Source organism: Aeromonas sp. R10-2 (genome assembly GCF_040908445.1).
Taxonomy (GTDB): Bacteria; Pseudomonadota; Gammaproteobacteria; order Enterobacterales; family Aeromonadaceae; genus Aeromonas; species Aeromonas veronii.
Genome location: NZ_JBFODS010000041.1, coordinates 1 through 56958, shown reverse-complemented (window position 1 = coordinate 56958; position 56958 = coordinate 1). Strand labels below are relative to the sequence as shown.

Sequence of the window (56958 nt, the reverse complement as noted above, 5' to 3'; positions counted from 1 at the left end):
GTTTTCAAACGGCAATTTGGGGCCATTGCCGGTGCGGTTAAGCACATAGCCGCCCGCCGCTATCTTGTTGAAGCCGTTGCCGGCGGCCTTGATATAGGCTGCGCCCTGCGCCTTGAGGGTCTGCTGTTCAAACAGACGATCAAGCTGGGATTGATCCAGAGAGTTGGCAGAGCGGGGATCCACCACACTCATGCCGTAGCTCTGGTTGAACACCCGGTTGTCGCGGCTGGCATCGCTGTCGCCAAGGGCGTAGAGCCAATCCTTCTGCAACTGCTGGCTGTTGTCATCCAGCAGGTTGAAACCCTGCAACTGGGCTCGCGGGGCAATACCCTTGGTACCGATGGCGTTGTCCACCGCCGCAATAATGCCGGAGACCGAAGTGCCGTGGGCCGTATCCGGATCGGTCGGTGTCGGGTCATCGCTGCCGGTTACCACGTTTTTCGACCCCGGACGCACGTTGTCCGCCAGATCCGGGTGGGCGATGGCCAGACCATCATCCACCACGGCCACATTGACTCCCTGGCCCAGCACGCCGGTGCGATGAGCCCACCAGAGGTTGAGATCATTGCCCGCTATGCCGCCACGGGAGCTGAATCCATCCTGGCCGCTGTTGAGCAGATACCACTGCTGCTCCTGCAGGGGATTGGCACCTGGCAGGCAGCGCTCGGTGCTGCTGCGTCCGATATCCATGCCGCTCTCCTTGCCGGTGAGCGGCGCACAACCTTCATTTGCCTGAACGAGCGCACTGGGCAGGGTCGACAGCAGTGCTGTGATCGCCAGTGCTAACGATGTTTGCTTCATTATTTTTTTAACTCCATCTTGGATCGCACCATCCTGAGTGCGACGGAAATCTATACACGGGTGGTAGGGGTTCAAAAAGAGCCATTTTCAAAAAACGCAATGAGGTTCAAAGAAATCCGATCTGGTTTGTGGTAGGTATTCCAATGACGCTGGTTATGTGTTTTATTGAGAATGGTTCTCACCGCTCGCTACTGATCTTTTTATCTGTAATTCACTCCTCTCGCGACTCTCCTTCGCCGTAGCCATCCCGATTCGGGGCAATCCCGAGGGGAGCTCGTGCGCTCTTGAACGTGAGCGGCATGGTTGTGTGTGCCAACGTGAGTACAGCTATGCATTCGGGGGTGACAGCAAGGGTGATGAGGTGGAACCAGCGGTTTATTGCTTGGCGGCAGTGGATGACTCTGTTATGGTAACCAAAATAGCCGTTTGGATGGCTAGATTGCTGCGGTTTGAGGGGCCTAATCTCTGAGAGCCACCCCGCCGCAGTCCCATAGCTTGATGCGTACCTGACAGGGAGTCCCTATGCCGTTTCGTTTCTTCTTATCTTCTCCTTTGACTGCTTCCTTGCGCGCCACTGCTGGCGCCAGCACCTTTATTGCCGCGATAGCGGTCGGGAGCCTCTCTTTTTCCGCGGTTGCCGCCGATGCGTCCTTGCCGACCAAACAGGAGATCGTGATTGGTACCACGGTGGGGGATTTTGCCGACATGGTGACCGACTCCATCAAGCCGCAGCTGGAGGCCAAGGGGTACAAGGTCAAGCTGGTGGAGTTCACCGACTATGTGACCCCCAATATTGCTCTGGCTGACGGATCACTGGATGTGAACTGCTTCCAGCACAAACCTTATCTGGAGAGTTTTGCCAAAGATCGCGGCTTGTCGCTGGCGCCCATTACCCAAGTGCCAACTGGCCCGATGGGACTCTATTCCGGCAAGTTGGCAGCACTCGACAAGGTGAAAGAGGGGAGCACGGTGGCCATCCCCAACGATCCCACCAATCAGGCGCGGGCGTTGTTGATGCTGCAGGATCTTGGTTGGCTGACCCTCAAGGAGGGGATAAACCCGCTCAAGGCGAGCGAGTTTGATGTGGTGAACAATCCGCACAATCTCAAGCTGGTGTTGCTGGAGGCAGCACAACTGCCCCGCTCGCGCGAGGATGTGGACTTCTCGGTGATCAACGGTAATTTTGCTGCCTCCAGCGGTATCCCGTTCAGTGAAGGACTGTTTCTGGAGCGCAGCTACGATTTTATCAACTGGGTGGTGGTGAAAAGCGCAGATGCGGATCAGCCGTTTGCCAAAGATGTGGCGGCGGCCTACAACTCGGCGGCTTTCAAAGCCTATGCAGCCAAGCGTTTCGTCGGCTACAAGTACCCGCAAGGGTGGGGTGGCTAACTGTCGTGAACGTGGCCCGGCTATACAACGAAAAACGCCCCAAATTCGGGGCGTTTTTTATGGTAGCAAGCCATTAAGGGGCGCTTCACTGGTTGCGATAGAAGCGGTTCAGCTCGTTCATCACCTGGATCATGGCGCCCATATCCGGGGTGCCGTGCTTGATCGGGCGATAGCTGTTGCGCTCCAGCAGTTCGAAGTCACCCTGCTTGTTGAAGTGGGTGATGGTGTCCCCTTCATAGATGGCGAAGTCGTTCTGATCCCCGGCCAGCAGCCAGTTGCGCGGGCTGGTATCAAACAGCGAGCGGCCAACGCTGTAATCGCGCGCCGGATTGCGCACGCCCAGCATCCCCTGCATCAGGGTCGGCGCCAGATCGAAATGGCTGCTTGGTTGTTCCCGAACGTCACTGCCGCGCCCCGGCCAGGCCAGTACCAGCGGTACCTGCACCTGATAGAGTGAGTAGTTGCTGCCTGCGCCCCAGCTGTTGCTGCGGGTGTCGTTGAACTCCTGACCGTGGTTGGAGGTGATGACGACGATGGTGTTGCTGTCCATCCCCTGCGACTGCAATTTGGTCAGCATCTGCTCAAGCAACTGGTCGGTATAGAAGACCGAGTTCTTGTAGCGGTTCTCCAGTTTTTGCAGGTTCTCCGCCCGATAGGCGGTCGCCGGATTGAAGTTGGCAAGCTCCGGTTGGAACGGCCCCTTCATGGTGGCGGGCAACTGGTAGTCGCCGGGGCTCGAGAGATAGACCAGCGAGAACCAGGGACGCTCGGGTGAGCGCTTCTCCAGCCACTGTTGCCAGTCGGTCAGCAGCTTGCCATCGTCACTCTGCTCTGAGACAAACACCTGCTTGCGCAGACCGGCGAGGATGCTCTTGCGATACTTCTGGGCATCTTCCATCGCGCCGAACAGCCCGAACTGGTAATCCTGGCGCAGCATCTCGTCGAACAGCACCGGCGGACGCTTGTCGCTGCTGATGTCCTTGTAGTAGTGACCGGGCAACCCGTAGAAGAGGCTGAACATGCCCATCAGGTCGTCGTTGCCGCCACTCAGGTGATTGCGGAACGTCAGATGCTGATCCGCATAGCGCTGCAGATTGGGCATGTTGATGTTGTTGAGCATGTCAAAACGCAATGAGTCGACCACCACAATCAGCAGATTGTTGTGAGTCAGGGGGGCGTTGACGTTGAGCGGGCGCAGCGGATAGTGCATCCGGCTGTCGCTGTTATCCCCCTGGGAAGCAGCCTGCTTCTCGTACTGATCCAGATCCAGCCAACCATGTTTGGCCAAGAAGGAGCGGGCCGTCATGGGGTAGGAGAGGGGGAAGTTGGCTCTCTGCATGGTGATGGGCTGATAGAGGGTCGCATCCGCCCAGCTGTTGACCACATGGGTCAGAATAAAGCAGATCAGCAGGGCCAGCCCCACCTGATTGCCGTACTGGCGGCGCTTGCGCTTGTTGATCTTGCGCCAGACATAGGCCGACAGCAGCAGTTGCAGCAGGAAGATGGTGGGCACGGCAACGAAGATGATGCTCCAGATTGAGCCCTCTTCGGTCTGCGCCTGATCCAGCAGCAACTGCCATACCTGACTGTTGAGGTGGAACTTGAACAGCCGGAATACCTGGGTGTCGATCAGCAGCAGCACCAGCGCCAGGGTGGCGATGATGGCCGAGATGAACCGCAACGACTTCTCCTTGGGCAGCACGAAGCTGAGCGGGAAGATCGTCAACAGGTAGGTGACAAAACTCAGAAACGAGAAGTGGCCAATCCAGCTTACAACGAGATAGATCACGCCAAGCGTGGTCGATGGCCAGCTGATGGCACCCAGATAACGGGTGGCGATGAGCATGGCCAGAATAATGTTGAAGAAGGAGAACCAATGCCCCCAGGTGATCAGGCGAGAGACATTATCACGATAGGGGTTACCGGTTTCGACCATAGTGATCCATCTGCGTTGAGAAACGTCAAATCAACAGAGTCGGGGACTCAGTGTGCGTCGTGGCGATTATCGACCGATGCGGTCAGGGCCTGGACAAACTTTTCAGTGATGGCCTGGCGCTGGGCTGGTGCCATACCGTTGATGATATTGGTGGTCAGATTGCCAAGCACCATAAGGCTGAGATCTACCGGCGCTTTATGCTTTTCCAGCGCGGTGATCAGGTCGTTCATCAGGGCGTCAAATTGCTCGTTATTGTACTTTGATACGATAGGCATAATCTTCAGTTCATCTCGGTTCAAAGCGCCTTATAATACTTCACCCTTTCGGCTAACACTATGGCTTTGTGACATGAGTCTCGATATCGACAAGATCATTCTTCACTCCTTGCGCCAGGGCGGCGATGGTCAACCCCACGCCGATACCCGCAGCCAGACCCTGCCCCCTGATGAGGCGGTACAGGGACTGATGGCGGAACTGCATCGGATCTACAACGGCAAGGGCGGCAAGGGCTTTGGCTTCTTTGCTGATCCCGAGGCCGCCGTCGCCGAGCTGGCCGACGGTGAAGAGGCTCCCAAGCAGCCTTCACCCGCATTTCGTATCGCCCTCGAACAGCTGCTCGACGAGCAGACCGAATTCGTCCCCTTCTCGGTCACCGTGACCCAGATGCTGGTCAAGCAGCTGGTGGAGCACGCCCTCGATGAGCAGGGGGTGCTGCTGTTTGCCAAATATAACTACGTCGGGGTCGATTATCTGCTGATTGCTCTGCTGGAGGGCAAGGAGAGCGTCACCGTCAGCGAAGCGCTGGAATTACGCCATATCCAGTATCTGGATATCGGCAAACTCAATCTGGTGGCCCGTATTGATTTGACCGAATGGAAAACCCAACCGGATTCGCGCCGCTATATCACCTTCAGCAAGGGGCGCATTGGTCGCAAACTGGGCGACTTCTTTATGGATCTGCTGGGTGCCCGCGAGGGCATGGATGCCAAGGTACAAAATAAAGGCTTGCTGCAGGCGGTCGAAGATTATTGCGACAGTTGTCAGCTCGAACCGACCGAGCGCAATGACTATAAAAAGCAGGTCTTCAAATATTGCACCGAACAGGCGAGCGCCGGTGAAGAGATCGAAATCAAGGAGCTGTCTGCAGAATTGCCCGGCGACGGTGACCTCGATTTTTACAGCTTTATCGGTCAGGAGTATGAGCTGGAAGAGCGTTTCCCGGCGGATCGCTCTACCCTGCGTGGTTTGACCAAGTTTGTTGGCTCCGGCGGCGGTCTGACTCTGAGCTTTGAGCAGAAGCTGTTGAACAGCCGGATCTTTTACGATCCCCAGACCGACACCCTGACCATCAAGGGTGTGCCGCCCAATCTTAAGGATCAGCTGCTGCGCCAGTCGTAGTCATGCTCCCGAGTGTGATCAACTCGTCATTTCTCGCAAAAAGAGACTCCGCCCCGGCGGGGTCTCTTTTTTTATTGCGCCCGGGCAGACCTCGAAACTGGCGCGGTACTTTGTTAACAAATCAAACAAAATAAACCATCTGAAAGGGTTTTCATTGAGGTGAAAACCCTTTCACTCATGAAATTTTATTTCATTTTGGTAATTATTATTCTGTGGTTGTCTGGAATTAAGCCGATAAATGGCCGTAATTCCCTGAAATAAGAAAATGTTTTCAAAACTTTCTGGAAGGAAATACGTAATTGCATTTCAAAAATGCGAGTTGCGTCATGTGAGCCGTTTGCCGCTTGGGATAATATTCATCTCGCACACAATGCTCTTACAGCGCGGAACTAATACAAGGAAAGGCTCATGAAAAAGAAATTGCTGTCATCCCTGATCGGTCTGGCCACTCTTGGCGTCGCTTGCTCTGCTACTGCTGCCATCGATGAAGGCCAGCTGACCATCTGGATCAACGGTGACAAGGGATACAACGGTCTGGCTGAAGTGGGTAAGAAGTTTGAAGCAGAAACCGGCATCAAGGTTACTGTGGCTCACCCGGATCAGGTTGAAGTGAAATTCCAGCAAGCCGCCGCCACTGGCAACGGCCCGGACATCTTCTTCTGGGCTCACGACCGTTACGGTGAGTGGGTCAAAGCCGGTTTGCTGGTTCCGGTAACGCCGAACGCTGCCACCAAAGGCAAATTTGAACAGCTGGCATGGGATGCCATGACTGTTGATGGCAAAACCTATGGCTACCCGGTTGCCATGGAAGCGGTCAGCCTGATCTATAACAAAGACCTGCTGCCCGAGCCGCCGAAAACCTTCGAAGAGATCGCCAAGATTGACGAGACTCTGAAGAAAAACGGCAAGCGCGCCATCATGTGGGCTTATGACACCCCCTACTTCAGCTATCCGCTGGTGGCTGCCAACGGTGGTTACGCCTTCAAGAAAACCGCTACCGGTTATGACGTCAAAGATACCGGCGTGAACAACGCAGGTGCCAAGATGGGCGTGGGCTACATCTCCGAGATGATCAAGTCCGGTCACCTGGAAAAAGGCATCGACTACGGTGTGATGGACGCCAAGTTCAACAAGGGCGAAGTGGCCATGATGATCAACGGTCCCTGGGCCTGGAGCAACCTGGACAAGAGCGGCATCAAGTACGGCGTAGCGCCGCTGCCGACCCTGAACGGCAAGCCGGCCAAAGCCTTCGTTGGCGTACTGGGTGCCACCATCAACGCCGCCAGCCCGAACAAGGATCTGGCCATCGAGTTCCTGGAAAACTACCTGCTGACCGATGCCGGTCTGGCGCCGGTTAACGCCGACAAGCCGCTGGGTGCCGTTGCGCTGAAATCCTTCCAGAAGACCCTGGAATCCGATCCGCACATCAAGGCCACCATGCTGAACGCCCAGGCTGGTGAGCCGATGCCATCCGTTCCCGAGATGAGCCGTTTCTGGTCTTCCTTCGAAACTGCCCTCAAGAACGTGACCTCCGGTCGTCAGGGTGTTGACGAAGCACTGGATACCGCTGCCAAGCGTATCGTTCAGTAAGCACGCACTACCCGGGAGGCCGTCATGGCCTCCCACTCTCTCAAATCTCTCTTGGCGTTATAAAGGTTAATTGGCATGGAAGTAGTACCTTCTGTTGAGTCCTATGCCGGTCCGAAGGATAAGCACACCTGGCTTAAGTGGACCATAGCGGCCCTGGTTGCCATCCTCAACGGCTACGCAGCCGTGATGATGTACGCTAGTGGCGAGTGGGTATTCGCGCTGCTGGATCTGGTGGTGGTTTCCGTCGGTCTGTATGTCTTCATGAACAAGAAGACCTATGCCCATCGCTACATCTTTCCGGGTGTTGCGGGCATGGTTGTGTTTATCATCTTCCCTCTTGCCTACACCATTGGCATTGCCTTCACCAACTATTCGGGGTCCAACTTGCTCTCCGTGGAGCAGGCGCGGGACTACCACCTGAAGAAAACCTACAAGGTGGCGGGCGGTGAATTCGATTTTACCCTGCTGGGTGGCGACAATGGCCAGTTCCAGCTGCTGCTGACACAGGATGATCAATCCTTTATCAGCCAACCTGTTTCCCTGATGACCAACAAGGCCCGTGAGCTGGCGTCCCGCGAGGGCCGTGTGCAGAACACCCAGCAAGTGGTCGAGCTGCAGCCCTTCACTGGCGAAGCGGCCAGCAAGGCCGCACCGATCCGCGCCATTGTTGAGCATCGTACTCACCTGAGTGACCTTGATCTGGTGCTGCCGGATGGCGGTACCCACCTGACCCTGAGCAGCCTGCGCAAGTTTGCCGCCCAGAAGCAGCACTACACCCGTCTGATGGATGGTGCCGTGCTCAAGTCCGGCGTGGTGATCAAAGACAGCAACCTGCTGCGTGATACCCAGAATGGCGAGCTGATGCTGCCCAATGGTGAGACCGGCTTCTATCAGTACATCGACGAACAGGGTCAGTTTGTCGGCAAGGGTATTGCTCCGGGCTTTGTGGTGAGCGTCGGTTGGAAGAACTTCGCGCGCATCGTCACCGATCCGGGTATCCAGTCACCCTTCCTGCAGATCTTCATCTGGACCGTGATCTTCTCAACCTGCTCCGTCGCTTTCACCCTGGCTATCGGCATGGTGCTGGCCTGTCTGGTGCAGTGGGAAGAGCTCAAGGGGCGCGGTTTCTATCGGGTCATGTTGATCCTGCCCTATGCGATCCCGGCGTTTATCTCCATCCTGGTGTTCAAGGGGTTGTTCAACCAGAACTTCGGTGAGATCAACATGTTCCTGGAAGCGGCGTTTGGCATCAAGCCGGACTGGTATACCAACCCCTTCCTGGCCAAGGTGATGATCCTGATTGTCAACACCTGGCTCGGCTATCCCTACATGATGATCCTCTGCATGGGCCTGCTCAAAGCCATTCCGGAAGATCTCTATGAAGCGTCCGCCATGGACGGTGCCGGCCCGGTACAGAACTTCTTCAAGATCACCGTGCCGCTGCTGATGAAGCCGCTGACACCGCTGTTGATTGCCTCGTTCGCCTTCAACTTCAACAACTTCGTGCTTATCCAGTTGTTGACCAACGGTGCGCCCGACATCATCGGCGCCAGCACCCCGGCCGGTACCACCGACTTGCTGGTGAGTTATACCTACCGGATTGCGTTCCAGGGATCGGGTGGTCAGGACTACGGTCTGGCCAGTGCCATCGCCACAGCTATCTTCCTCATCGTAGGTGCGCTGGCGCTGCTCAACCTGAAATTGTCCAAAGCCGACAAGCAGCTGTAAGGAGGCTTCAACATGGCAATCGTACAACCCAAATCAGTCAAATACCGGGTGTGGGCAACCCACCTGGTCATGTGGGGCTTCCTGGCGTTGATCATCTTCCCGTTGATCATGGTTATCGCCATCTCGTTCCGTAACGGTAACTTCGCGGTAGGGGAGATAATCCCCTCCAATCCGACCCTGGATCACTGGAAGCTGGCGCTGGGCATGTCTATCACCAACGCCGACGGCAGCATCACGCCGCCGCCGTTCCCGGTGCTGACCTGGTTGTGGAACTCCATCAAGATCGCCGGCATCACTGCCCTGATGATCGTGACGCTCTCCACCACCTGTGCTTACGCCTTTGCCCGCCTGCGCTTTCGTGGCAAGTCCACCATCCTGCAGGGCATGCTGATTTTCCAGATGTTCCCGGCAGTGCTGGCACTGGTAGCCATCTACGCGCTCTTTAACAAGATTGGTGACTACATCCCCTGGCTCGGTCTCAACACCCACGGTGGCCTGATCCTGGCGTACATGGGGGGTATTGCCCTCCACGTCTGGACCATCAAGGGCTACTTCGAGACCATCGACTCCTCCCTGGAGGAGGCGGCGGCCATCGACGGTGCAACCCCGTGGCAGGCATTCCGTCTGATCCTGTTGCCCCTGTCGGTACCCATCCTGGCGGTAGTGTTTATTCTGGCCTTTATCGGTTCCATTACCGAGGTGCCCATGGCCTCCATCCTGCTGCAGGATGTGAACAATCTGACCCTGGCGGTCGGGGCCCAGCAGTACCTCTATCCGCAGAACTATCTGTGGGGTGATTTCGCGGCGGCCGCAGTGCTCTCCGGTTTCCCCATCACAGTGGTCTTCCTGTTGGCACAGCGCTGGTTGGTTGGCGGTCTGACAGCTGGTGGTGTGAAAGGTTAAGTTTATGGCCGGGGGAGCTGACTCCCCCCGCTATCACGATTTGCAAAGATTCAAGAGCGGAGCTCGTCATGGCTGAAGTAGTACTCAACAACGTTCGCAAAAATTACGATCCGGCTGTTCACAAGGACACCCTGCGCAACATCAACCTCTCCATCAAGGAAGGGGAGTTCATCGTCTTCGTCGGCCCGTCCGGCTGTGGCAAATCCACCCTGCTGCGGATGATCGCGGGTCTGGAAGACATCACCAGCGGTGAGCTGACCATCGGCGGTCGCTACATGAACGACGTGCCGCCGGTAGAGCGCAACGTCGGCATGGTGTTCCAGTCCTACGCCCTTTATCCGCACATGAACATCTACGAGAACATGGCCTTTGGTCTGAAGCTCAAGAAGATGGACAAAGAGAACATCCACAAGCGGGTGATGCGCGCCGCCGAGATCCTGGGTCTCGAGCCGCTGCTGGACAGAAAGCCCAAGGCGCTCTCCGGTGGTCAGCGTCAGCGTGTCGCCATCGGTCGCTCCATCGTGCAGCAGCCGCAGGTGTTCCTGTTTGACGAACCGCTCTCCAACCTGGATGCCGCGCTGCGGGTCAAGATGCGGATCGAGATCGCCAAGCTGCACAAGGAGCTCAACTCCACCATCATCTATGTGACCCACGATCAGGTGGAAGCGATGACCCTGGCCGACAAGATTGTGGTGCTGAGCCCGCTCAAGGCCGAAGCTGCCACCAACCTGGAACAGTTCGGTTCACCGCTGGATCTCTACCACAACCCGGACAACAAGTTCGTGGCGGGCTTTATCGGCTCTCCCAAGATGAACTTCCTGGCGGGTGAGTTGCTGGAGATTGGAGAGCAGGAGTGCCTGGTCAAGTTGACCTCTGGCGATACCGTGCGGGCCCGGGTCGATGCCCGCAGTGGCGCTGTGGGTGACAAGGTGGAGCTGGGTATTCGCCCCGAGCACCTGATGCCGCTGGATCACCCCCATGCGCACAGCAAGGTGAGCGGGATCGTGCAGGTGGCCGAGCACCTGGGGGCCGAGTCCTTCGTTTATATGGATGTGGATGGTCACGACTTTACCGTCAAGGCCACCTCGGATGTGGATGTGGCGACCGGTCAGACCTACAGCGTGGGTATCCCGGCCGAAGCCTGCTACCTGTTCGATGCCAAGGAGCAGGCGTTCCCGCGCACGGCCAAATATATCCGTACCTGATTTTTGTTGTGCCGGTTTTCCTTTCTTAATAATCAATGCCTTTTTGCCGGTCGTCAGACCGGCTTTTTATTATCTGCTCGCCGCAAATGGCGAGTGTCTGTCAGGTCTCGAGGTCGGCGGTGATATCCGGTACGAAGTGCTGGCTGGTCAGGGGCGGGCGCTCATACCCTTCGGTCTTGATGGGGGGGAGGCTGATGGGCTCATAGTGTATCGCCTCATAGGGCACCTTGCCCAGCAGGTGGGAGATGCAGTTGAGGCGGGCACGGCGCTTGTCGTCCGCTTCTACCACGAACCAGGGGCAATCCTCGGTGTCGGTGTAGGTGAACATGTCATCCTTGGCGCGTGAGTACTCCACCCAGCGCGAGCGGGACTGCAAATCCATCGGGCTGAACTTCCAGCGCTTGATGGGGGTGTTGATCCGCTCCTTGAAGCGCTTCTCCTGCTCCTCATCGGAGACCGAGAACCAGTATTTGATCAGTGTGATGCCGGAGCGGATCAGCATTCGCTCAAACTCGGGGCAGGCGCGCAGAAACTCGCGATACTCGGCGTCGCTACAAAAGCTCATCACCCGCTCGACCCCGGCCCGGTTGTACCAGGAGCGGTCAAACAGCACCATCTCGCCAGCGGCGGGCAGGTGCGCCACATAACGCTGAAAGTACCATTGGGAGCGCTCACGATCGGAGGGTGCGGGCAGTGCCGTGACCCGGCAGACCCGGGGGTTTAGCGGCTCGGTGATCGCCTTGATGACGCCCCCCTTGCCAGCTGCGTCCCGTCCCTCGAACAGTACCACTACCTTCAACCCCTCCTGTTTGACCCACTCCTGGAGCTTGACCAGCTCCTCCTGCAGATGGGCAAGGTGGTGCTCATAGCATTTCTTGTCCAGACGTGGCCGCTTCTTGCTCTTGTCCTTCGGCATCTTCTTCTCCTTTTTGAGTCCCTTCTTGCCGTCACTTCAGCTTGCACCAGGGAGAGTCGACTGCCAAGTAGGACGTGTTACACTGCCGCCCCGTTAGTTGGCAACAGAAGCCAACATGAAGCCATTTATGGCTATGGTGATTTGCACTGCCGTCTAATCATCAGAAGTTGGCAACAGGAGAGAACATGAAGCAATTTATGGACATCGCGGGTCGCCGGATGGCCTATCTGGATGAAGGGCAAGGGCCGGTGCTGCTGTTTGGCCATAGCTACCTGTGGGACAGCGCCATGTGGGCACCGCAAATCGAGGCGCTCAAGGGTAGTTATCGCTGCATCGTTCCCGAGCTGTGGGGCCACGGCGATTCCGACCTGCTCCCCGACGGTGGCTGCACCCTGGCGACGCTGGCGCGGGATCATCTGGCGCTGCTCGATGCCCTCGGGGTTGACGAGTTCGTGCTGGTGGGCCTCTCCATCGGTGGCATGTGGGGTGTGGAACTGGCGCGCATGGCCCCAGCTCGCCTCAAGGGACTGGTGCTGATGGACAGTTTCGTTGGCCTCGAACCGCAGATTACCTGCGAACGCTACCTCGGCATGCTGGCGATGATCGAGCAGCTCGGCACCATTCCGGCGCCCATCGTCGAACAGGTGGCGCCGCTCTTTTTTGCCAATCAGCCCGATGAAGCGCTGATGAGCGGTTTCAAGGCGCGCCTTGCCGCCTGGCCAAAGGATAAGATCGCCGCCATGGTGGCGGTGGGGCGTAGTTTTGTGACCCGCGAAGATCGCATCGAGTGGCTGGAGGAGATCACCACTCCCGCGCTGGTGATGACCGGCTGCGAAGACAAAGCCCGTCCAGTGCTGGAGGGCTATCTGATGGCCGAGGTGCTGGGTTGCCCGTTCAAGGAGATCCCGGCGGCTGGCCACATCTCGTCGCTGGAAAATCCGGCCTTCGTTAATCAGCAACTGAGCGAATTTCTGGCTGCGCTATAAGTCTGAATTGGCAGCCTGACGATGGTTGTGAAAAAGGGAGCCGAGGGCTCCCTTTTGTTTGGTCTTGTTTCACAACTCCTCAGCGTTACCAGATATAGCCGAGGGCAAATCCTGCGTATAGTTCGCCATCGTGCTGGACGATGGGGCTGTTTTTGATGTCCCGATCATACCATTCGTAGTTCATGGCAAACATGCCAATCCAGTTGGGGCTGAAGCGGTAACTGGTGATGAGGGCCGCCATCGGGGATAGGGTGGTACCGGTATCCCAAGCGGGCCGCTGGGCGGTTGCCTCGCTCTCGGAGATGCCGCCGAAGTAGTAGTTGGCCATCTTGTCGCTGCGCAGCATCACCCCCATCCCCGGCATGATCAGCAGGTTGTCGCGCAGTATGGGGAAGTCGGCCCACAGCAGCAGCTCCTGCCCCTTGCTGCGACTGGTGACATCGCTGTTGGCCCGCACGGTCAGCAGGGCGTAGGGGGTGATGATGTTGCCACCGATCCCGCCTTCCAACTGCCATTTGCGCTGTTCCATGCCAGTAAAGGCCGGAGAATCCTCGGGATCCAGATTGCCAAAACGGACCCGGCCATAGCCATACAGGGCCACGTTCTCATCTTTGTGGAAGTAGTAGCGCGCCCGATCGCCGAGAAACATGAATTGCTTGCCGAAGTAGATAAAGCCCGGGATGGCGTAGGCGGCATTATCCTGCGCCTCGTAGCGGGCCTGTCCCCCGATGAGCGCCGCACCGGCGACAAAGCCTTGTGGCACCGGGCTGGTGGGACTGTCGCTGGTGAGCAGATCCATGGCGCCAAGGTCGATATCGGCGCGGGCGGGCAGGGCGGCAGTGAAGAGCAGGGCCGTCAGCCCTGCCGCTCTGATTTGACGAAGAAAGGTCATGGACACTCCGTTGTCACTATTGCATGGGAAGTGGGTTATTTTGCGGCGCTCGGCAGATCTTCGCGTTTTGGCCAGGCATTGATCACTGCCTTGACCAGGGTGGCGAGGGGAATGGCGAAGAAGACTCCCCAGAATCCCCACAAGCCGCCGAAGACCAGCACGGCGATGATGATGGCCACCGGATGGAGGTTGACCGCTTCCGAGAAAAGCACCGGCACCAGCAGGTTGCCATCGAGAGCCTGAATGACCAGATAGGCCACCATCAGCCAGGCGAACTCGGGGGTGAGCCCCCACTGGAACAGGGCGACCATGGCGACCGGTACGGTCACCACGGCGGCGCCGATATAGGGGATCAGCACAGAGAAGCCGACCGCGACTGCCAGCAGCACCGAATAGCGCAGCCCCATCAGGGCGAAGGGAACATAGGTGGCGATGCCGACGATAAGGATTTCGATCACCTTGCCGCGGATGTAGTTGATGATCTGGTTGTTCATCTCGACCCACACCCGGTTGACCAGGGTGCGGTTGCGCGGCAGGAAGCGGCGTAGGCTACCCATCAAGACCCGCTTGTCCTTGAGCATAAAGAAGACCATCAGCGGCACCAGAATGAGGTAGATCATGATGGCGACCACGTTGACCAGCGAACTGAGGGAGGCGCTTACCAGATGCTCGCCGCCACTGAGGATGCGCTGGCGAATATTGTCGATGACGGTCTCCACCAGACTGACGTCGATGAGCTCGGGGTATTTGTCAGGCAGGGTGCGTACATAATCCTGAGCGTGGGTCAGCATGGCCGGCGCCTCTTTGGCCAGATTGATCCCCTGACTGACCAGCGTCGGGATAAGACCCAGCAAGGAGGCCACTGCTACCGCAATAAAGAGGATCAGAATGACGCTGGTGGCCAGGGTGCGCGACAGCCCCGCTTTTTGCAGCCGGGCGACCGGCCACTCCAGCAGATAGGCCATTACCAGTGCCACCAGCAGGGGGGCCAGCAGATCGCCAAACAGCCAGATGATGGTGAAGCAGAACACCAGCAACAGGAACAGGGTAACGGCATCGGGATCGGAAAAACGGGTCTGATACCAGCGCTTCAATACTTCTAACATGACGGCATCCTTACATCACTGGGGCTCAAGATGGTTGTTTCGCCCCGACAACCAACTGCAAAGAGAGGGTTTTGTCCGCTTCTTGCTGCACCTCGACATGGTGGCCCTGACGGTGCAGATAGGCCGGAATATCCTGCCGGGAGCCCGTATCGGCCAGTCGTATGGTGACGGTTTGACCGCTTTTGGCCTCCCTTAACCAGAGCTTGAGCCGGATCAGCGGCTCGGGGCAACGCCAGGGGGTCAGGTCGAGAACTTCCATGGGGGCTCCATCAGGCAGGTGGCCGCTATTATGGCCGTGATAAGAGCATGAAACAACGCTTGTAGCCCTTGATGGGCAAGGGTATTCTGCCGAGGCCCTTTCTGATGGAGATAGATATAACGTGGCACGTTTTTCCCCCCTGATGGCATCGCTTCCCCTGCTGGCTTCCCTGATGGGCGCCACGTTTCATGCCGAGGCCAACAATCAGCTTCCCGACATCGGCACGGCCGGGGTTGCTGCCCTGCCCATCGAGCAGGAAGTGCGTTACGGCAACGCCTTTATGCGCTTTGCCCGTGCGGGTTTGCCGATCATCGATGATCCGGTGCTGAGCCAGTACATTGACGATCTGGGTCAGCGACTGCTGACCAACGCCGATGGGGTGCGTTTCCCGTTTACCTTCTTCCTCATCAATGATCCCAGCATCAACGCGGCCGCCTTCCTCGGCGGGCGAGTCAAGGTGCACACCGGCCTCTTCCTCTACGCCGACAGCGAGAGCGAGCTGGCCTCGGTACTGGCCCACGAAATCACCCACGTGACCCAGCGCCATATCGCCCGTTATATGGAGGCGCAGGCGAGCAGCTCGGCGGTGACCCTGGCCGGTCTGGTGGGCTCCATCGCGCTGGCAGTGATCAACCCGACTGCCGGTATCGCCGCGCTGCAGACCACGCTGGGCCTCTCCATGCAGTCGGCCATCAACTACACCCGCGACAACGAATACGAAGCGGACCGGATCGGCATGAAGACCCTCTACGATGCCGGTTTCGATCCCATGGGGATGGCCAACTTCTTCCAGAAACTGGCTGCCGAATACCGTTACGCCAGCAAGCCGCCGGAGATGCTGCTCACTCACCCGCTGCCGGAGACCCGGATCAGCGAGGCCCGCGCTCGGGCGGGCAGCTATGGTCGCCGCGACTTGCCGCCCAGTCTCGACTTCTGGCTGGCCAAGGTGCGGATTCAGGTGCGTTTTGGTACCGATACCCCGCAGGGGCTGCTGAGCTACTTCGATAGCCGGATCCAGAAGGGGGATTATCCGCTCAAGGATGCCGCCATCTATGGCAAGGCGCTGGCGCTGATCCAGCTCAAGCGCACAGACGAGGCGGATACCTTGATGCAGGAGCTGGCGGCCCGTCATCCGGAAGATCTCTTTATCGTCGATGCTCAGACCGACATCGATCTGGCCAAGGGGCGCAGTGCCCAGGCCATCGCGCGCCTCGAGAAGTTCCGCAGCCGGATGCCGGATAACGAAGTTGTGGTGGTCAACCTCGGAAACGCCTACCTCGAGAGCGGCAACTACAAGAAGTCCATCGCCATCCTCGACCCTTATGCCCGCGCCCATGAGGAGAACAATCTGGCCTGGAACCTGTTGGCCGATGCCTATCGCAAGGCGGGCAGAATGACCGAGCTGCATATGGCGCGGGCCGAGATGCTCGCACTGCGCGGGGATTATCAGGCGGCCATCGACGAGCTGATCGTGGCACGCGGTACCACCAGCGACCGGATGACCCTGGCTCGTCTGGAGGCGCGCATCACCGAGCTGGAGCGGGCCAAGAAGGATCTCGACAGCCTCAAGGGCTAACGAAACCTGGCATTGACCTATCAAACAAGGGCGCACCACGGTGCGCCCTTGTTGTTTATGGCGGTGGCGTTGATGTGGGGGACGGTGATAGCAGCGATGGGCTAGTGACTTATGCTGCTGGCGGTCGCCTTGAGCATCTCGATCTGCTGCTGGTCGAGCTCGCCGACCAGCGTTTGCTTGAGCTTGCCCTCGCTATCGAGCAGATAGCTGGTAGGCAGGCCGCTTGGGCGAGGGAAGGGGAGCCTGGCATCTTCATTGGCAATAAGGAGGGGCACCTTGATGTGATACTGCGCAGCCAGCTTGTCCAGCTCTGCTGGCGTGGTCGGGTCGTAGTTGATGGCCACCACTGTGATCTGGCCCTCCGCTGCCAGCCGGTTGAGGTGCGGCATCTCCCGCAGGCAGGGGGCGCACCAGGGGGCGAAGTAGTTGATCAAGAGCGGCTTGCCTCCAAAATGATGCAAGCTGACCGACTGCCCTGTGGCATCGGTAAATTCGGGGGCGGGCGTGCAGGCGCCCAGCATGCCAGCCACAATCAGCCAACAAATTCGTTTCAATTCCTTTCCACTGCCGCTTACCCTGACCATCACTTTCCCCTACAATAGCGCCGTTTCTAGTCCCATCTTGCGATTAATCAGGGAGTTACCATGAGCGAGACCCAAATCTACCACAATCCGCGCTGCTCCAAGAGTCGCGAAACCCTGGCTCTGCTGGAACAGCACGGGATCGCCCCTGATGTGGTGCTCTATCTGGAGCAGGCCCCGAGCGAAGATGAGATCCGCAACCTGCTCTCTCTGCTCGGTTTTAGCGATCCCCGCCAGCTGATGCGCACCAAGGAGGATCTCTACAAGGAGCTGGGATTGGCCGATGTCAGCGGTGATGCCCTTATTCGCGCCATGCACCAGCATCCCAAGCTGATCGAGCGCCCTATCGTCATCAAGAATGGTCAGGCCCGCATTGGTCGCCCACCGGAGCAGGTGCTGGAGATCCTCAAGTGAGCACCCGCTTTGCCCGTCTGCTGACTCTGGTCGGCTTCTTCGGCCTGCTGGGCTGGGTCATCCTCTGGCATCTGTGGTTATCACCCCATCCGGACCTCAACCCCTGGCTGCTGCCGGTGATCTGGACGGTGCCGCTGCTCTTCCCTCTCAAGGGGATAGTGCAGGGCAACCCCTACACCCACGCCTGGGGCAACTTCGTGTTGATGCCCTATTTCCTCCACGCCCTCACCCTGATCACCACGGATGAGGGGGAGCGGTGGCTGGCGGTGGTGGAACTGCTGTTCACCACTCTCGCTTTTGTCGGCACCATCTATTACGCCCGACTGCGTGGTCGGGAGCTGGGCTTAAGCATTCGCAAAAAGAAAGACGAAGCCAACTGATGACAAATGCCCCGCAAGGGGCTTTTTTTATGGGGAAGCTACTTTATCCAGAGGGATCACGGTGCCCCTTGGGCTGCCCGATATTGGGCCAGCTGCTGCTGGCTAAAGTCCATCAGCTGGGGATAGAAGCGCAGAAATCCCGCCTCGCATGTTTGCCACTGCGACTCATCGAGGGTCAGCAGCGCCTCTCCCAGTTGTACCGGGCGGCGCAGTCGGCGACCTATGCCATTTAGCGCTTGCCCCAGCCCCTCCCTGTGGCGGTAGGAGGCGATCCAGTTCTGCTCGGCCATCCGTTTGAGGGGGAGTGGCAGTCCGTCCGGCAGGCGTGGGTGATCCGCCAATAGCTGCTCATAACTGCGTTGCAGGAAGCGGGGCAGGGGCTCGGTGCTGAACAGTCCCCAGTGCAGGCTCAGCCAGTGGTCGTAGATCATATCAACCACTATGCCGCCAAAGCGGCGCCAGGGGGCCTCGAAACAGGCGACGGCCGCCTTGTGCTCGGGGTGGCTGTCGGTGAAAGCGTCAATTTTGCGGTGTAGCCAGATCCCCTCATCGAAGTGGGCGGCAAGCCCCGTGGGCAGCGTGCCTTTGACGAAATCGCCGAGCAGATTGCCGGTGAGAGAGCTTCGGGTGTGGGCAGCCAGATGGAGATGGGCCAGAAAATTCATCGGTCGCTGTGGGTCTGTTATGGGATGGCAAGGTGCTTCGAGCCTAACGGATCCCGCTCGCCTTGACCATGATCGGGATTTTGCTACTGCCCTGTGGCTGCCTATTGCCGGGCAAAATTCGGGCGTGCTAAGGTGATGCTATCTTTGTCACAGGACGCGACAAACCACCATGATGCGCAAAGCCAGAGGCTTTTTTCTGGCCTTCTACTTCAAGCCTTTCTATCTCTCCGAGTGGTTCGACGAATAGATCGAACCCCTGGAGCAGTTCACTGACGCCCGCTCGGGCGTGATCTCGCTCATCCAGATTTTGCCGCTTTTGGTCATCGCATGCATTCGCCTGCGGTGCCTTGTCCGCGCTTGTGCGCTTTTTATGTAATGGAGTACTCAAGATGAAGATCAGACTGACCCTCTCAGCCCTGTTTGTTGCCAGCCTGCTGGCCACCCCCGCCATGGCCAAGGAGTGGAAAACCGTGCGTTTCGGGGTGGAGGGGGCCTACCCGCCCTTCTCCTGGACCGATGCGTCGGGCGAGATCAAGGGGTTTGATATCGATCTCGCCAACGCCCTGTGTCAGCAGATGGTGGTCAAGTGCGAGCTGGTGGCGCAGGATTGGGACGGCATGATCCCGGCCCTGCTGTCGCGCAAATACGACGCCATCATCGCCGCCATGTCGATCACCGACGAGCGGCGCCAGAAGGTCGACTTCACCGAGAAATATGCCCATATTCCCAATCGCTTTGTGGCGGCCAAGGGGACCGAGCTGACGCTGACCCCGGAAGGCATGGCGGGCAAGCGCATCGGGGTGCAGCGGGCCACCACCCACGACAAGTACCTGACCGACAATTTTGGCTCGAATGTCACCATCGTCCGTTACGGCAATGCCGATGAGGCCTATCTCGATCTGAAGGCGGGTCGGGTGCTGGCCCTGCTGGCCGATGCCTCTGCCATTGAGCAGGGGCTCCTTGGCAAAGAGGGGGGCGACAAGTTCGACTATGTGGGGCCCGCTCTGACCGATCGCCAGTGGTTTGGTGATGGGATGGGGATCGCCGTGCGCAAGAGCGATAAGGAGCTCAAGGGCAAGCTGGACGAGGCGATCAAGGCCCTGCGTGCCAACGGCACCTATCAGCAGATCAACCAGAAGTACTTCAAGTACGATATATATGGTGGTTGACGGGGGGAGGGAGCTTGCTCCCTCTCTTTTCATTGGGCAAGCGACAATCGTGCAAGGAGGATCGCCATGTTGACCCTGATCGAGGGGGCCGAGATCTTCAGCCCTACCCACCTTGGCCAGCAGGATCTGCTGGTGGCCGATGGCCGTATCGCCTGGATGGGCAAGGGGTTGACGGTGCCCGCAAACTGGCCGCTGCATCGGGTCGATGGTCGTGGCCGCTATCTGGTACCCGGGCTGGTGGATCCGCTGGCCCATATCACCGGCGGCGGCGGGGAGGGGGGCTTTGCCTTTCGCACCCCTGAGCTGGCGGCGAGCGAGGCGCTCAAGGCCGGCGTCACTACCCTGGTGGCGGCGCTTGGCACCGACAGCCTGACCCGCACTCCCGCGCAGGAGCTCGGCAAGGTGCGCGAGTTTCGCGCCGCCGGGGTGAGCGCCTTTATGTATACCGGCTCTTACCATCTGCCGGTCAAGACCCTGACCGGCACGGTGGAGTCGGACATCATCCTGATCCCCGAGGTATTGGGGGTGGGGGAGGTGGCCATCAGCGACCACAGATCCAGTGCGCCGACCCACGACGAGCTGGCCAGGCTTGCCAGCGAGGCGCGAGTGGCCGGGCTGCTTGCGGGCAAGAGCGGGGTCAGCTTCTTTCATGTCGGGGATGGCAAGGGGGCATTGGCCCCCCTGCGGGCCCTGCGCGATGAGACCGACATTCCGCTGCGCCAGCTCTATCCCACTCACTGCAACCGCAACCCCTGGCTCTTTGCCGAGGCCATCGAGTGGGGCAAGGCGGGAGGTTGGGTCGACCTCACCACCTCGAGCTTTCCCGATCTGCTGGAGGATGGCGAGCGGCTTGCCGCCGATGCGCTTCTCGAGCTGCTGGCCGCCAATGTGCCTGTCGAGCGCATCACCTTCAGCTCGGATGCCAACGCCAGCCTGCCCCGCTTTGATGGCGAAGGGCGGCTAATCGAGATGCGCTGCGGCCAGATTGCCAGCCTGTGGCAGCAGTGCGTGCGCGCGACCCAACTCGGTGTCTCGCTGGAGAGGGCGTTGGCCGTGGTGACGAGCAATCCGGCGCAGGCGCTGGGGCTTGGCAGCAAGGGGCGTATCGGGGTCGGGCAGGATGCGGATCTGCTGCTGGTGCACGACCGGACGTTTGCTATCGAAAGGGTGATGAGCGGCGGCCTGTGGCGCGAATAAGGCTGTGGGCAATATCGCAGCCAGTGCGAGTGCGTGGTTGCTCCAAACAGCAAAAGCCCGACAACAAGGTCGGGCTTTTTTATCTGCAATGTGGGAATAAGGCTTAGATCGCCAGAAACCCGAGGATCAGGATGGGGCCGAGCAGGCTCAGGATAAAGCCGGAGACAATGGCCACCGGCACCACCTGAATGCCCCCTGATTTCTGGATGACCGGCAGGGTGAAGTCCAGCGCCGTGGCGCCGCCGTAACCGATGGCCGCCGAGGGGTGGCGTCGCATCAGGACCGGGATGATCAGAATGGCGATAAGCTCACGCCCAAGATCGTTGATAAAGGCAGCAGAACCGAGCACCGGCCCCAGTTTGTCGGCCACCAGAATGCCGGAGAGCGAATACCAGCCGAAGCTCGAGCTCATCGCCAGACCATGGGCAAAGGGCATGCCCAGCAATTGGGCCGCCAGCAGGCTACCCAGCCAGCTGCTGAGGATGACGGTGGCGGCGATTTTCATCCCCCAGGGGTTGAGCAGGATCTGGCGCAGCCGCATGCCGGAGTTGCGCATCTGCACCCCGATGAGAAACAGCAGCAGCATCAGGGCCCACTCGCTCCACTTGTCGATGGGCAGGGCGCGCAGATCCACCAGTAGACCCAGCAGCACACCGCCGAGCACCACAAAGCAGAGCTGCAGGGATTCCCACAGCAGGTGTAGCTTGCTCGGCATCTTGGTATCGCTCGCCTCATGGGTCGGCGGCGTGCGCTTGTCGAGCCACCAGAGGGCCAGCAGGTTGCAGATCGTGATCGCGGTGAGCATCACCCCGGCGACCTTGAAGATCACCGCCAGATTGCTGCCCAGGTTCTCCACATAGGCAAGCCCGAGCCCCATCAGAAACAGAATGAGGTAGACCATCTTGCCCAGACTCTGGTTGACCAGCTTGATCAGCCGGGCAGAGGAGAGGGGAACCAGATAGCCGATTGCCAGTGGCAACAGGATCAGCAACACATTGAGCAGCATCGAGGCCTCGATCACAAAAACTGATAAAAACACCACCTTATCATTACTTATTGGCTCTGTGTCACATATCTCTCGCTTTCATGGCCAAAAACAGCCCTTTTGGGGGCAGATTGTTACTTTTTTGCCACAACCTCTCTGTTTGATAAGGTTCTGTGCGAGCCCGAGTGCACCAATGAAATCAAGTTGATCCAATCGGGGGGCCGATATTTCGCTCGGCAAGGGGGTGCATAAAGCCATTTTGGTGCCGGGTTGGCACACATCACGCTTTTCTCTTGCCACTGATATGATTGGGGTATAAAAAGGCGGTATCGGAATAGCCATTGAAACGGCTGTTTATGCAAACAAAGTGCTGAAAAATACGCAAAGAGCGAATAAAAATAGAGCGAATCCCCTGAAGACCCTCGTTCTGTATTGTTTTTTCACTATCCGGGTGATATTTTCGCTGAAGGTTGCCATCGGTTAACTTTTTGTTAAATGGACGATGGTTGAGTCACGCCCCCTGCGGCGTCTAGGGACAGACAAGGTTGTAATGGATGAGCGACGTTGCCGCACTGGAAGTACGTGATCTGCACAAATATTTTGGCACCCACGAAGTGCTCAAGGGCATCGACATGACCGCCCACAAGGGTGATGTGATCTCCCTTATCGGCTCCTCCGGTTCGGGGAAGTCGACCTTTCTTCGCTGTATCAATCTGCTCGAAACCCCCTCATCCGGCACCGTCTCGCTCCATGGCGAGCTGATCCGGATGAAAACCAGCCGCGCCGGCGAGCGGTTGCCCGAGGATATGCGTCAGGTTGAGCGGATCCGCAGCCGGCTGGCCATGGTGTTTCAAAGTTTCAATCTCTGGTCACACATGACCATCATGCAGAACATCATCGAAGTGCCGATCCAGGTGCTCAAGGTGCCTCGCGCCGAAGCTCTGGCCAAGGCAGAGCAACTGCTCAACCGGGTTGGACTCTGGGAGCGGCGTGACTACTATCCCGGCCACCTCTCCGGTGGTCAGCAGCAGCGGGCCGCTATTGCCCGTGCGCTGGCGGTAGAGCCCGAGGTGATGCTGTTTGACGAACCCACCTCGGCGCTGGATCCCGAGCTGGTGGGGGAGGTGCTCGGCCTGATGCGCGAGCTGGCTGAAGAGGGGCGCACCATGCTGGTGGTGACCCACGAGATGTCGTTTGCCCGGGATGTATCGAACAAGGTGATGTTTCTGCATCAGGGGCGGGTGGAAGAGGAGGGCAACCCCAAGGAGATTTTCGCCCATCCCAAATCCGAGCGGTTCAAGCAATTCATCTCCTCCATCTACTGATGGCGGGATGCCTGGTTACCCAATCAACTGTTTTATCAAGGAGAGATACATGAACAAGCTGATGCTGGCGACAGCCGTAGTTACTGCCCTCGCGTCCGGTAGCCTGATGGCCAAGGAGTGGAAAGAGGTCCGGATCGGGGTTGAGGGTGCCTATCCCCCCTTCTCCTGGACCGAGCCCAGTGGCGAGGTGAAAGGCTTTGATATCGACATCGCCAACGCCCTGTGCGAAGAGATGAAAGTGAAGTGCACCCTGGTCAAGCAGGACTGGGACGGCATCATTCCGGCGCTGCTGTCACGCAAGTTTGACGCCATCATCGCCACCATGGACATCACCGAAGAGCGCAAGAAGAAGGTGGACTTCACCCAGAAGTACCAGCACATTCCGGCCCGCTTCGCCGCCAAGAAGGGCACTGACGTGCAGCTCGACAAAGCCTTTATGGAAGGCAAGTCCGTCGCGGTGCAGCGTGCAACCTCCATGGATACCTTTATTACCGACAACTTCCCCAATGCCACCATCAAGCGTTACGGCACGGCCGATGAAGCCTATCTCGATCTGAAATCCGGTCGTGTGGACTATGTGCTGGCCGACTCTGCCGCCATCACCGACGGTCTGCTGAAGAAAGAGGGCGGTGATGCCTTCGAATTCGTCGGCCCGAAACTGACCGATCCCAAGTGGTTTGGCGAAGGTGCCGGTATTGCGGTGCGCAAGGCTGACAAGGATCTGAAAGAGAAATTCAACGCCGCCATTCTGGCGCTGCGTGCCAACGGCAAGTACAAGGAAATCAACGACAAGTACTTCGAGTTCGACGTTTACGGAGAGTAAAACAAAGAGACGTTTACGGCGAGTAAGTCCAAAAACGTCTACGGCAAGTAACGACAGGTTGATCCCGTCAGTAGTCATCGGGCCCGTCACCTCCCTGAGGGAGTTTACGGGCCCGCATTGATTGCAATGGAGCTGCACATATTTCATTCGGACTGCTATGGAGCCTTCTGGTTAGCAGGTGCGTGAAGATTCAGTGGCGATGGAGCTGCATATGTTTGATTTGAAAGGATACGAAGCCTCGCTGCTGGAGGGCGCCTGGGTCACCCTGGAAGTGGCGCTGGCCTCCCTGCTGCTGGCGTTGCTGCTGGGGATGCTGGGGGCGCTGGCCAAACTCTCTCCCTACAAGTGGGCCAGGGCCATCGCCACTGGCTACACCACCATCATTCGCGGCATCCCCGATCTGGTGCTGATGATGCTGCTCTTCTTTGGCGGCCAGGTGCTGATTAACGGCATCTGCACCTGGGTCAACGAGACTTACAACAGCTGGTTACTGGAGAGTAATCCCAATCAGGAGTGGGTCTCCCTGCTGCCGGACTATATCGACATCAGCCCCTTTGTGGCCGGTGTCGCGACCATCGGTTTTATCTTCGGCGCCTACATGACCGAGACCTTTCGCGGCGCCATTCTGGCGGTGGACAAAGGTGAGCTGGAGGCCGCACGGGCCTTTGGCATGCGGGCAACCCAGGTGTTTGTGCGGATCCTCTTCCCCCAGATGATGCGCCACGCTCTGCCCGGGTTTGGCAACAACTGGCTGGTGCTGCTGAAAACCACCGCGCTGGTCTCCATCATCGGCCTCGATGACATGGTGCGCAAAGCCTCGCTGGCGGCGGGCTCGACCCAGCAACCCTTCACCTTCTACATGGCGGTGGCGTTGATCTTCCTGATCTTCACCGCAGTCTCCACCTCGGCGCTCAAATGGGCCGAGCGTCACTATGCCATCAAGACGAGGTAAGCCATGGATTTCTCAATCATTCTCAAAGAGTGGCCCACCTATTGGGAGGGGCTCTATACCACCGTCTGGCTGGTGGCCCTCTCTCTGATCCTTGGGTTGATGCTGGCGGTGCCCATGGGCATTCTGCGCAACAGCCGCAACTGGCTGATCAAGGGGCCGATCTGGGCCTATATCTACTTCTTTCGCGGCACCCCGCTGCTAGTGCAGCTCTTTATCATCTACTACGGCGCCGCCCAGTGGGAGTGGCTGAAGAACAGTGCCGCCTGGTCGCTCTTCTCCGAAGCCTGGTTCTGTGCGCTGCTGGCTTTCACCCTCAATACCGCCGCCTATACCGCCGAGATCGTGCGCGGGGCGGTGCACAACATGCCGCGCGGCCAGATTGAGGCAGCCAACGCCTTTGGCATGACCCGCTGGCAGACCCTGACCCGGATCATTTTGCCCAACTCGTTTCGTCGGGCACTGCCGGCTTACAGCAACGAGGTGATCTTCATGCTGCAAGGCTCGGCGGTGGCGGGCATCATCACCATCGTTGATCTGACCGGTGCGGCGCGGATCATCAACTCTCGCTACTACAGTCCGTTCGAGGCGTTTTTGACCGCAGGGCTGCTCTATATGCTGCTCACCTTTGTCATCGTCTGGCTGTTCAAGAAGTGGGAAGCGCGCTGGCACGCTCACCTGCGTCCGCGCAATGTGTAAGGGTTGAGCTGCCAAGATGAGCGAAAATGGCTCCGCCTGTTGCAGGCGGAGCCATTTTTTATCTTTATCCTCTGCCCGCCCGGTTTGCTAAATAGTGCCCGAGCAGGGAGAATGCAGCACTCCCGAGCGCCGCCAGTCGTTGGCTGCATGCCTTATTCCCCAGTTCCCGAGGTTCTATGTACCGGATATTGTTTGAGCATCCCGCTTTCCTGGTTATCGACAAGCAGCCCGGTATCGGCATGCACGACGAGAAGGGCGACGGGGAGTCGGTCAATCCGGGGCTGGTCAATCGCGTGAAGGCCGATACCGGGTTCACCCTCTATCCGGTGCACCGGCTCGACAAGATGACCTCCGGGCTGGTGCTGCTGGCCCGCACCACCGAAGCGAATCGCGAGTTGAGCATGGCCTTTGCGGCCCGCGAGGTGAGCAAGCAGTATCTGGCGCTCTCCGATCGCAAACCCAAGAAGAAGCAGGGCTGGGTGAAGGGGGATATGCAAAAGGGGCGCGGCGGCAGCTGGATGCTGGCGCGCACGCTGGAAAACCCCGCCATCAGCTGGTTTGATTCGGTGTCAGTGCGCGAGGGGCTGCGGCTCTATCGCATCAAGCCCCAGACCGGCAAGACCCACCAGATCCGGGTTGCCCTCAAAAGCATCGGCGCCCCCATTCTCGGAGATGAACGCTATGGCAGTACGCCCTCCGATCGCGGTTATCTGCACGCCTGGCGACTGAGTTTTACCCTGGCGGGCGAGCCGTTCGACTTTGTCTGCCCGCCCGATGTGGGGAGTGAATTTGTCACCCCCGAACTCACGGCCGCCATCGCAGCCCTTGCGCCCTGATGCTTATGCGCCCTGCGTCTGACACCATTATCCATTCAGCGAAAGCGCGTGATCCTGACGGACGTGCACCGCGCTGGATCCTGGCCGACTTTGACGACACTCTGGCCCCCGGCGACAGCCACGCCGGTCTGCTGCGCTATATCCTGCGCCGCCGGATCTGGCCGCTGCTGCTGTTGCCAGTGATTGCGCTGGGTGGGTTGGTCTATTTGTTGCCAAGTCAGCTGCTACCCAGCCAGCGGCGGCGCGGTATCTCCCTTATCTGGTGGGCCATCTCGTTGGGACTTTCTCCTTTGGGCTGGCGCAAGCTGGTGCGCGCCTATTGCCGCACCAGGCCGGGGCTGTATCGTCAGGCTCGCGAGTTGCTGCAAAGCGAGGGGACGCGCTGCTGGGTGATCTCCGCCAGCCCCTGCGCGCTGGTGCGCGCCCAGCTCTATCAGCAACTGCCCGGCCAGTTGCCCCACCGGATCATTGGCTCGCAGATGCACTACCGTTTTGGCGGCCTGATGCCGCGCTTCTATTGCCACGGCCAGCACAAGCTGTTGCCGGAGATTTGCGCCCTCGATGCCGAGCTGGCCTTGAGCGACAGCCTGCACGATCTGCCGCTGCTGGAGTTGGGGAAAGAGGCGTGGTTGATCAATCCGACGCCTGTGCGACTGCAAAAGGCCCGGGCCTGCTTGCCCCATCTGATGGTCAAAAACTGGCAACTGTAATGCAAAGCTGACAGCCATGCGGGTCGTCACCGTTTGATCCGCAAGGCTGCAGCTTGAATGTCACAATCTATTTACATTCTTTGCTGCCAGCTGCGAAAAACTATCTGCAACCCGCCTCTTCTCTTCCTGCTACGCCCTGCTTCTAATGAAACAAGTTGTTAACACTTGCCGCACCGCTGGGTGCCGCAATCCGTTTTAACCGAATCAAGAGCAAGGAGCGCCCGATGAATGCCACCTCTTCCGCCACCCATACCATCAATCCGTTAGGCACAGACGGTTTCGAGTTTGTCGAGTACACAGCCCCCGATGCCAAGGGGATTGCCGCCCTCAAGAGCCTGTTTGTTTCGCTCGGGTTTGCCGAGGTCGCCAAGCACAAACACAAGCAGTGCTGGCTCTACCGGCAGGGGGATATCAATTTTGTGGTCAATGCCGAGCCTCACTCCCAGGCGGAGCAGTTTGCCAGCCTGCACGGGCCGAGCGTTTGCGGCATGGCATTTCGGGTGAGCGATGCGGGCAAAGCCCAGCAGTACGCCATCGCCAAGGGGGCCAAGCCCTTTGTCGGCAAGATTGGCCCGATGGAGCTCAATATTCCCGCCATCTACGGTATCGGCGAGAGTACGCTCTCCTTTGTCGACCGTTATGGCGACAAGGGCTCCATCTATGACGTGGATTTTGTCTTCTACCCCGACTGGCAGGCCCGGATGGCAGAGGTAGATGCCGGTCTTATGGAGATCGATCACCTGACCCATAACGTGCATCGCGGCAATATGGATGTCTGGTCCAACTTCTATGAGCGGATCGGCAACTTCCGCGAAATTCGCTACTTCGATATCGAGGGCAAGCTGACCGGGCTGCATTCACGCGCCATGACTGCCCCCTGCGGCAAGATCCGCATCCCCATCAACGAGTCGGCGGATGACAAGTCCCAGATCGAGGAGTATCTGCGCCAGTACAAGGGGGAGGGGATCCAGCACATCGCCATGGCCTCCAGCGACATCTACCAGACCATCCGCACCTTGCGCAGCCGCGGTACCGGTTTTATGCCGACCCCGGATACCTACTACGAGAAGGTGAACAACCGGGTCGAGGGGCATCAGGAGGATCTGGCGGCCCTCAAAGAGCTGCGCATCCTCATCGACGGCTCCCCCACCAAGGATGGCATCCTGCTGCAGATCTTTACCGATACCGTGATAGGCCCGGTCTTCTTCGAGATCATCCAGCGCAAGGGCAACGAAGGTTTTGGTGAGGGCAATTTCAAGGCTCTCTTTGAATCGATCGAGCTGGATCAGATCCGCCGCGGCGTGCTAGATGGCGGCGAGGATGAGAAGGGTGCCCGCCAAGAGGGAGCGAGCGATGCGTAACTGGATTAACTTCCCCCATCGGGAGGGAACCCACTCCCGACAGGCCCATGCCGACCTGCCGGAACAGGCTATCTATGAGCGCGAACTGGGGCGCAGCGGCTTTTTCGGCCCCGCCACCCACATGCACCACAAGCATGCCCCCACCGACTGGAGCAGTTGGGAGGGGCCGCTGCGGCCACGGCTGTTTGACCTCAATGCCCTGCAGGAGGAGGTGAGTTCCCTCTCCCCCTGGGTGGCTCCCGATATTCTCAGCAACCCCCACTGCCGCTATCGCATCTGGCGGCTCTCCGAGGCGATGCCGTTTCTGGTGCGCAACGCCGACGGCGACGAGCTGCTCTTTATCCACGAGGGGAGCGGCGAGTTCTTCTGCGACTACGGCCACCTGACTCTTCGCGATGGCGACTACGTGGTGATCCCCCGTGGCACCATGTGGCGCATCGAGCCGACAGCGCCCCTGTTCATCCTGATGATCGAGGCGACCAACGACAGCTATCAGCTGCCGGACAAGGGGCTGGTGGGCAATCATGCCATCTTCGACCCGGCGGCGCTCGACGTGCCTGCCATCAACGAGCGCTTTTTGGCCCAGCAGGATGAGAATCCCTGGTCGCTGCAGGTCAAACGCCACGATCAGGTGTCGGTCATCACCTGGCCGTTCAACCCGTTGGATGCGCAAGGGTGGCACGGCGACTTGTGTGTGGTGCGTCTCAACTGGCGGGATATCCGCCCGCTGATGAGCCACCGCTACCATCTACCGCCGTCGGCCCACTCCACCTTTGTGGCGAGCCGCTTTGTGATTTGCACCTTCGTGCCGCGCCCCATCGAGAGCGATCCCGGCGCCCTCAAGGTGCCCTTCTATCACAGCAATGACGATTATGACGAGGTGCTCTTTTACCACGCCGGGGACTTCTTCAGCCGGGACAATATCGAGCGGGGCATGGTCACCTTCCATCCCGCCGGTTTCACCCACGGCCCCCATCCCAAGGCGTTTGCGGCAGGGCAGGCCTATGCCAAGAAGTTCACCGACGAGGTGGCGGTCATGCTCGATACCCGCGATGCGCTGAACGTTGGCAGTCTGTGCGAAGGGATCGAGAACACCCGGTATGTCTCCAGCTGGCAGCGCCCGGACGCTGCTGCCGGCAAATAAGGAATCGCTTATGAAATTGGCAACATTGAACAATGGCAAGCGCGATGGCGCTTTGGTGGTGGTGAGCCGGGATCTGACCCGTGCGGTACGGGTGAGCGAGATTGCCCCGACTTTGCAGGCCGCTCTCGACGAGTGGGCCGAGGTTACCCCCAGGCTGGAGGTTGTCTATCAGCAGCTTAACGAGGGCCGTGTGGCCGAGGCGTTCCCCTTTGACGAAGCGTCTTGCCTCTCTCCGCTGCCGCGTGCCTATCAGTGGGCCGATGGCAGTGCCTACGTCAACCACGTGGAGCTGGTGCGCAAGGCGCGCGGCGCCGAGATGCCGGAAAGCTTCTGGCACGATCCGCTGATGTATCAGGGGGGCTCCGACAGCTTTCTCGCCCCCCGTGGCCCCATCGTGATGGGTTCTGAGGAGTGGGGGATCGATTTCGAGTCGGAAGTCGCCATCATCACCGACGACGTGCCGATGGGGGTGAGCCCGCAGGGGGCCGTTAGCCACGTCAAGCTGCTGATGCTGGTCAACGACGTGAGCCTGCGCAACCTCATTCCGGGGGAGCTGGCCAAGGGCTTTGGCTTCTTCCAGTCCAAACCATCCAGCGCCTTCTCGCCGGTGGCCATCACCCCGGATGAGCTGGGCGATGACTGGCGCGATGGCAAAGTGCATCTGCCGCTTCTGACTCACCTCAACGGTGCCCTGTTTGGTGCGCCAGAAGCCGGGGTGGATATGACCTTCAGCTTCTTCGAACTGATTGCCCACGCCGCCAAGACCAGACCACTCGGGGCGGGCTGCATCATTGGCTCGGGCACCGTCTCCAACTACGATCGCAGCGCCGGTTCATCCTGCATCGCCGAGCGCCGCATGCTGGAAATTCTTGATTGTGATCAAGCTATAACCCCCTATTTGCAGTTTGGTGATAGAGTGTCGATCGCGATGGAAGATCGCTCTGGCCAAAACCTGTTTGGCACCATCTCTCAACAGGTGGTGCCAGCGAGCGGTCAGGGAGGTTGATGACCAGCGCCGGTTGGCGGCAAGGGTATTCGGGATATGTCCGGATCACGACGAGCCCTCAACCGGTGCCGGATACACAAGGAGGCAGGTGGCGAGCACCTGCCGGGCTTCGGGCCCAGATAAGATGCAGGGACAGATTATGTTGCAGTTGTTTGGCTATTGGCGTTCGTCGGCAAGTTTTCGGGTACGGATCGTGTTGCAGCTCAAGGGGCTTGCCTACGAGCAGCATCCCATCAATTTGCGGCAAGGCGAGCAGAGCGAGAAGGCCTATCGCCGGATCAACCCCCAAGGGCTGGTGCCGTTTCTGGTGGATGGCGATGTGCAGATCGGTCAGTCGGTCGCCATCATGGAGTACCTTGACGAGACCTATCCCGCCTATTCTCTGATGCCCTCTTCCCCCGACGCGCGGGCCCGAGTGCGCCAGATCGTCAATATGATCGCCTGCGATATTCACCCGCTCAACAATCTGCGGGTGCTCAACTATCTGGAAGAGCACTTCAGGGCCAACAACGAGCAGGAGGCCCGCTGGTATCGCCACTGGATTGACGAGACCTTCACCGCCCTCGAACAGCTGTTGATGACCACCGCCGGTGTCTACTGTGTTGGCAACGAAGTGACCCTGGCTGACTGCATGCTGGTGCCCCAAGTCTACAACGCCCGCCGCTACGACATGACCCTGGACGATTACCCCACCATCCGCCGCATCGTCGCCAACTGCGAACAGTTGCAAGCCTTTATCAAAGCCGCCCCCGCCAACCAGCCGGACGCGCAGTGACCTACTGACTTGAATCGCGGGATGGCATCAACACGCCATCCCGCGCGTTATATATCCTCATCTCTTTATTTCCCTTCTGTATGCGCCTTGCGTGCCTCGTGTTGACGGCTGAATGTCGCCATAGATCCTGCACTTGTCACACTTATCAATATTTTGCATCGACTGAGTCTTTGTTGTTGGTGTTTTGGGCTGTCAGTCACACTCAAGTCAGTGGATTGGGCCTAGTATCGCCACGCCAGCGGAAAGCAGAAATGCGCACAGGTCGCCTATCAGGTGGCCTTGGGTACCTCCCAGGTTTCCACGGTTTATCCGCACTGCTCTTTTTCGTGTTTACGGTTTGATGGCCCGCACTGTCCGGCCCGTGTCACCGCGCAGATCCCTTGTGACAGCGGCAGGTTGACTGGCGCGCCACCGCTTATTTGCAACCACTCTGTGCAACAAGGAGATCTCATGCATTCCTTCAAAAAGTGCGTCGTCGCACTCTCCATCAACCTTGCTCTCTTCTCGTCGGCGTTCGCCTGTACCACCTTGCTGGTCGGCAGTGAAGCCAGCGCCGATGGCTCCATGATGGTGGCCCGCAGCGCCGATAGCGATGCCCTGAAAGCCCAGCATTTCGTAATCCATCTGGCCAAGCAGGGGCAGAGCGGTATGTACAGCTCCAAGGCTCACAACGGTGCCAATGATTTCAGCTATCCCTTGCCGAAAAACTCCCTGCGCTATACCACGGTACCGAACTGGAAGACCCAGCTGCACGGCGCCACCGGGTTCAACGAGAAGGGAGTCGGGGTGAGCGGCACCGAGTCCATTTTTGCCTCACCCGAAGCGCTCGCCTTTGACCCCTATGTGGAAGATAAGGGGATCACCGAGGATGACATTCCCGATGTGTTGCTCTCTCGGTCCACATCGGCCCGCGAGGCGATCTCGTTGCTGGGCAACATCATCGAAACCATAGGGGCAGGAGAGGGATTTGGCGTCGCCGTGGTGGATGATAACGAGCTCTGGTATCTGGAGACCGCCACCGGCCACCACTGGATGGCGCAGCGTCTGCCGAAAAATCACTATTTCGCTACCGGTAATCAGGGCCGCCTGCAGCAGTACGATCCCGCCAGTACCGACATGATGGGCTCGAAAAATCTGATCGAATTCGCTACCGAGAAGGGGCTCTACCATCCGCAAAAGGATGGGGCGTTCAACTTCTCGAAAGCCTATACCCGCGATGACGAGCGGGACCGCACCTATAACGATCCGCGAGTCTGGACCATCCAGCAGATGTTCAACCCCTCGCTCAAGCAGGCGGTGGATGCCGGTCGCCAGTTCCCGGTCACCCTCTCCCCCGAGAAGAAGATGACGCTGGAGGAGGTCAAGGCTGTGCTGCGCAATCACTATGACGGCACCGAGCACGATCCCTACAGCAAGGGGTTGAACGGTCAGGAGCCGTGGCGCCCTGTCAGTGTGTTCCGCACCTACGAGTCCCACGTGATGCAGGTACGCCCCTGGATGCCGCGTGAGGTGGGGGAGGTGACCTATGTGGGCCTCGGCATGGCGGACTTGACTGCCTTCGTTCCCTATTACAGCGGTCTGGAAGCCTATCCGGCCCACTATGCCATGGGCAGCGACAAGGCCGACAGCGACTCTATCTACTGGAAATATCGCAAGCTGCAGACCCTGGTGATGACCGATTACCCCAAATTGGCCCCCATGGTGAAGCAGGCGTACCAGAGCTGGGAGGCGAAGATCGCCAAAGAGCAGAAAGAGATGGAAGCCAGCTATCTGAAAACGGTCAAAACCGACAAGGCCGCCGCCAACAGCATGCTCAACGATTTCAATCTGCGGGTGATGCAGGAGGCCGAAACGCTGACCGAGGATCTGACCAACCAGATCTTCACGGTGCGCACCCAGGATATTCAGGCCGATATCTTCTTCGCCAACAAGGCGAAGAAGGATTAACCGCGACGCACTCATCATGCCAACGAGGGGGATCGTCGGTCAGCCTGAGCGGTCGCCGGGCAGATCGGTTTCTCTGATCACTTTCCCACTATCGATGCCGGAGCCTGTGCTCTGGCATTTTTCCTTTATGACATCCCGCCAATGTGTCTGGCCCGGGTAGTGGATTTCGCTACCCGATACGAAAGCAGAGACTTTCATTCAGGTTTTTATTTCGCCTTTCAGCATATCGGTTACGTGATCAGCTACCCACTTTTGGTTATCTGAGAGCTTTTATGCGGTCTTTCTGTGTTATTTATCACTACCCATTGATTCGACTGTGATGGGCACTCTCTTTATCCATCTCATTTTTTCTCGTTAATCCAAGGCGTTATCGCTTCATCAGACGGCTGTTTGCAGAAAAAAGCGGCTGCTTTCTGAATAAGGCGACCGCGCCGCCGGATCTCGTCACGGCATCATATCCGTCACTACTCACAGGACTACCGCAATGCATATTGTCGACAGATTTTTGGGATACACCGCCATCAATACCACCACCAATCGTGAAGCGGGCGCCGCCGGGGTAATGCCCTCCTCCCCGGGGCAGCGGGTGCTGGCTGACAAGGTGGCAGAGGAGCTGATCGCCCTGGGGTTGACCGTGGAGGTGGCGGATAACGCCATCCTGACCGCCACACTTCCTGCCAATGTGGAGGGGGATCTGCCCACCGTGGCCTTCTTTGCTCATCTCGATACCAGTGCTGAACACACCAACGATACCCATGCCCAAGTAGTGGCCTATGAAGGGGGCGATATCTGCCTCAATGCCGACCAGCAGATCACCCTGCGTCTGAGCGAGTTCCCCGAGCTGGCCAACTATGTCGGTGATCGGATCATCGTGACCGACGGCACCAGCCTGCTGGGGGCCGATGACAAGGCGGCCATCGCCGCCATCGTCAATGCGGTTGCCTATCTGCAGGCACATCCGGAGATCCCCCACGGCACCATCAAAATTGGTCTGGTACCTGACGAGGAGCAGGGATTGCGCGGGGCCAAGGCGTTCGATACCGAACGTTTTGGCGCTGACTTCGCCTATACCCTCGACTGCTGCGGCATTGGCGAGCTGGTCTATGAGAACTGGAATGCGGGGGATGCGGAGTTTGTCTTTCACGGTGCCTCGGCCCACCCCATGTCGGCCAAGGGCAAGCTGAAGAACTCGCTGCTGATGGCGCACAAGTTTATCGCCATGCTGCCGGGGGGCGAAGCGCCCGAATATACCGAGGGGCGCGAGGGTTACTACTGGGTCAAGCAGATGCAGGGCAACAGCGCCCAAACTGTGCTCAAGCTGGACGTGCGCGACTTCACTCAGGATGGGTATCAGCAACGAATGACCCTGCTCGACACCCTCGGCAAGAGCTGTCAGGCCCTGTGGGGTGAGCAGAGCGTGAGTTACCACTTGAGCGATCGCTACAGCAATGTCTTCAACAGCTTGCAGGGGGAGAACCGCTATCCCATAGAACTGGCGCTGGCCGCCTACGAGACCCTTGGGATCACCCCAAACCCCATCCCGATGCGCGGTGGTTATGATGGCGCCGTGCTCTCCCAGAAGGGATTGCCTTGCCCGAACCTCTTCACCGGTGCCCACAACTTTCACTCCATCTACGAGTACCTGCCGGTCAGCTCCCTCGAGGCGGCCAGTGCCGTGGTGATCGAGATAATCAAGCTCACCCACACCCGTTTCAGCCGCTAAGGAGTCGTCATGTATCAGGTAGTGATTGCAGTGCTGGTCATCGTGCTGGTGGCCAGACTGATCCTGAAAGGCTATCGGGCCGAGCCGGTGCTGTTTGCCGCCGGTCTGGTGCTGATGGTGGCAAGCCAGCTGGCAGGGTGGGGGAGTGTGCTACCCAAAGGGGTCGAGAGCACCGGGATTGCCCTGTTTGACCCCTTCGAGGTGATGCGGGATCTCTTCAGCTCCCGGGCGGCCGATCTTGGCTTGATGATCATGGCGCTGATGGGCTTTGCCCATTACATGGATCATATCGGTGCCAACGATGCGGTGGTGCGCATTGCGATTCGTCCGCTGCGCCGTTTGCGATCCCCCTATGTGTTGCTGTTCTTCTCCTACCTGCTGGCCAGCGTGCTACAACTGGCGATCCCCTCGGCGACCGGTCTGGCGGTGCTGTTGATGGCGACCCTTTTCCCCATCATGGTGGGGCTGGGCCTCTCTGCGGCCTCGTCAGCCGGGGTGATCGCCACCTCCCTCGGGGTGGCCTATACCCCGACCGCCATTGATGCCATCCGTGCAACCGATGCGGTGGGCATGGGCCACAACGTGATCGAGTATGTCTATACCTATCAGGGCCCTGCAGCGCTGGCGACAGTGCTGGTGGTGGGCTTGATGCACGTATTTTGGCAACGTCGTTGCGATCTGCAGGACGGACACCAGCATCAGGGCGCGGCTACGGCGGATGAGTCGGCGCAACAGGTCGGAGTTCCCGGCTTTTATGCCATCTTGCCGATGCTGCCCATCATCATGGCGGTGGGCTTCTCTTCCCTGTTTGTCGATCACATCAAGCTCAACGTCATCACCATCGTGATGATCTCGATGTTTATCAGCATGGTGGTCGAGGCAGCCAGAACCCGTGACATGAAGCAGGTGTGCGGCGGTTTCAGCTACTTCCTCAACGGCATGGGGTCAGCGTTCAGCAACGTGGTGGGGCTGCTGGTGGCGGCGGGGATCTTCGCTCACGGCATCAAGGTGCTGGGGGTGATCGATATCCTGATCGTCGGCGCCGAACATGTGGGGCTGCCCGCCTTTGCCATGGCGATCGTTTTTGCACTGGTGACGCTGGTTGCCGCCATCATCATGGGCTCCGGCAATGCGCCCTTCCTCGCCTTTGTCGAGCTGATCCCGCAGATCGCCGCCAGCATGGGGGTCAACACCGCCTCCATGATCCTGCCGATGCAGCAGGCTTCCCACATGGGACGCGCCATGTCGCCAGTCTCCGGGGTGATTATTGCGGTCTCCAGTGGCGCCAAGCTGACCCCGTTTGCGGTGATCAAGCGTACCTCGCTGCCCCTGATGGTCGGTTTTGTCTTCCATACCCTGATCGTGGGGATCTTCTATCTGTAACTGCACCTTCGGTTATCAGGAGATGAAATAACCAAAAGCCCTTCACCATGGTGAAGGGCTTTTTGCATCGTGTTATGCCACTTGCAGTGGGGCGCGTCCAGCTAAAAACGGTACTCGATATGGAGGGTATGGCTGTCCAGCCCCGGGTTCTTGTCATACATATAGGCGTTGGACATGTGCTCATACTGATAACCGATCAGCCAATTCTTGGTGATGGCGTAACCGAGGCCGATACCCAGGGAGAACTGGAAGGGACCGCCGTAATCCTTGTCGCCGTGGCCGCGAGTGCCAAATTGGTACTGATCGAGCCAGACCATTTCGCCGGGGAGCCAGGTCACCCAGTTACCCCATTGGCATTCGATACGGGCGCCGCCCCCCAGTCTGGCGGTCTCTTCATCTTCTACCTTGAGCGTACCGCCACGTACCCCCAGCCCAAATTGACAGCCTGAGTCTCCCCAGCGCCAGAACATGTGGTGGAACTTGGCGTCGGCGATGTTGATGTCGAGCTTTTCATTGCTGAAGGCCTTGCCAAGCAGCAGTAACACGATATTGTCATTCGCCATTGCAGACGGACTGGCGAGCAGTGCTGTCAGCAGGCCGATCCTTGATAGAGTGTTAGCGTCCATGCCCCCTCCCGATCCTTGTTGTCATCGTGGTGATCCTGTTGATCACCCTTCAGGCATAGTCAATCGACGCGCTTCCTGTCAATGCATGGTCACTCGATAAAAAAATTAAATATTTATGAAAAATCAACTATCTGCGATGGTCTGATGTGATTTGGCGTGCGTGACCGCGGGGAGATGAAAAAGCCCTTCACCATGGTGAAGGGCTTTTTGCTATCTGGCGTTAGCCGCTGGGGTCGCCCCGCTCTGGCTTAGTAGCCCTGTTGGTGCACGTCCATTACGGCGCGACCGGAGGGGTCGGCCATCTCCTTGAACTTGGCATCCCACTCCAGCGCAGTAGGAGTGGAGCAGGCGACCGACTTGCCGTAGGGCACGGTGCGGGCGGCCGCTTCCAGCGGGAAGTGCTCGTCGAAGATGGCGCGGTAGAAGTAGGCTTCCTTGGTGAGCGGGGTATTGATGGGGAAGCGGAAGGCGGCCGCTTCGAACATCTGATCCGTCACCTCTTGTTCCACCATGGCTTTCAGGCTGTCGATCCACGAATAACCTACGCCGTCGGAGAACTGCTCCTTCTGGCGCCATGCCACTTCATGGGGCAGCAGATCCTCGAACGCTTCGCGCAGGATGTGCTTCTCGATCTTGCCCTTGCCACACATCTTGTCGGCGGGGTTGAGGCGCATCGCCACATCCATGAACTCCTTGTCGAGGAAGGGCACGCGACCTTCCACCCCCCAGGCGGCCATCGATTTGTTGGCGCGCAGGCAGTCATAGAGATGCAGTGAGGCGAGCTTACGCACGTTCTCTTCGTGGAACTCTTTAGCGTTGGGCGCCTTGTGGAAGTAGAGGTAGCCGCCGAACAGCTCGTCGGAACCTTCGCCGGAGAGCACCATCTTGATCCCCATCGCCTTGATGTAGCGGGCCATCAGATACATGGGCGTGGAGGCGCGGATGGTGGTGACGTCATAGGTCTCGAGGTGATAGATGACGTCGCGCAGGGCATCCAGACCCTCTTGCACGGTGAAGTGGATCTGGTGGTGGATGGTGCCGAGGTGATCAGCCACCTTGCGGGCGGCGGCGAGATCCGGTGACCCTTCCAGACCGACGGCGAAGGAGTGCAGTTGCGGCCACCAGGCTTCGCTCTTGCCATCGTCCTCGATGCGGCGCGCCGCATAGAGCTTGGTGATGGCGGAGATGACGGAGGAGTCCAGCCCGCCGGAGAGCAGCACGCCATAAGGCACATCACACATCAGCTGGCGTTTGACCGCCGCTTCCAGCGCCGCTTTCAGCTCGGCCTTGTCGCTGACGTTGTGCTCGACCGCGCTGTATTCCATCCAGTCGCGCTTGTACCACTGTTTGAGCTCGCCATCCTTGCTCCACAGATAGTGTCCCGGCGGGAAGGTTTCGACGCTCTTGCAGACCGGCACCAGTGCCTTCATCTCGGAGGCGACATAGAAGTTGCCGTGCTCGTCGCGACCGGTATAGAGGGGGATGATCCCCATGTGGTCGCGACCAATCAGGTAGGCATCCTGTTCGGCGTCATAAAGGATGAAGGCAAAGATGCCGTTGAGATCGTCGAGGAATGCCGGGCCCTTCTCCTTGTAGAGGGCGAGCAGCACTTCACAGTCAGATTTGGTCTGGAACTGGAAATCGACCTTGAGGGTTTTCTCCAGCTCTTTGTGGTTGTAGATCTCGCCATTGACCGCCAGCACATGGGTGCGCTCGGGGTTGTAGAGCGGCTGGGCGCCATTGCCCGGATCGACGATGGCCAGACGCTCATGCACCAGAATGGCTTTGTCGGAGCTATAGACACCGGACCAGTCAGGCCCGCGGTGACGAAGTCGCTTGGACATCTCCAGCGCCGATTTGCGCAGGGCTACTGCATCGGACTTGATATCCAGAATGCCGAAAATTGAACACATTGGCGGTAATCCTCTTGATTTTTATATGAGCCCCCCACGTTTGGGCTCGAAATTCCATTTACATTCCTCGTCAGACACAATGCCTAGCGGAAAAACCTTTTGCAAGCGGGAAAACCGCAGAAAATCATGCCGTAAGCGTCAAGCGGATCAACAGAATAATGGCTGCGGCAACGGGGCAGGGTGACGTGAACGTCAAGCCGAGGCGGGTTCGAAGATCACATAGACCTTGCGACAGGGGGTGAGGGTCTCCCACTCGCCGACAAAGCCTGCCGGAATCACGAATTGATCGCCGGGTTTGAGGGCCAGCTGGCCGCCCTCACTGTCGTGGATCACCACATCCCCCTCTAGCAACTGGCAATACTCGTGCTCGGTGTAGTGGATGGCCCAGCGGCCCGGCTCGCAAGCCCAGAAGCCGATGTGAAACTGCTGGCTGGGATCGGAGTAGTGGTTCCACACCGTTTGCGCCGGGTTGCCCGCTTTAATGCGCTCGGGGGCTGGCATCAGCGGGGTAGGGGCCGCCTCGTGGCAATCGAGCAAAATCCAGTCGTTGAGGGTCTTCATGGTGCCTCCCTGGCAATGGGGATATGACAACGGGGCCATCCCGGCCCCACGTTTGTTCGTTTTATTAAACGAGGTTATGCATAACTTAAACGATGCGCATTCCCTTGCCAAGGGCTGCTGGCCGACGACTCAAAGCGGCTGCAAGCGGCGGATCACATGGCGGGCAAAGCCGCTGCCCGCTTCGTTGTAGACGTTGAACACCGCATCCACCCCTTGTTCTTGCAAGGAGGCGATATCATCCTCGAAGCGGACGATGGCGGCGATCTTGCCGTTGAACCCGTGGCTGCGCAGCTTCTCGATGGCGTAGAGGTTACCCGAGTGGTGGGGCATCGCCAGCAGCACCAGATTGACCTGATTGGAGAGCAGCACCTTGTCCCAGAAGTCGGTATCGGTGGCATCCCCCTCGATGACGTTCATCCCCTGGGCACGCAGGGTAGGCAGCTTCTCGCTGTCGTTCTCCACCCCGAGGATGACGTTGCCGTACTTGTTCTCCAGCTCGAAGTAGGCCCCCTGACCGATCCGCCCCATGCCGAGGATGATTACCTCCGCATCGCCCAATTCGATGGGTCTGTCTTCCGGATGGAGGTTGCTTGCCTGTAATCCCCGCAGCCAGTGGCCGATGCGGTGATAAATGCGCTCGCTCTGGGCATTGAGGGGCGCGGAGATCATAAAGCTCGCCGCCAGTGCCAGCGAGACCGCCACCAGCCACTCGTGGGAGAGCCAGCCCGCCTTGGCGGCAATGGCCGCGACGATCAGGCCAAACTCCGAGAAGTTGGTGAGCGCCAGGGTCGAGAGCAGGGCGGTACGCACCCTCAGGTGAGCGCCGCTGTAGACCAGATAGTAGAGGACACTTTTGAGCGGCAGGGCCAGCACCAGCGCCAGTGCCAGCAACATAGTGTCGTGGGTCGGCAGGCCGTTGAGGCCGATGGTGAGAAAGAAGCAGACCAGAAAGAGGTCTTTGAGGTTAAAGAGCGCCTTGGCAAGCCCTGCCGCAGCCGGATGAGAGGCCAGCAGCATGCCGATGATCAGCGCTCCCAGATCCGGCTTGAGGCCGACCACTTCAAAACCGGCAGCCCCGACCACCAGTGCCAGAAAGACTCCGAACAGTACCTGCAGCTCGCCATGACCGGCCCGCTCCAAGAGCTTGAACAGCAGCGGGCGCAGCAGCGGCAATCCCAGCACCCAGAGCGCCCAGATACTGGGCCACTTGCCGCTGGAGAAGGCCAGAAAGGCCACGGCGAACACATCCTGCATCACCAGCACCCCGATGGCGATGCGGGCGTAGAGGGCGTTCATGTCGCTGCGATCTTCCAATACCTTGACCGCAAAGACGGTGCTGGAGAAGGAGAGGGCGAAACCCAGCAGCAGCGCCAGTTTCCAGTCCAGCGAGAGGGCAAGTTCAAGCCCCAGTCCCTTGCAGACCAGCAGTACCACGGTAAAGAGCAGGGTGGAGAGCAGCAGGTGCAGGCTGGTGGTGCCCCACACATCGCGCCGCATCAGGGTTTTGATATTGAGCTTGAGACCGATGGTGAACAGCAGCAGGGTGACGCCGAGATCGGCCACCTCGCTCAGGGCAGGGGTATTTTCATATCCCATGCCGTTGAGGATAAAACCGGCGGCCAGAAAGCCGAGCAGGGGGGGCAGGCCAATCAGATTGACTACCATGCCGCAACCAAAAGCCACGGCGATCAGAATGGGTTCCATAACAGATCCTGCAAGGGCAGGAGAGACCTGCCCTGTTTAACGCTTGGGTGGTGATTAGACGATATCGATGTCGACCACGGAGTCGAAAATATGGTTCGGCCGAAACGGCATGCGGTCGATATCGGCGACCTTGCTCACCCCGGAGAGCACCAGCACCGTCTCGAGACCGGCCTGAAAGCCCGCCAGAATGTCGGTGCGCAGGTTGTCGCCGATGATGATGGTGTCGTCGGAGTGGGCCTCCATCCGGTTGAGCGCCGCACGGATGATCCAGGCGCTTGGCTTGCCGACATAGAACGGCTTCTTGCCGGTCATTCGCTCTATGGGGGCGCACAGGGCGCCGCAGGCCGGGTGCATCATGGGGCCGTGGGTATCGGGGTTGGTGGCGATAAAGCGGGCCCCCTGATCGACGAACTTGGCCCCCTGTTGCATCATGGTCCAGTTGTAGTTGCGGGTCTCCCCCACCACCACGAAGTCCGGGTCTATGTCGGTGATGGTGAAACCGGCCTTGTAGAGCTCGTGGGTCAGTGCCCCTTCACCGATCACATAGGCCTTCTTGCCATCCTGACGCTTGAGAAAGTCGGCGGTGCCCATGGCGGAGGTGTAGAAGCACTCCTCCGGCACTTCGATCCCGGCAGAGCGGAAGCGGTTTTGCAGATCTTTCTGGGTCTGGGCCGGATAGTTGGTGAGGAACAAGAGCTTGCTGCCCTGCTCCAGCAGGCGATGGACGAAACGGTCGGCACCGGGGATGAGATCGTTGTTGTGCAGGATGACACCGTCGATATCGCAGATGACGTTCTTCTTCATGAAAACTCCTTGTCAGGGCGCAGGCGAGCCGCCAATCGTTAAGATGTTCAATCATTTATGATTTTTGTGACGCCATTATAAGTCTGTTTGATGACAAGTCTCCCCTGTCTTGCCACTTAGGTGCACAATAAAGCTGCCGTCGGGTCAGTCTGGTGGAGGGGCTGACGCTGGATCACTTTGCTGATGGAGCCGTCGCTATGGACACCCCGATTCCCAAGCCAGTCACACCCGAACACCTCACCGCCGCGCAATTTATCGCCGGACTGCCGAAACTGGAGCTGCACCTTCACATTGAGGGCACTCTCGAACCCGAGCTGATGTTTGAGCTGGGCCGCCGCAATAATGTGCCACTGCCCTGGCCCGATGTGGCCAGCGTGCGCGCCGCCTATGACTTTGACTGCCTGCAATCCTTTCTCGACCTCTACTATCGCGGTGCCAGCGTGCTGGTGACCGAGCAGGACTTCTTCGACCTCACCTGGGCCTATCTTGAGCGTTGCGCCGCCGACAAGGTGGTGCATGTAGAGATCTTCTTCGACCCGCAGACCCATACCGCCCGCGGTATCCCCTTTGCTACCGTGCTCGGCGGTATCGAGCGGGCGCTGCAGCGCGGGGAGCAGGAGTTTGGCATCAGCTGGCGGCTTATCATGAGCTTTTTGCGCCACCTCAGCGAGGATGAAGCGTTCGCTACGTTGGCAGAGGCTATGCCCTTCCTGTCGCGCATTCACGGCATCGGCCTTGACTCGGGGGAGAAGGGCAATCCGCCGACCAAGTTTGCCCGGGTCTTTGCCAAATGCCGCGAGCTGGGGCTGCCGGTGGTGGCCCACGCAGGTGAAGAGGGCCCTGCCGACTACATCTGGCAGGCGATCAACGAGCTGCAGGTATGCCGTATCGATCACGGGGTGCGCTCGGCCGACGATCCCGAGCTGCTCCGTTATCTGGCCGACACCCGGCTGCCGCTCACCGTCTGCCCTCTTTCCAACACCCGGCTCAAGGTGTTCGGCAATATGGCCCAGCACAATGTGTTGCGGCTGCTGGAGCAGGGGCTCTGCGTCACCATCAACTCGGATGATCCCGCCTACTTTGGCGGCTATATGAATGCCAACTTTGCGGCGCTGGCCGATGGCCTTGGCGCGACCATGAGTCAGCTCTGCCGCCTCTCGCTCAATGCGGTGGAGGCGAGCTGGCTGAGCTTGGCCGAAAAGGCGCGGCTGACCCGGGAGATCCGCAGTTATGCCGAGACTCACGGGGTGATCCTGCATTGAGTCAGGCGCCAATGAAGTCGAGATAAGATGCAGTAGATATAAAGAGAGGCCCGTCATCACTGGCGGGCCTCTCTTATTTCAATGGCTGGTGTGGTTGCTGGAGGAGGGCGGCATTACGCCACTCGCACCAGAAACTTCTCACCCTGTCCTTCGCGCTTGAAGCGCTCGAGCAGGGTAGGCAGTGCCTCGAAATTGCCCACCACTAGCGGCGACAGGGTCAGCTCGCCGCTCGCCATCTGCGCCATCATGGTGACACCGGCGGCGACCAGTCGGCTCCACTGCTTGTCGGTGCCAAAGGCGTGCTGGGCGCCCAGTGCAATCTCGTGCAATGAGTGGCAATGGCTAAAGGCGGGCAGCGGATTGTGCGGGATGCGCCCGAGCACAGTCACCATGTGACCGTAGTAGCCAAGGGCGGGCAGCAGGCTCTCAGCCTGTTGGCTGGAGACCAGATCGATGATCCCCTCGAACGGCTCGTTGCCGTTGGCAGTCTGCAAGGTGGCCAGCCAGTCGGGATCTCTATAATCGGCCACCCCCTGCACACCTATCTGCTTGAGCCACGGATGATGACGTGGACTGGCGCTGGCAAAGACTCGCGCTCCTTGCTTGAGGGCGAGCTGTACCGCAAAACGGCCGACACTGCTGCCGGCACCTGTGATGAGCAGCGCTTCCCCGTGCAGGCGCGGCAGCTTGGCCAGCGCCTGCCAGGCGGTGAGGCCGGGACAGGGCAGGGTGGCGGCCGCCTCATCGCTCAGGGCATCGGGCACTGGCAGCAGGGCGCGGGCTGGTACCCGGGTGTGGCGGGCAAAGCTGCCGTGGTGGCGCAGGTCGGTGTGATAGGCGACCCGGGCACCGAGGCGCAGATGGCTGACGTTGGCGCCGAGGGCCACGATAGTGCCCATGCCATCGACGCCGGGCACCTGACCGTTCTGCCAGTTGGAGTGGCCATATTCGATCAGCTTCCAGTCCACCGGATTGAAGGCGATAACCCGATTGGCTACCAGTACCTCGTCAGGGGCGAGCGGTGCCAGGGGCAGATCGGCGAGGGTAAGCTGGGTCGGTTCACCGGGGGCATGCCAGCACCAGGCTTGGGTGTGATTCATGATGACTCCTTGTGAAAGCGAGGGGAGAGAACAACGAGATCATTGCAACAGTGATTCGGTCAGTCATATCACTGTTGCTAATGCGCAACAATGCGGCAGGCCCCTACCTGTGGGGCCTGCGTTACGTGGCCGGTTGGTCATCGGCAATCAGCGACTGGTGGTTGCGTCATCGACCTGATAGACGGGGTAGTCTGTCAGCCCCTTCTCGCTGCCGCCAAACAGGGTGGCCGGATCGTGGGGGGCCAGCGGATAGCCGTGACGCAGACGGTTCGGCAGATCCGGGTTGGCGACGAAGGGGCGGCCAAAGCCAATCATGTCGGCCCAGCCCGCTTCTAGGGCGGCGCGAGCCCGCTCGCCATCATATTTGCCGGCATAGATCAGGGTGTTGGGGAAAGCATCGCGCAGACCCTGCTTGAAGTTCTCCGGCATCAGGGGGGCATCGTCCCAGTCCGCCTCGGCAATGTGCAGGTAGGTGACATTGAGCTGGCCCAGCAGGCGGGCAGCTGCCAGATAGGTCTCCTGCGGATTGGCATCCACGGTGCCGTTGAGGGTGGTGAGCGGCGCAAGACGCACCCCGACCCGGTCAGCCCCGATTTCGCTACTGACCGCCTCGGTCACCTCTTTGAGAAAGCGCAGTCGGTTTTCCAGCGATCCGCCGTAATTGTCGGTGCGGGCGTTGGATTCGGAGTCGAGGAACTGGTTGATGAGGTATCCGTTGGCGGCGTGCAGCTCGATACCGTCAAAACCGGCGCTGATGGCGTTGCGAGCTGCCTGACGGAACTGGCCCACCACCGCATGGATATCGGTCTGAGTCATGGCGCGCGGGGTGACTGTCTCGACAAAGCCCGGCGCATCGCTGCCGTTATCGACGAACACCTTGACGCCCACTGCCGGCAGGGCTGAAGCGGAGATGGGCTGGGCGCCGCCGATGTTGTCCGGATGGGTGACGCGGCCCACGTGCCAGAGCTGGGCGAAGATGGTGCCCCCCTTGGCGTGCACGGCATCGGTCACCAGTTTCCAGCCAGCGATCTGCTCGGCGCTGTAGATGCCCGGCGTCCAGGCATAGCCCTTGCCCATGGGGTCGATTTGGGTGCCTTCGCTGATGATCAGGCCCGCCTCGGCGCGCTGGGCGTAGTAGCTCGCCATCATGGCGTTGGCCACATCACCGGGCTGACTGGCACGGGAGCGGGTCATGGGGGGCATGACGATGCGGTTGGCAAGGTGCAGCTGGCCAAGGCGCAGGGGGCAGAACAGGTGATCGTGGCTCATCTTGAGTTCCTCATGGTGGAAGTGAGGCCACTTTATGCCGCCATCTTGTTGTGAAAAAGAGGGGTAATTGCACAAGAGAATTGTGCTTGATGCAGCAATCGGCACAAACCGCTGGGAAAGGAGGCGTTGAGGCATAAAGTTGAAGCATTAAAAAGAGGGCCGTATGGCCCTCTTCTGTATTCTGCTGGTGGCAGGCTCAAGCCGCGGCGGGCATCACTTTCACCCGCTCGATACGCCGCTCGCTCACCTCGATCACCTCGAAGTTGAGTTGCTGCTGTTGCAACTGCTGGCCCGGGGTGGGCAGGGTGCCGAAGTGGGAGAGCAGCATGCCCGCCAGGGTCACGTATTCATCGCTCTCGCTCACCAGCCCCTCGTGCTCCAGCACCTGCTCCACATGGTGGATGTTGGTGCTGCCGTTGATCAGCCACCCTTCGCCATCGCGCACGATATCCGGGGTTTCGTCCTCGTCCGGCAGTTCGCCGACGATGGCCTCCAGCAGATCGTGGGTGGTGACCAGCCCCTGGATCACGCCAAACTCGTCGGAGACCAGAATAAGGCTCCCCTTGGCTTTGCGCAGCTCCGCCAGCAGACGGATCACGTTGATGGTCTGCGGCACGATAATGGGATCGTTCTGCTTGGCCAGTTCACTTAAGGATTGCCCTTCGTTCAAGGCAAACAGCAGGTCGCGCGCCTTGACCACTCCGATCACCTCGTCCAGATCCCCGTCACAGATGGGGAACAGGCTGTGGGGCTCGCGCTGCAGCAGGGCGCGGATCTCGTCGCTGGAGTCGTTGATATCGATCCAGGCCATCTCCGAGCGCGGGGTCATGATAGTACGAATGGAGCGCTCGGCCAGCGACAGCACGCCGGTCACCATATAGCGCTCCTCCTCGCCAAAGCTCACCGGCGCTACGGCCGGGGCATCCAGATCGTCATCCGGCTGATCCTGATAGGCCTTGCTCCCCATCAGCTTGAAGATGGCGGCAGTGGTGCGCTCGCGCAGGGGCTGTTTGGATTCGTGACGCATGGCGCTGCGCTGGGCCAGCTGGTTGAAAAACTCGATCAGAACCGAGAAGCCGATGGCTGCGTAAAGGTAGCCCTTCGGAATGTGGAAGCCGAACCCTTCCGCCACCAGGCTGAAGCCAATCATCAGCAGGAAGCTCAGACAGAGCACCACCACGGTGGGGTGGGCGTTGACGAAACGGGTCAGCGGTTTGGAGGCAAGCACCATCACCACCATGGCGATGGTCACGGCGGCCATCATCACGCCCAGGTGTTCCACCATGCCGACGGCGGTGATGATGGAGTCGAGCGAGAAGACCGCATCCAGCACCAGAATTTGGGCGATCACCACGCCGAAGCTGGCGTAGGCGCCGACCGGGCCATCATCCTGGGGTTTGGCTTCCAGCCGCTCATGCAGCTCGGAGGTGGCCTTGAACAGCAGGAACAGGCCGCCCCCCATCAGGATCAGGTCCCGACCGGAGAAGGGGTGATCCCACAGGTGCAAAATCGGGGTGGTCAGGGTGACCAGCCATGACATGACGCTCAGAAGTCCTAGTCGCATCAGCAGGGCCAGCGACAGGCCGATAATGCGCGCCTTGTCCCGCTGGGCGGGGGGCAGTTTTTTCACCAGAATGGCGATAAAGACCAGGTTGTCGATCCCCAGCACGATTTCCAGAATGATCAGGGTAAACAGACCGATCCAGATGTGGGGATCCAGCAGCAATTCCATTGTATGACCTCAATAAAAACAGACAGAGCAGAGAGTGATCACGGCGCACGATGGCCGCAGTAACAGCAAGGCAAAGGTGTTATTCAGAGGCGCTGATTAAGCAGAAAAAGATAGGCTTTGACAGAGAGAGACGAAGGGCAACTTCGGGGATTGTCCATGATGGGCAATAAAACCTCGGGTGAAAAATGAGCCCTGATGATAACGGCTGGCGCCAATTTGGCAAGCGTAGCGTCAGCGGGGCGTGATGGGGTTGTGATGCGACAGGGGAGGCGGCCGAGCCGCGCTCCCCCGTGCGGTCGTTACAACCAGCGCTTTTCGCGGGTGAAACAGACCGACAGCCAGGCATCCCCCAGGGTGTCGCCGAGGCGAGACCAGAGCTCCTGACGCAGAGCATCCTGACGTTCGACGGGCCACTCCTGACCCGGCGCCACCAGAATGTTCAATTCCAGATCGAAGCGGCGACCGCTTTTGGCCAGATGGCTGTAGCACTCGATGCCGTGGCGCTGGCGCAGCGCCTCGATCTCCTGCTCGACCTGCCGTGGCACATCTCCCTTGGGGGCGATCTTCAACACTTCCCGCAGGTTGCGGCCGAGCACCTTGATGGGAATGAGGGTGGCACAGAGGGCCAGCAGCGAGACCAGCACCGGGTCTATGTAGCGGTTGTATTGGCCGTAGCCGATGGCATCGAGGCCAATGGCGACTACGAAACCGATAAGCAGGGTGGCGCTGAGCAGGGTATCCACCAGCCACTCCTTGGAGTCGACCCGCACCAGCTCGGAGTCTACCAGCTCGGCGACCTGGGCTTCGATGCGATAGATGATGGCGCAGAAGAAGGTGGAGGCGGCGGCATAGATAAGGGCGTGGCCGAGATCGATCTCTCGTCCTCCCTCCAGCAGGGTGGTGATGCCGCTATAGAGAGCGCCAAGGCAGAGCAGCAGAATAATGGTGCCATTGATGACGTTGGTGATGGGCTCGAAGTGGGCATAGCCGTACTGGAAGCGCGCATCGGAAGGGCGGGTAACGAGATAGGCGGTAACAAGACCGAGGCCCGTCATGCCCATGCTGAACAGGGTGAAGATACCATCGAGCATGATGGCGTTGGAACCAACGAAGAGGCCGTAGCCGATGCCGAAGATGGCAAAGGTGATACAACCGAACAGCGACAGGGTAAGCGCCTGTTTTTCGGTGGTGACCAGCGTACTGATAACATGGCTGTGGTGAGCCATAAAAGTCCTCCTTTCAAATGGTGAATATTGCCAAGCGCAAGCTGTTTTCTAGCTGATATACTGCCCGCTCACATGTGAGCGGACTGGCCTGACTGCCATTGACAGGCGGCTGGCCAGTCGTTGTCGCCGGCGTGCCGGCATCAAGCAAAGGATGGGAACAAGGATTCATGATCCCGAGACTCGATTACCAGGACAGTTTGTCACCCGCAACCCTGCAGTTTCTTGAGTTGCTAGAGCGCAGCGCATTTCGTGGTGATATCGAAAAGTCTTATGCAAGCCGGTTGGCGATGGCGACGGATAACAGCGTCTATCAGGTAGTACCTCAGGCGGTTCTCTATCCGCGCAGTGCGGACGACATAGCAGCAATGCTCAAGCTGGCCGCAGAGCCGATGTTCGCCTCCCTGAGCTTTTTCCCTCGTGGTGGCGGTACCGGCACCAATGGTCAGTCATTGGGCGGCGGCATTATCGTCGATCTCTCCCGTTATATGAACCAGATCATGGAAATTAATCTGGAGGAGGGGTGGGTGCGCGCCCAGGCCGGGGTGGTGAAAGACCAGCTCAACGCCTATTTGAAACCCCATGGCTACTTCTTCTCGCCGGATCTCTCCACCTCCAACCGCGCCACCTTAGGGGGCATGATCAACACCGACGCCTCGGGGCAGGGGTCTCTGGTCTACGGCAAAACCTCGGATCACGTGCTGGGGCTCAAAGCGGTGCTGGAGAATGGCGACATCATGGCGACCGAGCCACTGACCGGTGAGCGACTGGCCGACAAGCTGGCGTTGGAGAATCGGGAAGGGGAGATCTATCGCACCCTCTATCGTATCGGCAAGGAGCGCCGCGCCGACATCGAGGCGACCTTCCCCAAGCTAAACCGCTTTCTGACCGGCTACGATCTCAAGCACCTCTATCAACCCGATACTGACACGCTGGATGTGAGCCGGGTGCTGTGCGGATCTGAAGGGTCTCTCGGCTTTATCACCGAAGCCAAACTCAACATCACCCCCATCCCGCGCTACCGCACCCTGGTCAACGTCAAGTACGACAGCTTCCCCTCCGCCCTGCGCAATGCCCCCTTTATGGTGCAGGCGCAGGCCCTCTCGGTGGAGACGGTGGACTCCCGGGTGCTCGGGCTGGCCCGCGCCGACATCATCTGGCATTCGGTCAAAGAACTCATTCAGGATGTGCCCGGCAAGGATCTGCAGGGACTCAATATTGTCGAGTTTGCCGATACCGACGAGGTAGAACACAAGGCCAAGGTGGCAGAGCTCTGCCGCCGTATCGACGCGCTGCTGGCCAAGGGCGAGGCGGGGATCATCGGCTATCAGGTGTGTGACCACTTGCCGAGCATCGAGACCATCTACACCATGCGCAAGAAGTCGGTGGGGCTGCTGGGCAACGCCGAAGGGCGCAAGAAGCCGGTGGCCTTCACCGAAGATACCGCCGTGCCGCCTGAGTCACTGGCAGATTTCATCATGGAGTTTCGCGCCCTGCTGGATGCCCACGGCCTCGACTACGGCATGTTCGGCCACGTCGATGCCGGTGTGCTGCACGTGCGCCCGGCGCTGGATTTGTGCGATCCCGAGCAGGAGGTGCTGCTGCGGCGCATCTCCGATCAGGTGGTAGCGCTCACCGCCAAATATGGCGGCTTGATGTGGGGGGAACATGGCAAGGGCTTTCGCTCCGAATACAGTCCCGCCTTCTTTGGCGAGCTGTGGGAAGAGCTGCAGCGGGTCAAGGGGGCGTTCGACCCGGCCAACCGCATCAACCCGGGCAAGATCTGTATCCCCTACGGTAGCGGCGCCGAGCTGGTCTCGGTGGATGGCCCCAAGCGCGGCAAGTATGACCGCCAGATCCCGCTCGCCGTGCGCACCAGCTACACCCGCGCCATGGATTGCAACGGCAACGGCCTCTGCTTCACCTTCGAGACCGACTCCCCCATGTGCCCCTCGGTCAAGATCAGCCGCGATCGCCGCCACTCCCCCAAGGGGCGGGCGGGCCTGATGCGTGAATGGTTGCGTCAGCTGGCGGAGCAGGGCTTCGATCCGCTGGCGGAAGAGGTGGCGCTGCAATCCGGTGGCGTGCGCTTCAAACAGCTGGTGGACAAGGTGCGCAACACCTGGGCCAAACAGCGCGGCGAGTATGATTTCTCCCACGAGGTGATGGAGGCGATGGCTGGCTGTCTGGCCTGCAAGGCGTGCACCAGCCAGTGCCCGATCAAGGTGGATGTGCCCGATTTTCGCGCCCGCTTTATGCAGCTTTATCATGGCCGCTACCTGCGCGCCCCCAAGGATTACTTCGTCGGCACGGTGGAGAGCTATGCACCGCTGCTTGCCAAGGCGCCGAAGCTGGTTAACTTCTTCCTCGAAAAAGAGTGGGCCCAGAAGGCGACCGAGAAGAGTATCGGCATGATCGATGTGCCGCTGCTCTCGGTGCCGACCCTGGCCGAGAGCTTGCACGACAACCGTGCCCGCTATTTTGACCTGCCGGGACTGGAGCGGATGAGCGCCGAGCAGCGCAAGCAGGTGGTGCTGATAGTGCAGGACCCCTTCACCAGTTATTACGACGCCCCCGTGGTGCGCGACCTGGTGAAACTCGCCAGCAAGCTCGGCTTCCAGCCCTACTTGCTGCCCTTTAAACCCAACGGTAAACCCCAGCATATCAAGGGATTCCTGCGTGCCTTTGCCCGCACTGCTGCCAACAGCGCCCAGTTCCTCAATAAGGTAGCGGCGCTTGGCATTCCCATGGTGGGGGTGGATCCGGCCATGGTGCTCTGTTATCGCGACGAGTATGCCAAAACGCTGGGGTCGGCTCGTGGCGATTTTCAGGTGTTGTTGCCGCAGGAGTGGCTGCTCTCGCTGCCGGCAGATCAACTGCCTGCTAGTGCCAACAAGGCAAAGAGCGAGGAGGGGAGCGAGCCCTGGTATCTCTTTGCCCACTGCACCGAGAAGACCGCCAAGCCCTCGACCCACGGCGACTGGAGTACCCTGTTTGGCCGCTTCGGGGCCAGTTTACAGCCGGTCTCGGTCGGTTGCTGCGGTATGGCGGGTACCTATGGTCACGACGTCAAACAGGTGGAGAACTCCAAGGGGATTTATGGGTTGAGCTGGGCCGACCCGCTCGCCCGCCTGCCCAAAGCTCGCTGTCTGGCGACCGGCTATTCGTGCCGCAGTCAGGTCAAGCGGATGGAGGGGGAAAAGCTCAAACATCCATTGCAAGCCCTGCTGGAGCTGCTCTGATGCTGACGTTTCCCAAGCGGTTTCGGGTGCCGAAGGCCTATCGGCATCCACGTTTCTTGCTGTTACCCGCCACCCCAGCTCAGGCTGTGGTGGAGTTTGTCGCCATGTTGCGCGAGTGCGAGCAGCTTCATCAGCTGTTTCGCCCGAACGATATCTGGCCCTCAGCCAACTTCAGTCTGAGCCAGCACGAAGGGGATCTGGAGTGGCAGCAGTCGGAGTTTCTGGCCAAGCGCTCGTTCGCCTATGGCCTCTGGAGCCCGGATCGGGAGCCGCAATTTTGGGGCGGGGTTTATCTCTACCCCTCGGTGTTGCCAGAGGTAGCGGTGGAGCTCTTCTTCTGGAAGGTGGCCGAGGCGCCCATCACGGATGAGGAGTTGGAGATTCAGCTGCGCGAGTGGCTCGCCAGGGTGTGGCAGTGGCCAGCCCCCCGCTTGCCGGGGCGAGATGTGCCTTGGTCCGAGTGGCCCGGCGTTACCTACCCCTGGTGACATCCCGCTTAAGGGCATGATTATGTAACACGCAGCACCGGGTCGGGGCTGCGTTGTTACCAAGTTACCCGGTAACCAACAACTCATATAACCGAACCATGTTGCCGACGGAGGGCGTTTCACCCATATCGGTACGCATTCATCGCTTACATAAGGAGTCTGCTCGCAATGAGTCACGATATTGCGCCCATCTGGCGTAAACCCATGAGTCTGGAGGGGCTCAACGCCACCTCTCGCAACACCCTGATGGCTCATCTCGACATTGTCTACACTGCCTTTGGCCCAGACTGGCTGGAAGCGACCATGCCGGTGGATCATCGTACTCACCAGCCTCTGGGCATGCTGCATGGCGGCGCATCCGTGGTGCTGGCGGAAACCTTGGGATCGATTGCCGCCAATATGGCGGTCGGGCCAGATAGCTACTGTGTGGGGTTGGAGGTGAATGCCAACCATCTGCGAGCCAAGCGGGAAGGGGTGGTGACCGGGCGTTGTCAACCGCTCCATCTGGGAGCAACAACCCAGGTGTGGCAGATTGAAATTCGGGACGAACGTGAGCGTTTATTGGGCACCAGCCGACTGACCATGGCGGTGCTCAAACACAAGCGGGGCAAGGACTCCAGCGAGGAGTGATCTGCAATAACGCACTATGAGTGCAAAATAAGCAAGCCATACTCGTCAGATCCCTCTATAATTGCCAACGTCTTGAGAGGCTTATCACATTTTTCAAGACAGCAGAACAAAGTGGCGCTATAATCGCCGCCTTTTTGCTATTCCGCGGTGTTAGCCGCCTGCCTTAATCTGGAAGAATCTATGTCTGATACCGAACAACTGCCCCTTTTTAGTGAGCTTGGACTGGCCGCGCCTGTATTGAAAGCGCTGCAGGACGTGGGCTATGAGCGCCCGTCACCGATCCAGGCCGCAGCAATTCCCCACCTGATGGCGGGACACGATCTGCTGGGGCAGGCGCAAACCGGTACAGGGAAGACCGCTGCTTTTGCCTTGCCTCTGTTGTCTCGTCTGGAAGCTGGTAACCGCAACACCCAGATCCTGGTGCTGGCGCCTACCCGCGAACTGGCGCTGCAAGTGGCTGAAGCGTGCCAACGCTACGCCCACCACATGCCTGATTTCCACGTACTGCCGATCTACGGTGGTGCCTCCTACGAAACCCAGACTCGCGCCCTGCGTCGCGGTGCCCAGGTTGTCGTCGGTACTCCGGGCCGCGTGATGGACCTGATCCGTCGCAAGAACCTGGACCTCTCCGGCCTGAAAGCACTGGTACTGGACGAAGCTGATGAAATGCTGCGTATGGGCTTCATCGACGACGTTGACTGGATCATGGAGCAGTGCCCGAGCACTCGTCAGGTTGCCCTGTTCTCTGCCACCATGCCGGAGCAGATCCGTCGCGTGGCCCAGAAGCACCTGAAGCAGCCCAAAGAGATCAAGATCGCCTCCAAGACTGCTACCGCTACCACTATTCGCCAGCGCTACTGGCAGGTAACCGGTCTGCACAAGCTGGACGCCATGACCCGTCTGCTGGAAGTGGAATCCTACGAAGCCCTGCTGGTGTTCGTACGTACCAAGAACGCTGCCGAAGAGCTGGCAGGCAAGCTGGCCGCCCGTGGTCACGCCTGTGAAGCGCTGCACGGCGACATCCCGCAGAAACTGCGTGAGCGTACCGTCGACAAACTGCGTCAAGGCCAGCTGGATATCCTGATCGCCACCGACGTTGTCGCCCGTGGTCTGGACGTTGAGCGCATCACCCACGTAGTGAACTACGACATTCCGTACGACACCGAATCTTACGTTCACCGTATCGGCCGTACCGGTCGTGCCGGTCGTAAAGGCGAAGCCATCCTGTTCGTTGCTCCGCGCGAGCGTCGCATGCTGCGCGCCATCGAGCACGCAACTCGTCAGGCCATCGAGCCGATGAAGATGCCGAGCACCGAGGACATTAACCAGCATCGTCTGGCCAAGTTCAAAGAGCGCATCCGCGAAACCATGATGGGTGAAGAGCTCGAGATCTACCACAACCTGGTAAACGAGCTGATCGAAGAGGATTCTGCCGATCCGCTGGAGCTGGCTGCCGCACTGGCCAAGCTGGTACAGGGTGACCAACCGCTGCTGCTGGATGACTCCATTCCAGATCCGCTGCTGAATGCTGGCAACGATCGTGGTGGCTTCGAGCGCCGTGACTTCAACGACCGTGGTGGTCGTGACTTCGGTGACCGTGGCGATCGTCCTGCCCGTCGCATGCCGTCCCTCGAACCGCGTCCGCTGAAAGACAACCCGGATGTGGAGATGGAGCGCTATCGCGTAGACGTGGGTGCCCATCACGGCGTCAAGCCGGGCCAGATCGTAGGCGCCATCGCCAACGAAGCGAACATCGAGAGCCGCTTCATCGGCAACATCGACATCGCTGATGACTTCTCCACCGTCGATCTGCCGAAAGGCATGACCGCCGATGTACTGGAAGTGATCAAGAAAGCCCGTGTTTGCCAGCGTCCGCTGCAAATCACCCGCTACACCGAAGTGCCGGCCGGTGGCAACACCAGCAGCCGTCCGCCCCGTGGTGATCGTCCGTTCCGTGGCGACCGTCCTTTCAACAAGGATCGCCGTCCCCAGGGTGACCGTCCGTTCAACAAGAGCGGGGAGCGCCGTGAAGGTGGCTTCAACAAAGATCGCAAATTCGGTGGCAAGCGTCGCGAAAGCTGATTGCTGATCCCGTTATGAAGAAGGCCGCTCATTGAGCGGCTTTTTTTTGTATCTGCGATAGGGACTGTACCGTCAGTTTGCCTTTGTGGGGTCATATTTCTGTTCCACAACCTAGGTCGAGAGCCAAAGGGACATGAATATTTTCCGATGCAGTTGTGACATTCGGAGCCTGGATGCCATGCTTTTGGTGGCATTCGGGTACAGCCTGATGCTGGTTGCCTGATGTGGTGAGCTGGTTGCAGCAACATTGTTTTGCATTGTGACTCTGCCGTTGCCATGTCGCTGGGCAGAGTGAAACCAATAAAACAAACAGTACGATACGGAGGTCTATCATGGGTGGATGGCTTGGCAGGATGCTGCTGTTATCCGGCTGTCTCGTTTCTGGCATGGTGTTGGCTGATGATCCCTTCCTCAAGATCAAGGGGGATGGCTGTTGCAATGGTAAAGGGGAGGTCGTGTTGACCCGGGCCGAGTTTGAGGCCTTACCTCAGACAGAGGTCAAGCCCCAGACCCCGTGGACCGAGGGGGATCACACCTATCGTGGCGTGCTGCTGCGAGACTTGGTCAAGATGTATGGTCTCAAGAGTGGGGAGGTCAAGGCGGTCGCCATCAATGACTACTGGGCGGCGGTGCCGCTGGAAGGTGGGGATAAATATGCGGTATTGCTGGCCGAGAAGCAGGATGGCAAGGCGTTGACCCTGCGCAACAAGGGGCCTCTCTGGATCATCTATCCCCTCTCTGATCATCCGGAGCTGGACAAGGAGCTCTATCACAGCCGGATGGTGTGGCAACTGACGGCGATTGAGAGCAAATAAGATGCTGCGCGGCAAGTTTCTGAGCTTGATCCTGATGGTGACTGCCTTTTTGGGGGTCGCCATCTGGTCGGTCTGGAACTATGACCGTGCATTCAATGCTGTGACTCGCTATACCCAGCTCTCCGCCTGGGCGTTGGCGCAGCTGGAGCTGGAAATCCGTGGCTTTGATGAGGCGCTCTCTCTCTATCGCACCGGTTCGACCAGTCAGAAAGAGATGAACAAGCGTTTTGATATTGCCTGGAACCGCCTTGTAGTGGTCAACTAAATCCGGACACTTGGTTAGGCCGAGTCTCGGCTTTTGCTGGCGGTATTCCGTCATTGTGTTGATGTGGACGCCGCCAGTTGTAGTAATCCATCAGGTAGTAACTGATATCCCGCTTTGCCTGCCGCAAGCTCATATATCCCATAGCCGGGAGCCACTCTGACTTCAGGCTTCTGAACAATCGCTCCATCGGGGCGTTATCCCAGCAGTTGCCATGCAGACTCATGCTCTGGGTCATGCGATAGCGCCACAGTCGTTGCCGAAATGCCCTACTGCCATATTGGCTGCCCTGGTCGGAGTGAAACAACACACCAGAGGGGCAACCCCGCTGCTGATAGGCCATCTCCAATGCTTTGATGGCCAGTGCTGCATCAGGCTTGTCAGACATCGCCCAGCCCACGACCCGCCTGGTATGAAGGTCGAGCACTGCGGCCAGGTAATGCCAACAACCTCCGACCCAGACGTAGGTAATATCACCACACCACACC

The 56958-nt window shown here is 59.1% G+C and carries 51 protein-coding genes and 1 pseudogene (1 of these 52 only partly in view); 32 read left to right on the top strand and 20 right to left on the bottom strand.

Going from position 1 to position 56958, the window contains the following annotated elements; translation table 11 throughout:
• On the bottom strand, nt 1–801 hold the start of the coding sequence (locus AB5Y97_RS10205) for a S8 family serine peptidase (protein ID WP_368157801.1). The gene continues 1074 nt to the left of window position 1, outside the view; 801 of the gene's 1875 nt are visible here — the first part of the coding sequence; it begins with the start codon at nt 799–801; its stop codon lies off the left edge, out of view.
• 522 nt (nt 802–1323) lie between these two features.
• Between AB5Y97_RS10205 and AB5Y97_RS10200 the strand changes: the two genes are divergently transcribed.
• A complete protein-coding gene (locus tag AB5Y97_RS10200; protein ID WP_265776365.1) occupies nt 1324–2190 on the top strand; it encodes a MetQ/NlpA family ABC transporter substrate-binding protein in 867 nt (288 codons plus the stop codon).
• An 85-nt stretch (nt 2191–2275) separates the two neighbouring features.
• Here AB5Y97_RS10200 and AB5Y97_RS10195 read toward each other — a convergent pair whose 3' ends face one another.
• Together AB5Y97_RS10195 and AB5Y97_RS10190 are read right to left on the bottom strand one after the other, a co-directional pair.
• Nucleotides 2276–4126, bottom strand: a complete 1851-nt coding sequence (locus AB5Y97_RS10195) for a DUF3413 domain-containing protein (RefSeq protein ID WP_157160541.1) — start codon at nt 4124–4126, stop codon at nt 2276–2278.
• Between the two features lie 47 nt (nt 4127–4173).
• Nucleotides 4174–4401, bottom strand: coding sequence for a YejL family protein (locus AB5Y97_RS10190; protein WP_005333874.1), 228 nt, complete (start codon nt 4399–4401; stop codon nt 4174–4176).
• A gap of 73 nt (nt 4402–4474) precedes the next feature.
• Here AB5Y97_RS10190 and yejK point away from each other — a divergent pair, with 73 nt between their 5' ends.
• From yejK to AB5Y97_RS10165, 5 genes are all read left to right on the top strand, one after another.
• Nucleotides 4475–5524: a nucleoid-associated protein YejK gene (gene yejK, locus AB5Y97_RS10185; RefSeq protein ID WP_368157799.1), complete on the top strand. Its 1050-nt coding sequence runs from the start codon at nt 4475–4477 to the stop codon at nt 5522–5524.
• A 408-nt stretch (nt 5525–5932) separates the two neighbouring features.
• Nucleotides 5933–7114 carry a maltose/maltodextrin ABC transporter substrate-binding protein MalE gene (gene malE, locus AB5Y97_RS10180; RefSeq protein WP_005333871.1) on the top strand — a complete coding sequence of 394 codons (1182 nt, stop codon included), beginning with the start codon at nt 5933–5935 and terminating at the stop codon, nt 7112–7114.
• Nucleotides 7115–7189: 75 nt separating this feature from the next.
• Nucleotides 7190–8842 carry a maltose ABC transporter permease MalF gene (gene malF / locus AB5Y97_RS10175; protein ID WP_005333870.1) on the top strand — a complete coding sequence of 551 codons (1653 nt, stop codon included), beginning with the start codon at nt 7190–7192 and terminating at the stop codon, nt 8840–8842.
• Nucleotides 8843–8854: 12 nt separating this feature from the next.
• Nucleotides 8855–9745, top strand: a complete 891-nt coding sequence (gene malG / locus AB5Y97_RS10170) for a maltose ABC transporter permease MalG (protein WP_005333868.1) — start codon at nt 8855–8857, stop codon at nt 9743–9745.
• 68 nt (nt 9746–9813) lie between these two features.
• A complete protein-coding gene (locus AB5Y97_RS10165) occupies nt 9814–10950 on the top strand; it encodes an ABC transporter ATP-binding protein (RefSeq protein WP_005333867.1) in 1137 nt (378 codons plus the stop codon).
• Nucleotides 10951–11050: 100 nt separating this feature from the next.
• Here the strand turns inward: AB5Y97_RS10165 and ppk2 are convergent, their stop codons facing one another.
• Nucleotides 11051–11866, bottom strand: coding sequence for a polyphosphate kinase 2 (gene ppk2 / locus AB5Y97_RS10160; protein ID WP_368157798.1), 816 nt, complete (start codon nt 11864–11866; stop codon nt 11051–11053).
• A gap of 185 nt (nt 11867–12051) precedes the next feature.
• Here ppk2 and AB5Y97_RS10155 point away from each other — a divergent pair, with 185 nt between their 5' ends.
• Nucleotides 12052–12852: an alpha/beta fold hydrolase gene (locus AB5Y97_RS10155; protein ID WP_368157796.1), complete on the top strand. Its 801-nt coding sequence runs from the start codon at nt 12052–12054 to the stop codon at nt 12850–12852.
• A gap of 85 nt (nt 12853–12937) precedes the next feature.
• Here AB5Y97_RS10155 and AB5Y97_RS10150 read toward each other — a convergent pair whose 3' ends face one another.
• The 3 genes from AB5Y97_RS10150 to AB5Y97_RS10140 are packed head-to-tail and all read right to left on the bottom strand — an operon-like array spanning nt 12938 to nt 15109.
• Nucleotides 12938–13744, bottom strand: coding sequence for a MipA/OmpV family protein (locus AB5Y97_RS10150; protein WP_368157794.1), 807 nt, complete (start codon nt 13742–13744; stop codon nt 12938–12940).
• Nucleotides 13745–13779: 35 nt separating this feature from the next.
• Nucleotides 13780–14850, bottom strand: a complete 1071-nt coding sequence (locus AB5Y97_RS10145) for an AI-2E family transporter (RefSeq protein WP_317102211.1) — start codon at nt 14848–14850, stop codon at nt 13780–13782.
• Between the two features lie 25 nt (nt 14851–14875).
• Nucleotides 14876–15109, bottom strand: a complete 234-nt coding sequence (locus AB5Y97_RS10140; RefSeq protein WP_201945435.1) for a sulfurtransferase TusA family protein — start codon at nt 15107–15109, stop codon at nt 14876–14878.
• Nucleotides 15110–15230: 121 nt separating this feature from the next.
• Here AB5Y97_RS10140 and AB5Y97_RS10135 point away from each other — a divergent pair, with 121 nt between their 5' ends.
• Nucleotides 15231–16685 (top strand): M48 family metalloprotease, encoded by a 1455-nt coding sequence (locus AB5Y97_RS10135; RefSeq protein WP_005333848.1) that lies wholly within the window; start codon nt 15231–15233, stop codon nt 16683–16685.
• Between the two features lie 101 nt (nt 16686–16786).
• On the opposite strand, the gene AB5Y97_RS10130 is transcribed toward AB5Y97_RS10135, so the two are convergent.
• Nucleotides 16787–17269, bottom strand: coding sequence for a TlpA disulfide reductase family protein (locus AB5Y97_RS10130; protein ID WP_201945434.1), 483 nt, complete (start codon nt 17267–17269; stop codon nt 16787–16789).
• A gap of 60 nt (nt 17270–17329) precedes the next feature.
• Between AB5Y97_RS10130 and arsC the strand changes: the two genes are divergently transcribed.
• Complete coding sequence (gene arsC / locus AB5Y97_RS10125) at nt 17330–17680, top strand: arsenate reductase (glutaredoxin) (protein ID WP_042657676.1); 351 nt, start codon at nt 17330–17332, stop codon at nt 17678–17680.
• Nucleotides 17677–18060 (top strand): DUF2069 domain-containing protein, encoded by a 384-nt coding sequence (locus AB5Y97_RS10120; RefSeq protein WP_075112724.1) that lies wholly within the window; start codon nt 17677–17679, stop codon nt 18058–18060. The genes arsC and AB5Y97_RS10120 overlap by 4 nt, the downstream gene beginning before the upstream one ends.
• Before the next feature lie 56 nt (nt 18061–18116).
• Here AB5Y97_RS10120 and AB5Y97_RS10115 read toward each other — a convergent pair whose 3' ends face one another.
• Nucleotides 18117–18725, bottom strand: a complete 609-nt coding sequence (locus tag AB5Y97_RS10115; protein WP_201945433.1) for an ACP phosphodiesterase — start codon at nt 18723–18725, stop codon at nt 18117–18119.
• A 389-nt stretch (nt 18726–19114) separates the two neighbouring features.
• Here AB5Y97_RS10115 and AB5Y97_RS10110 point away from each other — a divergent pair, with 389 nt between their 5' ends.
• Both AB5Y97_RS10110 and iadA read left to right on the top strand, forming a co-directional pair.
• On the top strand, nt 19115–19894 hold the full coding sequence (locus AB5Y97_RS10110) for an ABC transporter substrate-binding protein (RefSeq protein WP_159143548.1): 780 nt from the start codon (nt 19115–19117) through the stop codon (nt 19892–19894).
• Between the two features lie 66 nt (nt 19895–19960).
• A complete protein-coding gene (iadA, locus tag AB5Y97_RS10105) occupies nt 19961–21091 on the top strand; it encodes a beta-aspartyl-peptidase (RefSeq protein WP_201945431.1) in 1131 nt (376 codons plus the stop codon).
• Between the two features lie 103 nt (nt 21092–21194).
• On the opposite strand, the gene AB5Y97_RS10100 is transcribed toward iadA, so the two are convergent.
• Nucleotides 21195–22097: a lysine exporter LysO family protein gene (locus tag AB5Y97_RS10100; RefSeq protein WP_201945662.1), complete on the bottom strand. Its 903-nt coding sequence runs from the start codon at nt 22095–22097 to the stop codon at nt 21195–21197.
• Nucleotides 22098–22630: 533 nt separating this feature from the next.
• Between AB5Y97_RS10100 and AB5Y97_RS10095 the strand changes: the two genes are divergently transcribed.
• The 13 genes from AB5Y97_RS10095 to dcuC all read left to right on the top strand — a co-directional run bounded on the left by AB5Y97_RS10095 (nt 22631) and on the right by dcuC (nt 36757).
• Nucleotides 22631–23401, top strand: coding sequence for an ABC transporter ATP-binding protein (locus tag AB5Y97_RS10095; protein ID WP_005337310.1), 771 nt, complete (start codon nt 22631–22633; stop codon nt 23399–23401).
• A gap of 49 nt (nt 23402–23450) precedes the next feature.
• Complete coding sequence (locus tag AB5Y97_RS10090; RefSeq protein WP_005337307.1) at nt 23451–24224, top strand: ABC transporter substrate-binding protein; 774 nt, start codon at nt 23451–23453, stop codon at nt 24222–24224.
• A gap of 211 nt (nt 24225–24435) precedes the next feature.
• Nucleotides 24436–25176 (top strand): ABC transporter permease, encoded by a 741-nt coding sequence (locus tag AB5Y97_RS10085; RefSeq protein ID WP_005352911.1) that lies wholly within the window; start codon nt 24436–24438, stop codon nt 25174–25176.
• Between the two features lie 3 nt (nt 25177–25179).
• Complete coding sequence (locus AB5Y97_RS10080) at nt 25180–25872, top strand: ABC transporter permease (RefSeq protein ID WP_005337302.1); 693 nt, start codon at nt 25180–25182, stop codon at nt 25870–25872.
• Between the two features lie 176 nt (nt 25873–26048).
• The gene (locus AB5Y97_RS10075) at nt 26049–26708 is read left to right on the top strand and encodes a TIGR01621 family pseudouridine synthase (RefSeq protein WP_368157788.1); all 660 of its coding nucleotides are present in this window, start codon (nt 26049–26051) and stop codon (nt 26706–26708) included.
• Nucleotides 26708–27418 carry an HAD family hydrolase gene (locus tag AB5Y97_RS10070; protein ID WP_323917307.1) on the top strand — a complete coding sequence of 237 codons (711 nt, stop codon included), beginning with the start codon at nt 26708–26710 and terminating at the stop codon, nt 27416–27418. Before AB5Y97_RS10075 ends, AB5Y97_RS10070 begins: the two co-directional genes overlap by 1 nt.
• 224 nt (nt 27419–27642) lie before the next feature.
• Entirely contained in the window at nt 27643–28779 is a 1137-nt protein-coding gene (hppD, locus tag AB5Y97_RS10065; protein ID WP_323917305.1) for a 4-hydroxyphenylpyruvate dioxygenase, read from the top strand.
• Nucleotides 28772–29923, top strand: coding sequence for a homogentisate 1,2-dioxygenase (locus AB5Y97_RS10060; RefSeq protein WP_110302312.1), 1152 nt, complete (start codon nt 28772–28774; stop codon nt 29921–29923). Before hppD ends, AB5Y97_RS10060 begins: the two co-directional genes overlap by 8 nt.
• Nucleotides 29924–29933: 10 nt before the next feature.
• Nucleotides 29934–30929, top strand: a complete 996-nt coding sequence (locus AB5Y97_RS10055; RefSeq protein ID WP_368157784.1) for a fumarylacetoacetate hydrolase family protein — start codon at nt 29934–29936, stop codon at nt 30927–30929.
• Nucleotides 30930–31068: 139 nt separating this feature from the next.
• Entirely contained in the window at nt 31069–31704 is a 636-nt protein-coding gene (maiA, locus tag AB5Y97_RS10050) for a maleylacetoacetate isomerase (protein ID WP_005361400.1), read from the top strand.
• A gap of 450 nt (nt 31705–32154) precedes the next feature.
• Nucleotides 32155–33651 carry a C69 family dipeptidase gene (locus AB5Y97_RS10045; RefSeq protein ID WP_368157782.1) on the top strand — a complete coding sequence of 499 codons (1497 nt, stop codon included), beginning with the start codon at nt 32155–32157 and terminating at the stop codon, nt 33649–33651.
• Nucleotides 33652–34135: 484 nt separating this feature from the next.
• Nucleotides 34136–35374, top strand: coding sequence for a peptidase T (gene pepT / locus AB5Y97_RS10040; RefSeq protein ID WP_113739289.1), 1239 nt, complete (start codon nt 34136–34138; stop codon nt 35372–35374).
• 9 nt (nt 35375–35383) lie between these two features.
• Entirely contained in the window at nt 35384–36757 is a 1374-nt protein-coding gene (gene dcuC / locus AB5Y97_RS10035) for a C4-dicarboxylate transporter DcuC (protein ID WP_368157781.1), read from the top strand.
• A gap of 101 nt (nt 36758–36858) precedes the next feature.
• On the opposite strand, the gene AB5Y97_RS10030 is transcribed toward dcuC, so the two are convergent.
• The 5 genes from AB5Y97_RS10030 to AB5Y97_RS10010 form a co-directional block, all read right to left on the bottom strand.
• Nucleotides 36859–37383 carry an acyloxyacyl hydrolase gene (locus AB5Y97_RS10030; RefSeq protein ID WP_335844039.1) on the bottom strand — a complete coding sequence of 175 codons (525 nt, stop codon included), beginning with the start codon at nt 37381–37383 and terminating at the stop codon, nt 36859–36861.
• Between the two features lie 248 nt (nt 37384–37631).
• Nucleotides 37632–39296 carry an asparagine synthase B gene (gene asnB / locus AB5Y97_RS10025; protein ID WP_335844038.1) on the bottom strand — a complete coding sequence of 555 codons (1665 nt, stop codon included), beginning with the start codon at nt 39294–39296 and terminating at the stop codon, nt 37632–37634.
• 192 nt (nt 39297–39488) lie between these two features.
• Entirely contained in the window at nt 39489–39857 is a 369-nt protein-coding gene (locus AB5Y97_RS10020) for a cupin domain-containing protein (protein ID WP_335844037.1), read from the bottom strand.
• A gap of 129 nt (nt 39858–39986) precedes the next feature.
• On the bottom strand, nt 39987–41561 hold the full coding sequence (locus AB5Y97_RS10015) for a cation:proton antiporter family protein (protein ID WP_005344770.1): 1575 nt from the start codon (nt 41559–41561) through the stop codon (nt 39987–39989).
• A 54-nt stretch (nt 41562–41615) separates the two neighbouring features.
• Complete coding sequence (locus AB5Y97_RS10010) at nt 41616–42365, bottom strand: HAD-IIA family hydrolase (RefSeq protein ID WP_005337281.1); 750 nt, start codon at nt 42363–42365, stop codon at nt 41616–41618.
• 197 nt (nt 42366–42562) lie between these two features.
• Here AB5Y97_RS10010 and AB5Y97_RS10005 point away from each other — a divergent pair, with 197 nt between their 5' ends.
• Nucleotides 42563–43627 carry an adenosine deaminase gene (locus AB5Y97_RS10005; RefSeq protein WP_335844036.1) on the top strand — a complete coding sequence of 355 codons (1065 nt, stop codon included), beginning with the start codon at nt 42563–42565 and terminating at the stop codon, nt 43625–43627.
• Between the two features lie 113 nt (nt 43628–43740).
• On the opposite strand, the gene AB5Y97_RS10000 is transcribed toward AB5Y97_RS10005, so the two are convergent.
• From AB5Y97_RS10000 to AB5Y97_RS09985, 4 genes are all read right to left on the bottom strand, one after another.
• Nucleotides 43741–44727: a zinc-binding dehydrogenase gene (locus AB5Y97_RS10000; RefSeq protein ID WP_368157776.1), complete on the bottom strand. Its 987-nt coding sequence runs from the start codon at nt 44725–44727 to the stop codon at nt 43741–43743.
• Nucleotides 44728–44874: 147 nt separating this feature from the next.
• On the bottom strand, nt 44875–45996 hold the full coding sequence (locus tag AB5Y97_RS09995) for an alkene reductase (protein WP_247822582.1): 1122 nt from the start codon (nt 45994–45996) through the stop codon (nt 44875–44877).
• A 196-nt stretch (nt 45997–46192) separates the two neighbouring features.
• Complete coding sequence (locus AB5Y97_RS09990) at nt 46193–47728, bottom strand: TerC family protein (protein ID WP_368157774.1); 1536 nt, start codon at nt 47726–47728, stop codon at nt 46193–46195.
• A 299-nt stretch (nt 47729–48027) separates the two neighbouring features.
• The gene (locus AB5Y97_RS09985) at nt 48028–48954 is read right to left on the bottom strand and encodes a cation diffusion facilitator family transporter (protein WP_368157772.1); all 927 of its coding nucleotides are present in this window, start codon (nt 48952–48954) and stop codon (nt 48028–48030) included.
• 167 nt (nt 48955–49121) lie between these two features.
• Here AB5Y97_RS09985 and AB5Y97_RS09980 point away from each other — a divergent pair, with 167 nt between their 5' ends.
• The 6 genes and pseudogenes from AB5Y97_RS09980 to AB5Y97_RS09955 form a co-directional block, all read left to right on the top strand.
• Nucleotides 49122–52193 carry an FAD-binding and (Fe-S)-binding domain-containing protein gene (locus AB5Y97_RS09980; protein WP_368157770.1) on the top strand — a complete coding sequence of 1024 codons (3072 nt, stop codon included), beginning with the start codon at nt 49122–49124 and terminating at the stop codon, nt 52191–52193.
• Nucleotides 52193–52681, top strand: a complete 489-nt coding sequence (locus tag AB5Y97_RS09975) for a hypothetical protein (protein WP_368157768.1) — start codon at nt 52193–52195, stop codon at nt 52679–52681. Before AB5Y97_RS09980 ends, AB5Y97_RS09975 begins: the two co-directional genes overlap by 1 nt.
• A gap of 168 nt (nt 52682–52849) precedes the next feature.
• On the top strand, nt 52850–53311 hold the full coding sequence (locus AB5Y97_RS09970; RefSeq protein ID WP_368157766.1) for a hotdog fold thioesterase: 462 nt from the start codon (nt 52850–52852) through the stop codon (nt 53309–53311).
• A 180-nt stretch (nt 53312–53491) separates the two neighbouring features.
• Entirely contained in the window at nt 53492–55393 is a 1902-nt protein-coding gene (locus AB5Y97_RS09965; protein WP_005337260.1) for a DEAD/DEAH box helicase, read from the top strand.
• Nucleotides 55394–55725: 332 nt separating this feature from the next.
• Nucleotides 55726–56208 carry a molybdopterin-binding oxidoreductase gene (locus tag AB5Y97_RS09960; RefSeq protein ID WP_274160406.1) on the top strand — a complete coding sequence of 161 codons (483 nt, stop codon included), beginning with the start codon at nt 55726–55728 and terminating at the stop codon, nt 56206–56208.
• A 1-nt stretch (nt 56209) separates the two neighbouring features.
• Nucleotides 56210–56458, top strand: a pseudogene (locus AB5Y97_RS09955) (GGDEF-domain containing protein); the annotation flags it as partial.
• Between the two features lie 7 nt (nt 56459–56465).
• On the opposite strand, the gene AB5Y97_RS09950 reads toward AB5Y97_RS09955, so the two are convergent.
• A partial coding sequence (locus AB5Y97_RS09950) for an IS3 family transposase (protein ID WP_368157764.1) occupies nt 56466–56958 on the bottom strand: 493 nt, incomplete at its 5' end.

Bases quoted from the DNA above. Each gene is read 5' to 3' on its own strand.
- AB5Y97_RS10200 (WP_265776365.1), top strand. From the start codon at position 1,324: ATGCCGTTTCGTTTCTTCTTATCTTCTCCTTTGACTGCTTCCTTGCGC.
- AB5Y97_RS10195 (WP_157160541.1), bottom strand. From the start codon at position 4,126: ATGGTCGAAACCGGTAACCCCTATCGTGATAATGTCTCTCGCCTGATC.
- AB5Y97_RS10190 (WP_005333874.1), bottom strand. From the start codon at position 4,401: ATGCCTATCGTATCAAAGTACAATAACGAGCAATTTGACGCCCTGATG.
- yejK (WP_368157799.1), top strand. From the start codon at position 4,475: ATGAGTCTCGATATCGACAAGATCATTCTTCACTCCTTGCGCCAGGGC.
- malE (WP_005333871.1), top strand. From the start codon at position 5,933: ATGAAAAAGAAATTGCTGTCATCCCTGATCGGTCTGGCCACTCTTGGC.
- malF (WP_005333870.1), top strand. From the start codon at position 7,190: ATGGAAGTAGTACCTTCTGTTGAGTCCTATGCCGGTCCGAAGGATAAG.
- malG (WP_005333868.1), top strand. From the start codon at position 8,855: ATGGCAATCGTACAACCCAAATCAGTCAAATACCGGGTGTGGGCAACC.
- AB5Y97_RS10165 (WP_005333867.1), top strand. From the start codon at position 9,814: ATGGCTGAAGTAGTACTCAACAACGTTCGCAAAAATTACGATCCGGCT.
- ppk2 (WP_368157798.1), bottom strand. From the start codon at position 11,866: ATGCCGAAGGACAAGAGCAAGAAGCGGCCACGTCTGGACAAGAAATGC.
- AB5Y97_RS10155 (WP_368157796.1), top strand. From the start codon at position 12,052: ATGAAGCAATTTATGGACATCGCGGGTCGCCGGATGGCCTATCTGGAT.
- AB5Y97_RS10150 (WP_368157794.1), bottom strand. From the start codon at position 13,744: ATGACCTTTCTTCGTCAAATCAGAGCGGCAGGGCTGACGGCCCTGCTC.
- AB5Y97_RS10145 (WP_317102211.1), bottom strand. From the start codon at position 14,850: ATGTTAGAAGTATTGAAGCGCTGGTATCAGACCCGTTTTTCCGATCCC.
- AB5Y97_RS10140 (WP_201945435.1), bottom strand. From the start codon at position 15,109: ATGGAAGTTCTCGACCTGACCCCCTGGCGTTGCCCCGAGCCGCTGATC.
- AB5Y97_RS10130 (WP_201945434.1), bottom strand. From the start codon at position 17,269: ATGGTCAGGGTAAGCGGCAGTGGAAAGGAATTGAAACGAATTTGTTGG.
- arsC (WP_042657676.1), top strand. From the start codon at position 17,330: ATGAGCGAGACCCAAATCTACCACAATCCGCGCTGCTCCAAGAGTCGC.
- AB5Y97_RS10115 (WP_201945433.1), bottom strand. From the start codon at position 18,725: ATGAATTTTCTGGCCCATCTCCATCTGGCTGCCCACACCCGAAGCTCT.
- AB5Y97_RS10110 (WP_159143548.1), top strand. From the start codon at position 19,115: ATGAAGATCAGACTGACCCTCTCAGCCCTGTTTGTTGCCAGCCTGCTG.
- iadA (WP_201945431.1), top strand. From the start codon at position 19,961: ATGTTGACCCTGATCGAGGGGGCCGAGATCTTCAGCCCTACCCACCTT.
- AB5Y97_RS10100 (WP_201945662.1), bottom strand. From the start codon at position 22,097: ATGCTGCTCAATGTGTTGCTGATCCTGTTGCCACTGGCAATCGGCTAT.
- AB5Y97_RS10095 (WP_005337310.1), top strand. From the start codon at position 22,631: ATGAGCGACGTTGCCGCACTGGAAGTACGTGATCTGCACAAATATTTT.
- AB5Y97_RS10090 (WP_005337307.1), top strand. From the start codon at position 23,451: ATGAACAAGCTGATGCTGGCGACAGCCGTAGTTACTGCCCTCGCGTCC.
- AB5Y97_RS10085 (WP_005352911.1), top strand. From the start codon at position 24,436: ATGTTTGATTTGAAAGGATACGAAGCCTCGCTGCTGGAGGGCGCCTGG.
- AB5Y97_RS10080 (WP_005337302.1), top strand. From the start codon at position 25,180: ATGGATTTCTCAATCATTCTCAAAGAGTGGCCCACCTATTGGGAGGGG.
- AB5Y97_RS10075 (WP_368157788.1), top strand. From the start codon at position 26,049: ATGTACCGGATATTGTTTGAGCATCCCGCTTTCCTGGTTATCGACAAG.
- AB5Y97_RS10070 (WP_323917307.1), top strand. From the start codon at position 26,708: ATGCTTATGCGCCCTGCGTCTGACACCATTATCCATTCAGCGAAAGCG.
- hppD (WP_323917305.1), top strand. From the start codon at position 27,643: ATGAATGCCACCTCTTCCGCCACCCATACCATCAATCCGTTAGGCACA.
- AB5Y97_RS10060 (WP_110302312.1), top strand. From the start codon at position 28,772: ATGCGTAACTGGATTAACTTCCCCCATCGGGAGGGAACCCACTCCCGA.
- AB5Y97_RS10055 (WP_368157784.1), top strand. From the start codon at position 29,934: ATGAAATTGGCAACATTGAACAATGGCAAGCGCGATGGCGCTTTGGTG.
- maiA (WP_005361400.1), top strand. From the start codon at position 31,069: ATGTTGCAGTTGTTTGGCTATTGGCGTTCGTCGGCAAGTTTTCGGGTA.
- AB5Y97_RS10045 (WP_368157782.1), top strand. From the start codon at position 32,155: ATGCATTCCTTCAAAAAGTGCGTCGTCGCACTCTCCATCAACCTTGCT.
- pepT (WP_113739289.1), top strand. From the start codon at position 34,136: ATGCATATTGTCGACAGATTTTTGGGATACACCGCCATCAATACCACC.
- dcuC (WP_368157781.1), top strand. From the start codon at position 35,384: ATGTATCAGGTAGTGATTGCAGTGCTGGTCATCGTGCTGGTGGCCAGA.
- AB5Y97_RS10030 (WP_335844039.1), bottom strand. From the start codon at position 37,383: ATGGACGCTAACACTCTATCAAGGATCGGCCTGCTGACAGCACTGCTC.
- asnB (WP_335844038.1), bottom strand. From the start codon at position 39,296: ATGTGTTCAATTTTCGGCATTCTGGATATCAAGTCCGATGCAGTAGCC.
- AB5Y97_RS10020 (WP_335844037.1), bottom strand. From the start codon at position 39,857: ATGAAGACCCTCAACGACTGGATTTTGCTCGATTGCCACGAGGCGGCC.
- AB5Y97_RS10015 (WP_005344770.1), bottom strand. From the start codon at position 41,561: ATGGAACCCATTCTGATCGCCGTGGCTTTTGGTTGCGGCATGGTAGTC.
- AB5Y97_RS10010 (WP_005337281.1), bottom strand. From the start codon at position 42,365: ATGAAGAAGAACGTCATCTGCGATATCGACGGTGTCATCCTGCACAAC.
- AB5Y97_RS10005 (WP_335844036.1), top strand. From the start codon at position 42,563: ATGGACACCCCGATTCCCAAGCCAGTCACACCCGAACACCTCACCGCC.
- AB5Y97_RS10000 (WP_368157776.1), bottom strand. From the start codon at position 44,727: ATGAATCACACCCAAGCCTGGTGCTGGCATGCCCCCGGTGAACCGACC.
- AB5Y97_RS09995 (WP_247822582.1), bottom strand. From the start codon at position 45,996: ATGAGCCACGATCACCTGTTCTGCCCCCTGCGCCTTGGCCAGCTGCAC.
- AB5Y97_RS09990 (WP_368157774.1), bottom strand. From the start codon at position 47,728: ATGGAATTGCTGCTGGATCCCCACATCTGGATCGGTCTGTTTACCCTG.
- AB5Y97_RS09985 (WP_368157772.1), bottom strand. From the start codon at position 48,954: ATGGCTCACCACAGCCATGTTATCAGTACGCTGGTCACCACCGAAAAA.
- AB5Y97_RS09980 (WP_368157770.1), top strand. From the start codon at position 49,122: ATGATCCCGAGACTCGATTACCAGGACAGTTTGTCACCCGCAACCCTG.
- AB5Y97_RS09975 (WP_368157768.1), top strand. From the start codon at position 52,193: ATGCTGACGTTTCCCAAGCGGTTTCGGGTGCCGAAGGCCTATCGGCAT.
- AB5Y97_RS09970 (WP_368157766.1), top strand. From the start codon at position 52,850: ATGAGTCACGATATTGCGCCCATCTGGCGTAAACCCATGAGTCTGGAG.
- AB5Y97_RS09965 (WP_005337260.1), top strand. From the start codon at position 53,492: ATGTCTGATACCGAACAACTGCCCCTTTTTAGTGAGCTTGGACTGGCC.
- AB5Y97_RS09960 (WP_274160406.1), top strand. From the start codon at position 55,726: ATGGGTGGATGGCTTGGCAGGATGCTGCTGTTATCCGGCTGTCTCGTT.